Here is a 57,671-nt window from a genome sequence, read left to right on the forward strand (position 1 = left end):
CAGGACCAGAAGGGTTACATCGAGGACCGTCGTCCGAACGCGAACGTCGACCCGTACGTCGTCACGCGGCTGATCGTCGACACCTGCTGCACCGCGCTGGAGAAGGCCGACCAGGTCTGATCCCGACGCCAGTCACGTATGACGCCAGTCACGTATGAGGGGCCCTCCGGTTCGCCGGAGGGCCCCTCGTGCGTGCCCGGCGCCGGGTCGCGGCGACCTCGACGAGAAGGCGCCCGCCGGTCCGGTCCAGGAACGGGACGCGGTCCGCCCCAGCCGTCGAAGCCCCCGGTCACGGAGGCGTAGGGGGCGGGTGCGGGGGTGGTGCCAGGTACACCCGCTCCGGGTGGCGGACCGGCTGACGCGGCGGGCCGGGCCCGGGTGAGACTGGCTGCGGACCGGGGACCAGCCCGGGTCGGGTGAGGGGAGAGGGACCACGATGAAGGTGTTCTCGGGACGGCTACGGCTGTCGGTGCTCGCGGCGGGGCGCGGCCTTTTCCTGGCCGTGGCCGGCCTGGCGGCGTCCATCACCCTGTTCGTCCTCGCGGTGCTCTCGATCTCCTTCATCCTGCTGGGCATCGGCGTGTTCACCACCCCGGTGGTGCTGGAGATGGTGCGCAAGCACGCCAACCAGCGGCGGCTGTGGGCGGCGACGTGGTCGTACGTGCGGATCCCGGTCCCGTACCGGCCCTTCCCGAAGGATCTGCGGCCGGGCGTGACGGGTCAGGTGGAGCGCACCACGCTGATGCTGAAGGACCCGGCGACCTGGCGGGACCTGCTGTGGCTGTTGCAGGACATGACGGCCGGAACGGTCCTGGCCGCGGTGTCCGCCGGACTGATGCTCTACCCGGTCGAGGGGCTGGTACTGGCGGCGGGCCTGTGGCGGGTGTTCCGGGACGACCCGTACTGGTACGGGTTCGTGCCGGTGGACAGCCAGCTGACGGGGCTGGCCGCCCTGGCGCTGGGGGTCGTGCTCTTCCACCTCGGGATGCGGGCCTCCGAGCCGGTGCTGCGGGCGCACTTCCTGCTCGCCCGTACGCTGCTGGCGCCCGGCCAGGACCAGGAGCTGGAGCAGCGCATCGAGCGGCTCACCGAGACCCGGCACGAGGCCGTGGACACCGCCGCCTCCGAACTGCGCCGCATCGAGCGGGACCTGCACGACGGGGCGCAGGCCCGGCTGGTCGCGATGGGCATGAATCTGGGCACGGTCGAGGCGCTGATCGAGAAGGACCCGGCGCAGGCGAAGAAGATGCTCGCGATGGCCCGGGAGTCGTCGGCGGAGGCGCTGACCGAGCTCCGCGATCTGGTGCGCGGCATCCATCCGCCGGTCCTCGCGGAGCGGGGCCTCGGCGACGCGGTCAAGGCGCTGGCCCTGCGGCTGCCGGTCGCATCCGAGGTGACGGTGGAGCTGCCGGGGCGGGCACAGGCCCCGGTGGAGTCGGCGGCGTACTTCGCGGTCAGCGAGGCCCTGACGAACGCGGTGAAGCACGCGGGGGCGATGCGGGTCTACGTGGACCTGCATCACGCGGAGGGGATGCTCCGGATCTCGGTGACGGACGACGGCAGGGGCGGTGCGGTCCTCGGATCGGGCTCGGGCCTGAGCGGAATCGAACGACGACTGGGTACATTCGACGGCGTCCTGGCCGTCAGCAGTCCCGCAGGCGGTCCCACCATGGTGACCATGGAGATTCCTTGCGAGTTGTCCTAGCCGAAGATCTCTTCCTGTTGCGCGACGGCCTGGTGCGCATGCTGGAGGCGTACGACTTCGAGATCGCCGCGGCTGTGGAGACCGGGCCCGAACTGACGAAGGCCCTCGCCGAGTTGGAGCCGGACGTCGCTGTCGTCGACGTCCGGCTCCCGCCGTCGCACACGGACGAGGGCCTCCAGTGCGCCCTGGCCGCCCGCCGGGCCCGGCCGGGGCTTCCGGTGCTGGTGCTCTCGCAGCACGTGGAGCAGTTGTACGCACGGGAGTTGCTGGCGGACGGCAACGGCGGCATCGGCTATCTGCTGAAGGACCGGGTCTTCGACGCGGACCAGTTCGTCGACGCGGTTCGGCGGGTGGCGGCGGGCGGCACGGCGATGGACCCGCAGGTCATCTCCCAGCTCCTGTCACGCCGTTCGCAGGACAAGCCGATGGGCGGCCTCACCCCGCGCGAGCGGGAGGTGATGGAGCTGGTGGCCCAGGGCCGCTCGAACGCCGCCATCGCCTCGCAACTGGTGATCACGGAGCGGGCGGTGGCCAAGCACACGTCGAACATCTTCGGGAAGCTGGACCTGCCCCCGTCGGACGACGACAACAGGCGGGTGCTGGCGGTGCTGGCGTATCTGGACCACGGCTGACCCGGGACGCACGTCGCCGACCGGTTCCGTGCCGCACCCGGATACGGGCTCAGGGCCGGGCCACGGCAAGACTCACCAGGTAGCTCTCCTCGACCTCGCCGTCCGGGAACAGGGCCGTCAGCAGGGCCCGTTCGCGGTCGAAGTAGTCGCGGACCTCCGCCGGATCGCCGATCAGGAAGTCGGAGAGGGTGGCCATGTTGGCGAGATGGACGTCCCGGGCCGCAGCACCCGGCGCACCTCGGGGACCGAGCGCGCCGGGTCGGTCCAGTGCCACGACTGGGCGTACGTGATCAGGTCCATCGAGCCGGTCCGCAGCGGCAGGCTGTTCCCGTCGCCCCGGACCAGGGAGACGTCCGGCAGCCTCCGGCGGAACTGCTCGGCCATCCCGTCGCCCGGCTCCACCGCGGTGATCCTGGCCCCGCGCTCGTACAGCCGTGCCGTACCGAGCCCGGTGCCCGCGCCGACGTCCGCGACCCGGGCCCCGGCGAGCGGCAGTCCGGCCAGCTCCTCGACGGCGTCGAACAGGGCGGGCGGGTAGGTGGGGCGGTTCGCGTCGTAGGCGGCGGCCACCGCGTCGAAGGACCGGGCCTGCACGGGTTTCGTCATGCGGGCCATCATCGCGCGGGGCCTCGCGGGACGGCACGGAATTCTCCGCACACCTCTGGTCCCCCCGCATACCCGTCAGTACATTGACACCATGTCTAACACTCAGCCAGCGGCGGTCGCGTCGGAGCGGACGCCCCTCAAGGCCCGCAAGGTGTCCTTCGCCTGGGAGGAGACCCCCCTGCACTGGGTGCCGGGGGATCCGTTCACCACGCACACCATCAACGTGCTCCACCTGCTGCTCCCGGCCGGCGAGCGCTGGTTCATCCATGTCTACCGGCAGATCCTCCCGTACATCCATGACGACCAACTGCGCGAGGACGTCATCGGGTTCATCGGGCAGGAGGCCGTGCACTCGCAGGCCCACGACGATGTGCTGCCGCATCTGCGGGAGTTGGGGCTCGACCCGACCCCGTACACCGCGCAGGTCGACTGGTTCTTCGAGAAGCTGCTCGGGGACCGGACCCTGCCGCCGGGTCGGGCGTCGAAGTGGTGGCTGATGGAGCGCGTGGCGACGATCGCGGCGATCGAGCACTACACCGCGTTCCTCGGTGACTGGATCCTCAACGCCGAGGCGCTGGACCGCCGGGGCGCGGATCCGACCATGCTCGATCTGCTGCGCTGGCACGGGGCGGAGGAGGTGGAGCACCGGTCGGTGGCCTTCGACGTCTTCATGCATGTGGACGGCGGCTACCGGCGGCGGCTGCGCACCTGGGCGGCGGCGTTCTCCGCGCTGGTGTTCCTCTGGCAGCGCGGCACCCGTTTCTTCATGGCGAACGACCCCACGCTGCTGGACGGCAAGGCCTCGTTCAAGGCGTTCCACGCGAGCGGGAGGCAGGGCACGCTGCCCACCACGGGGGCGATCCTGCGGTCCGTCCCCAGCTATCTCAGCCGGTCCTACCACCCCTCCCAGGAGGGCAGTACGGCCCAGGCCGTCGACTACCTCGCCCACTCCCCCGCCGCGCTCGCCGCCGAGGCCGCCACGACGGGGAGGTCCTGAACCATGGCCCTGCCCCGGCTGCGTACCGTCGTGCTGGTCTCCGGCGCCGCCCTGCTCACCCGGCGGGCCCTGAAACGCCGGATCGCCCGGTCCCCGCTGTGGCCGCTGCCCGCCCTGCCCGAGCCGGTGTCGGGTCACTCGAAGCGGCGCGCGACGGCGGTCCGCCGGCTGCTGATCACCGGGCGGACCGTGGTCGCCGACGGTGTCGTGTCGCTCCGGCTGGAGGGGAGCGGGCTGCCGCGCTGGGAGCCGGGGGCCCATCTGGACCTGGTGCTGCCGTCCGGTCTGGTGCGGCAGTACTCGCTGTGCGGCGACCCCGAGGACACCGGTGCGTACACGGTGGCGACCCGGCTGGTGGAGGACGGCCGGGGCGGTTCGCGGGAGGTGCACGAACAGCTCCAGGAGGGCCTGGAGATCGAGGTGCGCGGGCCGCGAAACCGTTTCCCGCTGGCCGGGGCCCCGGGTTACGTCTTCGTCGTCGGCGGCATCGGGATCACCCCGGTCCTGCCGATGCTGCGGTCGCTGGCCGCGTCGGGGGCCGAGTGGCGGTTGCTGTACGGGGGCCGGTCGCGGGGGTCGATGCCGTTCCTGGCGGAGGTCGAGAAGCTGGGCGCGGACGGGGACCGGGTCACGGTCGTCGCCCAGGACGAGGCGGGCCACCCGGACGTCGCGGCGGCGCTGGCCGGCCTCGCCCCGGGCACGGCGGTCTACTGCTGCGGCCCCGAACCCCTGATGGACGCCGTCGCCGGCGCGCTCCCCGAGGGGCATCCCCTGCACCTGGAGCGGTTCTCGGCCGCGACGGGGGACGCGGCGGGGTCCGGTTCCGGGCCGTTCGAGGTGGAGCTGCGGCGCAGCGGGCGCACGGTGCCGGTCGCGGCCGGGCAGTCGGTGCTGGCCGCCGTCCGCGCGGAGCTGCCCCATGTCGCGTACTCCTGCGAGCAGGGGTTCTGCGGGACCTGCCAACAGCGGGTCCTGGAGGGCGAGATCGACCACCGGGACGAGCTGCTGACCGACGACGAGCGCGGCGGCTCGATGCTGATCTGCGTCTCGCGCTGCCGGGGCGGGCGTCTCGTCCTGGACCTGTAGGGCCGGTCGTCGGCGTGCCGTCCGCCGCGCGACGCCCGGCCCGCACCCCGGATAGGCTGTGCGCATGACGACCGGGGTACGGCGCAGGATGGGCGTCGACGAGCGCAGACAGCAACTGATCGGCGTGGCGCTGGACTTGTTCAGCCGCCGCTCGCCCGAGGAGGTGTCGATCGACGAGATCGCCGCGGCCGCGGGGATCTCCCGCCCCCTGGTCTACCACTACTTCCCCGGGAAGCAGAGCCTGTACGAGGCGGCGCTGCGGCGGGCCGCGGACGAGCTGGCGACCCGCTTCCTGGAGCCGCTCGAAGGACCCCTGGGCGCGCGGCTGTTGCGGGTGATGGGGCGGTTCTTCGACTTCGTCGACGAGCACGGCCCCGGCTTCTCGGCGCTGATGCGCGGCGGGCCCGCGGTCGGTTCCTCGACGGCGAACGCCATGATCGACGGGGTGCGGCAGGCCGCGTACGAGCAGATCATCACGCACCTCGGGGTGGCCGAACCGCCCGCCCGGCTGGAGCTGGTGGTCCGCTCCTGGGTCTCGCTCGCCGAGTCGACGGCGCTGATCTGGCTGGACGGGCGGCGCATCCCGCGCGCCGAGCTGGAGACGCAGTTGGTGCACGACTTCGCGGCGCTGGCCGCCGTCAGCGCCGCGTACGACCAGGAGATGGCGGGCATCGTGCTGCGGGTCCTGTCGCAGGAGCCGGCGGACGGCCCGTTCGGGGAACTGCTGGCGCGGCTCTCCGCGTTCGCCCCGGACGCGCCCGCCGTCCCGGCGCAGCGTCTGCCGCACCGAGCCTCTGATACCGCCTAAGGGCTGTCCCGTCATCCCTGGTGGATCAGCGCGCGGCGTCAGATGCGGTGCATCGCAAGGCGGAGGGACGTCCGCATACTGGATGTATTCGGGCGTTCCGACAACGCGGCGAGGTGCCGTAGCTGTCGTCGTGCGCCCACCAGGGATGACGGGACAGCCCTTAGGCCGGCAGTCCGTTGCGGTGGGAGACGCGGCGGGCGGCGGACAGCAGGGCGTGGATCTGCGGGCCCGCCTGGTCGATCTCGGTGACCGGGCGGGGGAACGGCAGCCGCACGTCCTCGTGGGCGCCCGGGTATTCGAGGCGCAGGGTCACCCCGTAGCGGTCCATCGCCAGCGGCACGGCCCGCGTCATGCCGCGTTCCGGGCGGGGGTGGACGAGGCGCAGGAGCAGCGGGACGAGTTCGGCGTGGTCGTCCACCAGATGGGTGAGCATGCCCGCCTCGCAGGCGGCGATCGGGTCGGTCTCCACCTCCTCCAGCTCCTCCAGGGTGACGAAGGTGCGCCCCTCGGCGTCCTCCAGGACGGCCTGCCCGAACTCCATGCAGGTGCTCTGCTCGGTGCCGGTGCTGTACGGGGCGGCCAGCAGCCCGGTGACCGTGACGCGGGCACGCAGCCGGTCGCGTACGGGAGTGGGGGCGACGTCCGTGAACTCCAGGCGGGCCGGTACGCGTTCGGCGCTCGGCGCGTGGCTGCCGTCGTCCGGGGCGTGCAGGTGGATGTGCCCCATCGCGCCCGTGCCGTCGAGGCGGCGGACTTCGGTGTGCAGTCCGTCGCTGACCACCGTCATGGAGTGGGCGACGGTCAGGATCGACCGGACGCGCTCGGCGCGGGTCGGCTGCGTGGCGCGGGGACGGGAAAGACGCATCCGAGTCCTCCAGGAAGGGTCAGCGGAACCCAAGCGGCTACTTAGGTATGCCTAACCTTACCCACACGCCCCGGTGTGCGGATAGTCCGGGGACGCGGCGGGCGGCTCGTGAGCCACCGCGCCCCGGACCGGCGGCGACTTGTGGGGTGGGCGTCAGAGCTGGAGCTCGGTGCGCAGGGCGGCGGCGAGGCCGACCTCCGCGTTGTCCGACTGGCCTCGCTCGAAGGCGCGCTGGTAGGCCTCGTCGCCGATGGCCGCCCGCGCCTGGAGCTCGCAGGCCTCGCGGACCGGTCCCAGCTCGGGCGTGCCGCGCTGGGGGTGGCCGACCATGCGCCAGTACGCGTGCCCGGTGCCGTAGACCCGGGCGGCCTGCGCGCCCGCGCCCTGAGCGGCGATGGCGGCGGCCAGAATGTCCAGGCCCAGCGCGATGCCGAAGCTGTCGCGGAGCCGGTGCTTGCCCGCGAGCATCGACCGGGCGTGTGCGGCGGAGGCCGCCGGGCGCCCCTGGAGCAGGGCGATCAGGGCGAGCTGGTAGTCCGCGTAGGAGCGGGTCCAGTATTCGCCGCCGCGTTCGCAGGCCTGGCGCAGCGTGGTGGTCGCCGCCTCGGACTCGGTGAGCCGGCCGAGCGCGGTGAGCGCGAAGACCGTGACGAGGTGGCAGCGCAGCCGGTGGGCCGAGCCCGCCGGGACGCTCCCGGTCATCCGCAGGACCCGCCCGGCCATCTCCAGGGCCGCCGCGGGTTTCCCGGTCATCAGCTGGGTGAGGCCGCAGAGATAGGCCGCGCCGAGCATGCCCTCGTCGTCCCGGTCGTGCAGGGCGATGGCCGTGCAGAGCGCGCCGTACTTCTCGGCGGTCGCGAAGTCGCCCTGGAGCAGCGCCGCGACGCCGAGGACCCAGTGCAGCCGGGTCCGGTGGGGCCCTTCGACGGGGCCCGCGTCCAGGGCGCGCCGGGCGTAGCTCCGGGCCTCGGCGAGATGGCCGCAGCAGGCCCAGAAGAAGCCGACCCGGCCCGCCATCTCCTGGGCCGCGCCGATGTCGTGGACGAGCAGGTGTTCCAGGGCGGCGCACAGGTCGAGGTGGGTGTCGGACACCTTGTGGTACCAGGACACCTGGTCCGGCCCGGTCCAGCCGTCGTGGGCGCGGCGGGCGAGGCCGAGGAAGCTGGCCGCGTGCCGGTCGGCGGCGGCGCGGGCCTCACCGAGCTCGGTGAGCCACATCCGGCCGTACTCGCGTAGGGTGTCGAGCATCCGGTAGCGGTCGCCGTCGCGCTGGAGGACGGACTGGGCGACGAGGCCCTGGAGCGCCCGGTCCACCTCGACCGCGGTGAGCGGGCCCCCGGCGCAGACCTCGCGGGCGATCTCCTCGTCGAAGTCGGCCCGCAGCGGGGTGAGACGGGCCCACAGGAGGCGCTCCAGCGGGGTGCACAGTTCGTGTGACCAGCCGATGGCGGTGCGCAGGGTGCGGTGGCGGCGGGGCCACACCCTCTCGTCGGCGAGGAGGTCGAGGCGGGACACGCCCGACGCCCCGAAGCCCCCGTCGGGACCGCCGTCACCGAAGCCGGCGGCATCGAAACCGCCGGTCCCGGGGCCACCCGCTGCTGCCGCGCCGAAGCCGGCGCCCCGGGCGTCGAAGCGGGTGCCGATCCGGGTGGCGAGCTGGGCCACGCTGTGCCGGCCGATGCTCGCGGCGGCCAGCTCGATGGCGAGCGGGATGCCTTCGAGGCGGCGGCAGATCTCGGCGGCGGCCGCCTCGTCGCCGGGGGCGTCGAGACCGGCCCGGGGGTCGGTCGCGCGCAGCCGGTCGGAGAAGAGCTGGAGCGCGTCGGGCGCGCCGTCGACCGGGAGCGGCGGCACCTCGACGACGTACTCGCCGTGGGTGCCGAGCGGCTGCCTGCTGGTGACCAGGACGGTCAGGCCCGTCGAGGTGGTCAGGATCTCGGCCAGCAGATGCGAGCAGGGGCCGCGGAGGTGTTCGGCGGAGTCCAGGACCAGCAGGAGACGCTTGTCGCCGAGCCATTCGCAGAGCGCCTCGACGGGCATCCGCAGGGTGTGGTCGGCGAGTCCGACCGCGTCCGAGACGGTGGGGAGCAGCAGCCCGTCGTCGTAGAGCGGGGAGAGGTCGGCCCACCAGGCGCCGTCGGTGTAACGGTCGGCGGCGGCGCGGGCGGCCCGGAGCGCGAGCCGGGTCTTGCCGACGCCGCCGGGGCCGATCAGGGTGGTCATCCGCCGGGTGGTCAACGCGGTGTGCAGCCGGGCCAGTTCGGCCCGCCTCCCGACAAAGCTGCTCGTCTCCTCGGGAAGGTATCCCACCGTGGTCATCATCACCGTCCGGGCGCTGGGGCAGGGGGGCGCCGGCGAGCCGGCCGCCCCGGGTGGGGCTCCTGCCGCGCACACCGGGCCGGCCCCGCCTCCCCGACGGGGAGAGCGGGACCGGCCCGGTGGACAGGGACGGCTGACGCGGCTTCGTTGCCGACGTATTCCGTCACCGTAGTGCCGTCCGAGGTCAGCGCAGAGTGAAGACGGCCGCCGTGCGTCCCGGGACGGTGAAAGTGGCCGATTTCCCGTCGTACCTGGCTCGTTTGACCGTAGGATCCGCGCCCTTGGCCTGGACGGGGTGCAGCGCGTACGTCTTCCCCGCCGGTGCCGCGAGCCGCTGCTCGGCGGTGGTCGGCGCGGCGTTGAGGACGACGACCAGCTTGCCGAGGCGCATGGTGATCACGCCCGGGGTCTCGGCCTCACCGGAGAGCGGGAAGGACAGGCCGGACTGCACCTGGCCCGTGGTGCGCAGGGAGAACTCCTTCTCGGTGCTGCGGATGGTGAGCAGGTCGCGGTAGGCGGCCGAGGCCCCGTCGATCTGTGCGCACTTCGGCGCGATGGTGCCGGTGGCGGCCAGGAGCGGCTTCGCGTACGCCCACTTGTCCTGGTTGTCGGCGGCGGGCGGCAGGCCCCGGCCGAAGCCGTTGCCGTCGCGGCAGTCCCAGTGCAGGGCGTTGAACCAGTCGCCGCTGTCGTAGGAGTTGCGGTCCAGCGACTTGGAGCGCAGCAGGTCGGTGCCCGCCTGGGAGAGCGAGGGCCCCTGGGAGAGGACGGCGGCGGCCATCGCCACCACCTGGGCCCTGGCCCGTTCGGCGGCCGTGGTGGAGGCCGGAAGCTTGAAGGCGAGGGCGTCGAAGAGGGTCTCGTTGTCGTGGGCGTCCGAGTAGGCCAGGGCGTCGCCGGGGGCGGCCGCGTATCCGGCGGGCGCCCCGTTGTAGTCGACGTCGGAGCCCTTGACCGTGCGGCCGGAGCTGTCGGTGAAGGTGTAGTCGGCGAGGTTGCCGGTGAGGCCGACCTTGATCAGGTCCTGGTAGTGCAGCAGCCGGGCCTTCTGCTCGGCGCGGGTGCCGTTGGCCGGGGAGGAGTTGGGGTCGGTGTAGAGGCCGGTGGCGAAGCCCTGGACGCCGGGGTCCTCGTCGAAGGGGCCGCCGCCGCGCACGGCGTCGCGGGCCCGGTCGGAGAAGGTGGCGATGCCGGTGCCGGCCATGTTCTGCTGGGTGGCCTGGACGAAGCGGGCGTCGTCCGCGATCTCGCCGAAGTTCCAGCCCTCCCCGTACAGGACGATCTTCTTTCCGTCGACGCCGTCCTTGGCGGGCGTGAGCCCGTCCAGGGCCTTGCGGACGGCGAGGATGTTGTCCTTGGGGTGGTGGCCCATCAGGTCGAAGCGGAAGCCGTCGACCTTGTACTCCTTCGCCCAGGTGACGACCGAGTCGACGACGAGCTTGCCCATCATGGTGTTCTCGGGCGCGGTGTTGGCGCAGCAGGTGGAGGTGGCGACGGTGCCGTCCGCCAGGAGCCGCTGGTAGTAGCCGGGCACGATGCGGTCGAGGACCGACTTGTCGTCCTGTCCGGAGGCGACGGTGTGGTTGTAGACGACGTCCATGACCGTGCGCAAACCGGCCCGGTTGAGGCCCTGCACCATCTGCCGGAACTCGACCGTGCGCCGCGTGCCGTCCGGGTCGGAGGCGTAGGAGCCTTCGGGGACGGTGTAGTGCAGCGGGTCGTAGCCCCAGTTGAAGCCGTCCTCGGCGGCGGCCTTGCCGACGCAGGCCTGCTGTTCCTCGGAGTCGGGCGCGTACACGGACAGGTCGCAGGCGGGCTTCGCCTGGTCCTTCTTCCTCTCCGGGACGGTCCCGATGTCGAAGACGGGCAGCAGGTGGACGTAGCTGGTGCCGGAGTCGGCGAGCTTCTTGAGGTGCTTCATGCCGGCCGAGCGGGTGTCGGTGAAGGCGAGGTATTCACCGGGGTGCTTCGCCGTGCGGTCCGTGACCGAGAAGTCGCGGACGTGCAGCTCCTGGATCTGGGCGTCCCGCAGCGGGGTGGCGGCGGGCTTCTCCAGGCCGGACCAGCCGCGCGGCGCGAGCTTCGGGTCGGTGAGGTCGACGACGAGGCTGCGGGCGGAGTCGGCGGTCAGGGCGGTGGAGTAGGGGTCGGTGACCTTGTTGGTGACCAGCTTCTGGACGGTGGGCGCCCAGACGGTCACGGCGTACCGGTAGGGCTTGCCCCGCCAGTTCTTCTTCCCGGTGACCGACCAGACGCCGGTGCGGTCGTCGCGTTTCATCGGGTGCCTTCGGCCGCCGAGTTCGAGCGATACGGTCCGGGCGGTCGGGGCCCACACCGAGAGGGTGGGCCTGGACTTGCGGAAGACCGGGCCGAGTTGTGCGCAGGCCGCCTTCTTCCCGTACAGGTCGTCCAGGATGCCCGCGGTCTGTACGCCGGTGGCGGCGAGCAGGGCGCCGTTGGCGGCGCGCTGGGTGGCGATGAGCTGGCCACGCAGGGATTCACGGACCCGGTCCCGGTCGCGGGTGTCGACGGTGAACGCCGGATAGTCCTTCAGGTGCGGGTACTTCGCCTTCTGCGCGTCACTGAGCGCGGCCTGCGTGAGCCGCAGCCACTGCCCCTCGTCGGAGAGTGCCCCGTCGACGACGGAGATGCCGCCCTTCTTCGCGTACACGAGCTGCTGGCTGGTGGCGTCGGTGGCCTTCACCTTCCAGACGACGGTGTCGGCGTCGATCCACTGCGCCTCGGCCTTGCCGAGGTCGGGGGCCGCGCCGCCGCCGGTCTGCGGGAGCAGGTAGCCGGGCTTGCCGCCGAGCAGCCAGACCTCGTGACCATAGGTGGTGAGGTCGAGCGACTGGTCGCTGGGGAGGTCCTTCTCGTCGCCCTTGTGCAGGATGTAGCTGAGGGCGGTGGCGCCGTCGACGAGCGGCACCTCGAAGGTGACCCCGTAGGCGTCCTTCTTCACGGGCGTCAGCGGCTCGGCCCAGTCGGTGGGCTCCTTGGCCCCGGCCCAGGTGTGCAGCCCCCAGCCGTCGTAGTTCCCGTCCGGGCGGTGGTAGTTGAGGACGGCCTTGGTGGTGTCCTGCGGCGGAGCCTCGGGGGCCTCGGCCGTCTGGTCGTCCTTGCCCTGCTCGATCCAGACCTGACCGGTCCGGGCGAGGTCGATGGTCCGCTCCGGGCCGTCGGCCGTGCCGTTCCTCTCGACGGTGTACGGGAGTGAGCTCACGCCCTCCTCCAGGTCGAGCCAGGCGAACGCGCCGTACGCGTCCCGCCCGATGAACTCGGCGCTCTTCCCACCGGACTTCAGCTGCCAGCCCTCGTAGTCGCCGTCCGCGCGCCGGTAGTGGACGACGGCCCGGTCCCGCTCGACGGCCACGGGCTTCCCGGGCGGCGGGGCCTGGCCGGCGGTGGTCGAGGCGAGGGCGCTGGCGGTGCGGCCCGTGCGGTCGACGACAACAGCCTTGTAGCGCAAGGGCGTTCCCGCCCTCACCGAGTCGTCGAGGTACTGGGTGACCTTGTACGGGGCGTGGTCGGCCGAACCAAGGGTCTTCCACTTGCCGTTGCCCACCTGAGCGGCGAAGACGACCCGGTTGAGCTGTCCGCCGTCCACGTCGGCGGCGATCTCCACCGTGCCGGTGGCTCCGGCGCCCGGGGCCTTCAGAACGATCGCGGGCTTGGCGGCCGGGGCGCCCACACGCCTGTCCGCCCGCAGCACGATGCTGGAGAGGGCGGGCACGGTGACGGTGACCGTCTTGTCCGCGCCGCTGCGGACAGTGCCGGAACCGCCGTACAACGTACGGAAGTTCATGCCGGACGACTCGGTGGCGAGCCGCACCTCCTTCGGGCTGGTGCCGTTGTTGGAGGCGACGAGATACTCGTGAGGGCGCTTGGTGTCGATGCGCGAGACGGCGTACACCGAGCCCTCCGCCCCTTCGACGGCCCGCTCGATCTGGGTGCCGTCGCGCAGGGCCGGGTGCTTCTTGGTGAGCTTGGAGAGCGCGGCGATCGAGCGGTAGACCGGGTGCTTCGTGTCGTACGCGTCCGAGGCGTGGGTGCGGTCGGTGCCGAGCTGGTCGTCGTCGAGGTAGTCGGCGGTCTTCGAGGCGAAGAGAGTCTGGCGGGCGTCCTTGTCGCCGCCCGCGCCGGTGAAGCCCTGCTCGTCGCCGTAGTAGATCACCGGGTTGCCGCGGCCGAAGAACATCAGTTCGTTGGCGAGCCTGGCCCGCTTCAGGAGTTCGGCGTCATCGGCCTTCGGGTTGTCCTGTTCGAGGAAGGTGCCGATGCGGCCCATGTCGTGGTTGCCGAGGAAGGTGACCTGCTCGTAGGCGTTGGCCTTGTCGGTGGTGTAGCGGTAGTCGTCGCCGTACACCGAGGCGAGCCGGTCGGCGGGCGCGCCCCGGGAGGCGAACTGCCGGGCGGCGTCCTGGAACGGGAAGTCGAGGGTGGAGTCCAGGCGGCCCCGGGTGACGTAGGGCGAGGTGACCTCGGTGTCGGCGGAGTAGACCTCGCCGAACATGAAGAAGTCGTCCCGGCCGCGCTTCGCGGCGTACGCGTCGAGCGCGGTGGCCCACTGGGTCCAGAAGTCCAGGTCGACGTGTTTGACGGTGTCGATGCGGAAGCCGTCGATGTCGAAGTCGCGGACCCACTTCCGGTAGATCTTCTCCATGCCCCTCACGACCCGGGGGTGCTCGGTCCACAGGTCGTCGAGCCCGGAGAAGTCGCCGTACTCGTTGGACTCGCCGGCCCAGGTCGAGTCGCCCCGGTTGTGGTACATGGTGGGGTCGTTGAGCCAGGACGGAACCTTCTTGCCGGTGCCCGGCGTCTGCACCGGGGTGTACGGGAAGGAGTCCTGGTCGACCTTCTCGACGCCGTCGCGGTCGTCGAAGGGACGGCCGTCCTTGTCGAGGTAGGGGAAGGCGCCCTTCGGCTTGTAGCCGTAGGCCTTCTCCGCGTAGTCGACGGTGTCGGCGGTGTGGTTGGTGATGACGTCGAAGAAGACCTTCATGCCCTTGGCATGGGCCTTGTCGATCAGCCGCTCCAGGTCGGCGTTGCTGCCGAAGTGCGGGTCGACCTGGGTGAAGTCGGTGATCCAGTAACCGTGGTAGCCCGCCGACGCGTTCTCGCCGGTGCCCTGCACGGGCCGGTTCTTGAAGATCGGCGCCAGCCAGATGGCGGTGGTGCCGAGGCCCTTGATGTAGTCGAGCTTCTGGGTGAGGCCCTTGAGGTCGCCGCCCTGGTAGAACCCCTTGTCGGTGGGGTCGTGGCCGTGATCGAGGCGTGAACCGGTCAGCCCGCCCCGGTCGTTGGAGGCGTCGCCGTTGGCGAAGCGGTCGGGCAGCACGAAGTAGAACTGTTCGCGCGTGAGGTCGTGCCGGGCCGCCTCACGGGCGAGCCCGGCGTCCGAGGGCGGGGCGGGCGGGCGGGGCGAGGCGGCGGCGGTGGCCGCCGGGACGAGGGGCAGCAGCGCCGCGCACAGGGCGGCCACCGCCCCTCGTCTCAGGGTGGTTCGGGACACGGAGGGTGCTCCTCGGCTTGATCGGTCGGGGTCGACCGGTGGGGAAGCGGACCGGTGGCGATGCCACCGGCCCGCCGAGGGGGTAGGGATCAGCTCCGCCAGACGTCGGCGGTCAGCGTGACCTTTCCGGAGGCCGGGACGGTGGCGGTGCGGTTGGCGCCGCTCTCCCAGGTGACGTTGCCGTCGGCGTCCTTGCGGACGTACTTGTACGCGAACGTGGTCCCGGCGGGGAGGCTCACGTCCAGCTTCCACACGGGGTACGCCGCCGGGTCGAGCTTCGGCGCGGTCGCCGGGTTCCAGTTGCCGAGGGCTGCCTGGTCGCCGGTGACGTGGATGTTCTGGCCGGGCCGGGTGGTGGCGTTGACGCCGAAGGAGGCGCCGGAGGAGCCGTCACCGGGGCCCGGGTCGGGGTTGGGGCCGCCGCCTCCGCAGGTACGGGCTTCGGCGTGCAGGGCCATGGCGGTACCGGCCGGGACGGTGGCGGTGAACTGGCCGGAGCCGTTGACGCTCACGCCGTTGCCGGACTGCACGTCGCAGTAGTCGCCGGCGGGCAGCGAGGTCTGGAAGGTGCGGGTGAGCGAGGAGCCCTCGTGGTTGATGGCCACGTACGCCGTGTCGCCCCGGCCGAAGGCGATCCGGTCGCCGCCGTCGTCCCACCAGTTCGTGACGGCCTGGCCGCGTGCGGCGTTGCGGAGGCCGACCATGGAGGAGATCTCACGCCAGTCGTGCTGGCACTTCCAGCCGTCGCTGTAGCAGGCGCTGACCCGGCCGCCGTTCGGCGGTCCGGCGTCGTGGTCGCTGAACTCGTAGCCGGAGTGGACGTCCGGGGAACCGTAGGGCCAGGCCAGCATGAACACGTTGGCCAGGGTGTAGGCGGAGCCGTACCTGTAGTTGAGAGTGTCGCCGCCGCGCTCGGTGTCGTGGTTGTCGACGAAGACGGCGGACTTGCCGGACTCCATGAAGCCCCAGCCCTCGCCGAAGTTCTTGAGGTTGGCGAGCTTCTCGTCGAGGAAGACCTGCTTGAGGCTCCGCCCGTAACGGAACTCCTGGACGTCCCCGGTGCCGAGGTACTCGGACGGCGAGACGGCCTCACCCGCTCCGTGGATCGCCTCGTGCTTCCAGTAGACGTTCGGATCGCTCAGCCGGGACTTGATGTCGGCGAGGTCGCCGGCGGGCATGTGCTTGGCGGCGTCGATCCGGAAGCCGTCGACGCCGAGCGAGATCAGGTCGTTGAGGTAGGCGGCGATCCTGCCGCGTACGTGGTCCTCGCCGGTGTCCAGGTCGGCGAGGCCGACAAGTTCGCAGTTCTGGACGTTGGCGCGGTCCTGATAGTTGTTGATCTGCGAGGTGCAGTCGTCGAGGTCCGGCACCGAGTAGACGCCCGGATAGTCGTACTTGGTGTACGAGGAGCCGCCGGTGCCGGTGCCGTTACCCGCCGACATGTGGTTGATGACGGCGTCGGCGACGACCTTGACCCCGGCCGAGTGACACGTGTTCACCATGGCGCCGAAGGCGGCGCGGTCGCCGAGGCGGCCGGCGATCCTGTAGCTGACGGGCTGGTAGGACGTCCACCACTGGCCGCCCTGGATGTGCTCCTGAGGCGGCGAGACCTGGACGTAGCCGTATCCCGCCGGACCGAGGGTGTCCGTGCAGGCCTTGGCTATGGAGTCGAACTTCCACTCGAACATCACAGCGGTGACGTCCTTGTCGCCCGGAGCGGCGGCCTGCGCGGGGGACGCGGCGCCGAATCCGGTGGGGATGACGAGGGCGGCGGCGCCGGCCACGAGGGCGAGCGCGGCAGACAGGGGTCTGCGTGCCATGTCTTTCCTCCTGCGGGTGGGGGAAACGCGGGTGACGGTGCAGCCTCAGCCGGCAACGCGCCGTGCCCTCAAGGCTCCTGAAGGTTCTTGCTGCAAGAATGCAAACCTTGCCGCGGAGCAGACCGTACGAGCCCCCCGGTCACCGGTCAACCCTTTGGACATCTCCCGCTCACATCCAAGAAACAGGCGATTCTCCTGCCGATTTCTTGCTGCAAGGTCTTCCGCAAGATATTGCGGACCTGTTACGTTTCCTTCCGACTCCGGTCCGGTCGGACGCGTCCATCGGGGCCCGGCGCCGCGTTCGCGTCGTCGGAACCCAGCGCCCGGCCGGCCCCGGACCGGTCGCGACAAGAGAGGCACCCGGAGTCGCTACAACTCCCCGCCGGCCCTTCCTGGGCCGACTCCTGGTGCCTCTCCTGTACGTGCCCCCACCGCCTGGCTCAGCCCCCCGTGCGCACCGCCGCCGTCGAGCCCCGGACGACCAGCTCCGGCTGGAAGACGTACTCGGTGCGCTGCACCGGACTCCCGCCGATCTCCTCCAGGAGCGCGCCCACGGCGGCCGCCGCCATCGCCTGCACGGGCTGGCGCACGGTCGTCAGCGGCGGGTCGGTGAACGCGATGAGCTGCGAGTCGTCGAAGCCGACGACCGAGACGTCACGCGGCACATCGAGACCCCTCCCCCGGGCGGCGCGGACCACGCCGAGGGCCATCAGGTCGCTGCCGCAGACGATGCCCGTGCAGCCCGCGTCGAGCAGGGCGCCCGCCGCCACCTGGCCGCCTTCCACGCTGAACAGCGTGGAGCAGACCAGCAGTTCGGCTTCCGTGCGTTCCATGCCGAGCATCGAGACGGCCGCCTCCACGAACCCGTCGCGCTTGCGGCGGGAGGGGACGTAGCGCTGCGGTCCGATGGCCAGGCCGATCCGGCGGTGGCCGAGGTCGGCGAGGTGCCCCAGCGCCATCCGTACGGCGGCATCGTCATCGGGCGAGACGAACGGGGCGCTGATGCGTTCGTTGTAGCCGTTGATCAGGACGAACGGCACGCCGCGCTCGCTGAGCGCGGCGTAGCGCCCCGGGTCGGCGGAGGTGTCGGCGTGCAGCCCGGACAGGAAGACGATGCCGCCGACACCCCGCTCCACGAGCTGCTCGACGAGTTCGTCCTCGGTGGCGCCGCCGGGCAGTTGGGTGCAGAGCACGGGGGTGTAGCCGTGTCCGGCCAGCACCTGCTCGACGGACTGCGCGAACGCCGGGAAGATCGGGTTGGTGAGTTCGGGCGTCACCAGGCCGATCAGTCCGGCGCTGCGCTGCCGCAGCCGTACGGGCCGCTCGTAGCCCAGGACGTCGAGCGCCGCGAGCACCCGCTGACGCGTGGAGTCCGCGACGCCCTGCTTCCCGTTCAGGACCCGGCTGACCGTCGCCTCGCTGACCGCCGCCTGTCCGGCGATGTCCGAGAGGCGGGGCGCGGCGGTGGTCCTGGGCGCGGGCAGTGTCACACCGTCCACCACACCGTGGTGTCGGCGGGCAGCTCGGCCTCGGCGCCGTCCACGGTGACCGGGGAGCTGGCGAGCAGCACCCGGCCGCGGGCGGCGATCCGGGCCGGGGCGCCGGTGGTGTTGACGGTGCAGACGAAGCCGGGGCGGGAGAAGACGAGGACGCCCTCGGGGCCGTCTAGCCACTCGACCTCCGTGCCCGCGCCGAGGCCCGGGTGCTCCCGGCGGGCGGCGATCGCGGCCCGGTACAGCTCCAGGGTGGAGCCCTCCACGCCGGTCTGCGCCTCGACGGACAGCTCGCCCCAGCCGGCGGGCTGCGGGAGCCAGCTGCCGCCGTCGCCGAAGCCGTACGAACCGCCTTCGCGGGTCCACGGGATCGGGACGCGGCAGCCGTCACGGAAGCCGTCCTGGCCCTCGGCGCGGAAGAACGAGGGGTCCTGGCGGGCCTCGTCGGGCAGGTCGGTGACGTCGGGCAGGCCGAGTTCCTCGCCCTGGTAGACGTAGGAGGAGCCGGGCAGGGCGAGCATCAGCAGGGTGGCGGCGCGGGCCCGGCGCAGGCCCAGCGCGCGGTCGCCGGGGGTACGGATCTGGGTGCCGAGGCCCGCCGGGTTGGCGAAGCGGGTGGCGTGCCGGGTGACGTCGTGGTTGGAGAGCACCCAGGTGGTGGGCGCGCCGACCGGGCGCATCGCGTCGAGCGAGGTGTCGATGACCTTGCGCAGCTCCTCGGCGTCCCAGGCGGTGGCCAGGTACTGGAAGTTGAACGCCTGGTGCATCTCGTCGGCGCGCACGTAGTTGGCGGTGCGCTCGACGGTGGGGGTCCACGCCTCGGCGACGGCGATCCTCTCGCCGGGGTACTCGTCGAGGATGGTGCGCCAGCTGCGGTAGATCGCGTGCACGCCGTCCTGGTCGAAGAACGGCATGACGTCGTTGCCGAGCAGCTTGAGCTGGTCGTGGGAGCCGAGGTCGGGCAGGCCCTCCGCCTTGACGAGGCCGTGGGCGACGTCGACCCGGAAGCCGTCGACGCCCATGTCGAGCCAGAAGCGCAGGATGGAGCGGAACTCGTCGGCGACGGCCGGGTGTTCCCAGTTGAAGTCGGGCTGCTCGGGGGCGAAGAGGTGGAGGTACCAGTCGCCCGGGGTGCCGTCCGGGTCGGCCGTACGGGTCCAGGCGGGGCCGCCGAAGATGGACTCCCAGTCGTTGGGCGGGAGTTCGCCGTCGGCGCCCTTTCCGGGGCGGAAGTGGTAGCGCTCGCGCAGGGCGGAGCCGGGGCCCTCGGCCAGGGCGCGCTTGAACCACTCGTGCTGGTCGGAGGAGTGGTTGGGGACCAGGTCGACGATGATGCGCAGGCCCAGGCCGTGCGCCTCGCGGATCAGCGCGTCGGCGTCCAGCAGGCTGCCGAACATCGGGTCGATGGCCCGGTAGTCGGCGACGTCGTACCCGGCGTCGGCCTGCGGGGAGGCGTAGAAGGGGGAGAGCCACACCGCGTCGACACCGAGGTCCCGCAGGTAGGGCAGGCGGGCGGTGACGCCGGCGAGGTCGCCCATGCCGTCGCCGTTGCCGTCGGCGAAGCTCCGCGGATAGACCTGGTAGATCACCGCGTCCTGCCACCAGCCGGTGTGGTGGCCCGGGGCGTCGTCGGACGTGCCGGTGGAGGGGGCAGCGAGGTGCTGGGTCATGTCGTCCCTGGGGTGTCTGGGTGGGGAGCGGCGCCGGTGACCGGGTCGGGGTTTCCGGCGCCGCCGTGACGGGTGCGGTGGTGCGGGTGCTGGTGCCGGCCCTGGAGGGCTGTGGGGCTCAGAGCCTGTCGGGTGACCTTCGGCCGCCCGGTCAGAGGTCACCCGACAGGCTCTCAGCCCTTGACGGCCCCGGCGGACATGCCGGTGACGAGGTGCTTCTGGGCGAAGAGGAACACCAGGGCGGCCGGGATGGCGATGAGGACGGAGGCCGCGGTCATCGGGCCCCACTGGGCTCCGTACTGGTTGACGAACTTCTGGAGTCCGCCGGCCAGCGTGAGGTTCTCGTCGCCGACCAGGAAGGCGGAGGCGTACGCCACTTCGCCCCAGGCGGTGATGAAGGAGTAGAACGCGGTGACCGCGAGGCCCGGCTTGGCCAGCGGCAGGATGAGCCGGAAGAAGGTGCCGAACGGGGTGAGGCCGTCGACCTCGCCCGACTCGTCGATCTCGCGCGGGATGGTGTCGAAGAAGCCCTTCATCATCCAGGCGCAGAACGGCACCGAGATGGTGAGGTAGGTGATGACGAGTCCGGCGGGCTGGTTGAGCAGCCCCAGGCTCGACATGATGTTGTAGATCGGCACGATGAGGACGGCCACCGGGAACATCTGGGTGATCAGCAGCGTCCACATCAGCCCGCGCTTGCCGGGGAAGCGGAAGCGGCTCACCGCGTATCCGGTGGTGGCGGCGACGAAGACGCCGATCACGGTGGAGAGTCCGGAGATGATCACGGAGTTGGCGAACCAGTTGAGGAACTCGGTGTCGCGGATCAGGTTCGTGTAGTTGACGAACGTGGTCTCGCGGAAGAAGTCCGTGGTGGTCGCGTACTTGGCGGGCTTGAGCGAGGTCAGCAGGACCCACAGCACCGGGAAGACCGCGATCACCGAGGCGATGACCAGGGTGAGGTGCAGGGCGACGGAGGCGAGCGGGGAGCGTTCGCCGCGCAGCCGGACCTTGGGCACCGCGTGCCGGGCGGAGGTGTCGGTCACGGTGGTCACCAGTTGTCTCCCTGGGAGCGCAGGACTCGCCGGTAGACCACGGCGAAGAGCATCAGGAGTACGAGGATCAGCACGCCCCATGTGGAGGACTGCGCGTAGTCGCGCGGGCTGATCTCGAAGGAGAACTTGTACGCCTGGGTCACCAGGATCTGGGTGGCCTCGCCGGGTCCGCCGCGGGTCAGCAGGAAGATCACCGGGAACATGTTGAAGGTCCAGATGGTGGAGAGCAGGACCACCGTGGTGGAGACCGGGCGCAGTCCGGGAAGGGTGATGTGGCGGAAGCGCTGCCAGGCGGTCGCGCCGTCCATCTCGGCCGCCTCGTACTGCTCGGAGGGGATGGACTGGAGTCCGCCGAGGAGGGCGACCATCATGAACGGGATGCCGAGCCAGACGTTGACGGCGATGACGGAGAACTTCGCCCAGGTGGGGTCGTTCAGCCAGGGGACGCCGTCGATGCCCGACCCGGTCAGGATCTTGTTGAGCAGCCCGCGGTCCTCGTTGTAGAGGAAGCGCCAGGCGAAGACGGAGACGAAGCCGGGGATGGCCCAGGGCAGGATGAGGGCCATGCGGTAGGCGGAGCGCCCGGCGATGCGGCGGTTGAGGATGTTCGCCAGGGCCATGCCGAGGACGAAGGTGACGCTCACGCAGGAGACGGTCCACACCAGGGTCCAGCCGAGCGTGCCGAGGAACTGCGAGCCGGTCAGCGCGTCGATGTAGTTGTCCGCGCCGACGAACTCGTAGGTGGCGGGGATCTCGTTGACCCCGATGGAGCGTGCGACGTTGCGCTCGTCGGCGTCGGTCATCGAGAGGAAGATGCCGCGGACCAGCGGATAGCCGATGATCACGCCGATCACGACGACGACCGGGGCGACCATGGCCCAGGCGTACCAGTGGACCGACAGGGCCCGCCGGAGACGGCCGGGCGTCGGTGGTGGGGTGCCAGTACCGCGGCTCCGGCCGCGGGCGACGTTCTCGCCCGCGGCCTTCACCACCGACTGGCTGGTGTGGACAGCCATCAGTCGGCCAGCCTTCCTGTTACTTCCAGCCCTCGAGGAGCTTGCGGTAGGAGTCGCCGGTCGACTTGGCGGCCTTCTCCGGCGTGGTCTGGCCGGTGAGGACCTTGGTGTACTCGACGCGCAGCGGCTCGAAGAGGCTGCCGCCCTCGGGGATCCAGGGGCGCTCGACGGCGGTCTCGACGACCGGCTTGAAGAAGCCGACGATCTCGCTGTTCACGGCCTCCTTCTTGGCGTACGCGGAGGTCCGGGTGGGCAGCAGGTTCAGCTCGCCGGCGGCGGTGGCCTGACTGTCCACGGACGTCATGTACTCGACGAAGGCGTAGGAGGCGTCCAGGTTCTTGGAGCCCGCGTAGACGGCGAGGTTGTGGCCGCCCTGCGGGGCGCCCTGGGCGGCGGATCCGGCCGGGACCGTGGCGATGCCCAGGTTGTCCTTGTCGGTGAACTCCTCGCCGGTCAGGGTGTCGGCCACGGCCCAGGGGCCGTTGATCATCATCGCGACGTCGCCGTTCTTGAACGACTGCATCATGTTCTCCCAGCCGTCCGAGGCATCCGTCTTCGCGGTGCCGTCGTCGACCAGGTCCTTGACCGCCTTGAACGCCTTGACGCCCTCGGGCTGGTCCACGGTGACGGACTTGGTGCCGGCGTCGACGAGGTCGCCGCCCTCGCCGTACAGGAAGGAGAGGAAGTAGTACGGGTCGTCGCCGCGCAGGTAGAGGCCGGTCTTGCCGGTCTTGTCCTTGATCTTCTTGGCGGCGGTCTTGAGGTCGTCCAGGTTGGCGGGCGCCTCGACGCCGGCCTCCTTGAGCAGCTTCTTGTTGTAGAACATGCCCATGGAGTCGATGACCTGCGGGACGGCGTAGGTCTTGCCCTCGTACTCGGTGGACGCGACGGCCTGCTTGAGGAAGTCGTCCTGGTTCTTCAGGGCGGCGGTGCCGTCCAGCGGTGCCAGGTAGCCGAGGTTCGCGAAGTCCGGCGTCCAGGCGACCTCGGAGCGGATCACGTCGGGGGCGCCGTCGCCGGCCTGGGCGGCGTTCTTGAACTTGTTCTGGGCGTCGCCGAAGGGCACGTTGACGTACTTGACGTCGACCTTCGGGTGCTCCTTCTCGAAGCCTTCGGCCAGCTTCTTGAAGACCTTGTCCTCGCTGCCGACGCTGGAGGTGTCCCACCAGGTCACCGTGCCGGAGAGCTCGCCCGAGCTCGTGCCGCCGGACTCGTCGTCGCTGCCGCAGGCGGTCGCCGCGAGCGCCAGGGCCGCGACCAGGGCGGTGGCCGTTATGCCACGTCGCATCTGAACTCCTTCAACTGCCGTACCGCTCCGTCGCGGCGCCGGGTCGACGTGAACGTAACAAGGATGAAAGACGACCGAAAGACCTTGCGGAAGATTTCTGCAAGCCCTGGTGATCGTTACATTCGCGTGTCCTCAAGGTTGCCGTCAAGCCCCTTGACGGCCGCCCCCGAACCCTGGCAGAGGCAGGTGGGGCACGCCGTACCCACAGTGCGACGATCCGACCGCAGCCCGCGATCCAGGGCCGCAAGTCCTTGCAAGAGGTTGCCGGAAAGCACCCCGAGGGCCTCCCCCGCACCGCCCCACGCACGGTGGGCAATCCGACACGGGCCCGGTACAGTCCCATCCCATGACCGCACGGCTTGCCGATATCGCAACTCAGGCGGGGGTCAGCGAAGCAACGGTCAGCCGAGTCCTGAACGGCAAGCCCGGAGTCGCGGCGACCACCCGCGAATCCGTCCTCGCGGCGCTCGACGTGCTGGGGTACGAACGCCCGGTGCGACTGCGCAGGCGCAGCGCGGGGCTGGTCGGCCTGATCACCCCGGAGCTGGAGAACCCGATCTTCCCGGCGCTGGCCCAGGTCATCGGCCAGGCGCTGACCCGGCAGGGCTACACCCCGGTGCTGGCGACCCAGACCCCCGGCGGCTCCACCGAGGACGAACTCACCGAAATGCTGGTGGACCGGGGCGTTTCCGGCATCATCTTCGTCTCCGGGCTGCACGCCGACACCTCGGCCGATATGCAGCGCTACGAGCAACTCCGCGGCCAGGGCGTCCCCTTCGTCCTGGTGAACGGCTTCTCCGCCAAGGTGCAGGCCCCCTTCATCTCGCCCGACGACCGGGCGGCGATGCGGCTCGCGGTGACGCACCTGGTGTCCCTGGGACACACCCGTATCGGCCTCGCGGTCGGCCCCAAGCGTTTCGTGCCGGTGCTCCGCAAGATCGAGGGCTTCCACGCGACGATGCGGGAGCAGCTGGGCCTCGTCCCGGACGAGGTGGAGGAGTTGATCCAGCACTCTCTGTACACCTTGGAGGGCGGCCAGGCCGCCGCCTCCGCCCTGATGGAGCGCGGCTGCACGGCGGTCGTGTGCGCGAGCGACATGATGGCGCTCGGGGCGATCCGGGCGGCCCGCCGGCTCTCCAGGGAGGTGCCACGCGATCTGTCGGTCGTGGGCTATGACGATTCGCCGCTCATAGCGTTCACGGACCCGCCGCTGACGACGGTCCGGCAGCCGGTGACGGCGATGGGCCAGGCCGCGGTGCGCACGCTGCTGGAGGAGGTCGGCGGAACCCCGGCCCCCCACAGTGAATTCGTCTTCATGCCTGAGCTGGTGGTTCGCGGCTCGACGGCCTCCGGCCCCGCAGGCGGCTCAGGGTTCCAGCCTCGTCCTTGAGGCGCAGAACGTGCGACAGGAACCCGACCGGAGGATGATCGGGGCCAGGGGAATCACTATGGAAGACTCTCTGCCTATGGGCGAAACACGGGTGACAGCGCAGGAAGGCCGGTCGGCGGCCGGTTCTTCACCCATCGTGGTCGAGACAGTCCCCGAGACCGCCGCCGTATCCACCGCCACCACCGCTCCCCCGGCCTCCGAAGAGCCCGGAAAGGCTTCCGGCAGGACGGGGTGGGCCGACTGGCCGGCGCGGCTCCGCTCCCTGCGGGTGCCCCGCCGCCCCCGGCTCTGGTTCGAGATCCTGCTCATCGCGGTCAGTTACTGGCTGTATTCGCTCGTGCGCAATGCCGTCCCCGAGCAGAAGACGGCGGCCCTGAGCAACGCGGACTGGATCTGGTCGGCGGAGAAGTCCCTGGGCCTCGCCTTCGAGGAGGCGGTCAACCACGCGGTCAATTCCGTGACATGGCTGATCGTGTCGATGAACTACTACTACGCGACGCTGCACTTCGTCGTGACCATCGGCGTCCTCGTCTGGCTGTTCCGCCGCCACCCGGGCCGTTACGCCGCGACCCGGCTGGTGCTCTTCGCGACGACGGCCGTGGCCCTGCTCGGCTACTACCTCTACCCACTGGCGCCGCCCCGTCTGATGAACGGCGCGAACTTCATCGACACCGTGCTCCTGCACGAGACCTGGGGCTCGATGGCCTCGGGCGACTTCAAGAACATGTCGAACCAGTACGCGGCGATGCCGTCGATGCACATCGGCTGGTCGCTCTGGTGCGGTCTGACGATCTTCGCCCTGGCCTCGGCGCCCTGGGCCCGCATTCTGGGCCTGCTCTACCCGATGCTCACCCTGGTCGTCATCGTGGCCACCGCCAACCACTTCTGGCTGGACGCGGTGGGCGGCATGGCCTGCCTCGCGTTCGGTTACGCGCTCACCCGCCTCTGGTACGGCTCGCTGCCGCACCGGCTGCCGAAGTGGGTGCCCGCCGGGAACGGGATGGAGCGGCTGACCGGACTGCGCGCCGCCCGGCTGCCACGCCCGGCTCCGCAGCCGAAGCCCGCACCGGAGGCGGAGCCGGCCGGTTCGCGGGGGCCGTAGCGGCAATCCAGCCCCTCCGGCGCTTGAGGAGCGGGGTCCGGGGCGGAGCCCCGAGGTCCCCGGGGCCCGGCCCCGGGGAGCACGCCCCTAGGACGCCGCCCCGTAGAACCGCTCCTCCACCACCGCCCGCGCCCGCCGCGTGATCCGCCGGTAGTCGTCCAACATGTCCCCGACATGCCCCGGCTCGTACCCCAGGTACCGCCCGACCGCCGCCATCTCCCGCGCCTCGGACGGGAACGTGTCGCCCGGCCGTCCCCGTACCAGCATCACCGCGTTGCGCACCCGTGTGGCCAGCACCCACGCCTCGTCCAGCGTCTGCGCGTCCTCCACCGGAATCAGCCCCGCCGCACACGCGGCGGCCAGCGCCTCGCGCGTACGCGTCGTGCGCAGCCCCGGCTCCGCCCATCCGTGCTGCATCTGCATCAGCTGCACGGTCCATTCGACGTCGCTCAGCCCGCCCCGCCCCAGCTTCGCGTGCAGCGTGGGGTCCGCGCCGCGCGGCAGCCGCTCGGACTCCATCCGCGCCTTGAGCCGGCGGATCTCGCGTACGGCGTCCTCGCCGAGCCCTTCCATCGGATACCGCAGCGGATCGACGAGCTCGATGAAGTCGCGCCCCAGCTCCTCGTCGCCCGCGACCGGTTCGGCCCGCAGCAGCGCCTGGCTCTCCCAGACCAGCGACCAGCGCCGGTAGTAGGCCTCGTACGACTTCAGCGTCCGCGCCAGCGGCCCGGTCTTGCCCTCGGGCCGCAGGTCGGCGTCGATCAGCAGCGGCGGATCGGCGGTGGGCAGCTGAAGGAGCCTTCGCATCTCACCGACGACGGTGCTGGCGGCCCGCGCCGCCTCCTCGTCGCCGACGCCCTCGCGCGGCCGGTGGACGAAGAGGACGTCGGCGTCGGAGCCGTAACTCAGCTCGTGCCCGCCGAAGCGGCCCATGCCGATGACGGCGAAACGGGTCGGCAGGGTGTCGCCCCACCGCGCGCGGACGGCGGCCCGCAGCGCGCCCGCGATGGTGGCGGCGTTGAGGTCGGTGACGGCCGAGCCGACGCGGTCGACGAGCGCCCCGTGGTCCTGCTCGGCGGGGCTCTCCTCGGTGCCGTACGAGCCGATGAGGTCGGCGGCCGTCGTACGGAACAGCTCGCGGCGGCGCACCCCGCGCACCACCGCGACGGCCGGCTCCGCGTCCCCGGCACGCCCCACCGCGGCCAGTACCTCCTGCTCCAGGTGAGCCCGGGTGCGGGGCGTGAGCCCCTCCGGGTCGCCGAGGATCGCCACCGCCTCCGGGGCCCGCAGCAGCAGGTCGGGGGCGAGCCGGCCCGCGGAGAGGACCCGGGCGAGGTTCTCCGCGGCGGCCCCCTCGTCGCGCAGGAGCCGCAGATACCACGGGGTCTTGCCGAGCGCGTCGGACACCTTGCGGAAACCGAGGAGCCCGGCGTCCGGGTCGGCGGAGTCCGCGAACCAGCCGAGCAGCACCGGCAGCAGGGTGCGCTGGATGGCGGCCTTGCGGGAGACCCCGGAGGAGAGGGCCTCCAGGTGCCGCAGGGCGGCCGCCGGGTCGGCGTACCCGAGGGCCCCCAGACGGTGGGCCGCGGCCTTCGCGCTGAGCCGGGACTCGGCGGGGGCCAGCTGGGCGACGGCGTCCAGCAGCGGCCGGTAGAAGATCTTCTCGTGCAGCCGCCGTACGACGGAGGCGTGCCGCTTCCAGGCCTTGTTCAGCTCGGCCACCGGGTCGGTGCGCATCCCGAGCGACCGGCCGAGCCGCCGCAGGTCCGCCTCGCCCTCGGGGACCAGGTGGGTGCGGCGCAGCCGGTAGAGCTGGATGCGGTGCTCCATGGAGCGCAGGAAGCGGTACGCCTCGTCGAGCTGCGCGGCGTCCGCGCGTCCCACGTACCCGCCCTCGGCCAGCGCCCGCAGCGCCTCCAGGGTGGAGCCGCTGCGCAGCGAGGCGTCGCTGCGCCCGTGCACCAGCTGGAGGAGCTGCACCGCGAACTCGACGTCGCGCAGTCCGCCGGGGCCGAGCTTCAGCTCCCGCTCGATGCGGTCGGCGGGGATGTTGTCGACGACGCGGCGGCGCATCTTCTGCACGTCGGGGACGAAGTTCTCCCGGTCGGCGGCCCCCCAGACGAGCGGCGACACCGCCTCGACGTACTCCGCGCCCAGCTCGGGGTCGCCGGCCACCGCACGGGCCTTCAGCAGGGCCTGGAACTCCCAGGTCTTGGCCCAGCGCTGGTAGTAGGCGAGGTGGGAGCTGAGCGTGCGCACCAGCGGCCCGTTGCGGCCCTCGGGGCGGAGGTTGGCGTCGACCTCCCAGATGGTGCCCTCGACGGTGGTCTCGGAGCAGATCCGCATCATGTGGGCGGCCAGCCGGGTGGCGGCCTGTATGGCCTTGGTCTCGTCGACCCCGTCGCGCGCCTCCCCGACGAAGATCACGTCGACGTCGGAGACGTAGTTCAGCTCCCGCCCGCCGCACTTGCCCATCGCGACGACCGCGAGCCGGCACTGCGCGGCGTCCTCGGGCGCGGCCGTCCGGGCGACGGCGAGAGCGGCGCGCAGGGTGGCGGTGGCGAGGTCGGCCAGCTCGGCGGCGGTCTGGGCGAGGCCGGTCGTCCCGCACACGTCCCGGGCGGCGAGGGTGAGCAGACACCGGCGGTAGGCGATCCGCAGCGTGTTCGGGTCGACGGCGTCGGCGAGCCCGTGCTCGAACTCGGCGACACCGGGGTGCAGGTCGACCGCCTCGTACGTGACGAGCGCCTGCCAGTCGCTCGGATGCCGGGCCAGATGGTCCCCGAGCGCCTCCGAGGCGCCGAGCACCCCGAGGAGCCGGTCGCGCAGTGGCTTGGCGGTGACGAGGGTGTCGAGCAGCACCTGCCGCTCGTCTGCCGCCCCGGCCTCCACGATCCGGACCAGTCCGCGCAGGGCCAGATCCGGGTCGGCGGTGGCCCCGAGCGCCTCCAGGAGGACCGGATCCGACCGTACGGAGGCCAGCGCGTCCAGGCCCAGGAGCTGCTCCGCGGCGGACGGGGCGGTGAATCCGTGCCGCAGCAGCCTGGTGAACGTACTGCTTCTGCGCCCCGGCACCGTCGTCATTCCGTGTTCTCCTGCCCGCCGAACCGATCTGCGTAGCTGCTCGGCCGCCCCCTTGCCGCGTCACAGCTCTCCGAGCCTAGTCCTGTGCCGATGAATTCGGGGCGGGGGCGGAGTCCACCCCAGGGGGAAAGCACCTGACAGCACCCCTTTGACGTCCCCGCGGAGGAACCATGTCCACGACCGAGCACCCCCTGCCCGACCGTTCCCCGGCCGATGCCCCCGCCCCGGCCCCGGCGACCGAGCTGGACGCCCGCTACAGCAGCGGGGGCGCGACGGCCCGCCCCTGGCCGGAGGCGGCCGCCGTACTCGCCGGTGCCCCGCTGTACTGGCTGTCCACGGTCCGCCCGGACGGCCGCCCCCACGCCACCCCGCTGATCGGCGTCTGGTCCGACGGCGCCCTCCACTTCTGTACGGGCCCCGAGGAGCGCAAGGCACGCAACCTGGCGGCCAACCCCGAGGTGGTCCTGACGACGGGCGCGAACACCCTGGACTCCGGCTTCGACATGGTGGTGGAGGGCCGGGCGGACCGGGTGACCGACCACGGCCGGCTGACCGCGCTGGCCCGGCAGTGGGAGGCGAAGTACGGCGGCGACTGGCACTTCGACGTCGAGGACGGCAGCTTCGTCCAGGCGGGGGCGGGCCACGCCCACGTGTTCGCGGTCCGCCCCCGTACGGCCTTCGGCTTCGGCAAGGGGGAGCCGTACAGCCAGACGCGCTACCGCTTCATGTGATCCGCCGGGCCCGTCCCGACGAGGACGGTGGCGTACAGCTCCTCGGAGACCAGGACCCGGGTGCTCAGCCCGGCGGTGCGCAGGACCTCGACCGCCGTGTCCCGCTGCCGCTCGCTCGCCTCCACGAGCAGACTGCCGCCGGGCGCGAGCCACGCGGGCGCTTCGGCGGCGACCCGGCGCATGACGTCGAGCCCGTCGCCGCCCCCGTCCAGAGCGACGCGCGGTTCGTGGACGCGGGCCTCGGCGGGCAGCAGCTCGATGTCGTCGGTGGGGACATAGGGGACGTTGGCCAGCAGCACGTCGACCCGGCCGCGCAGGGCGGCGGGCAGCGGGGCGAACAGGTCGCCCTCGTAGACCTGCCCCAGGTCGCCGACGTTGCGCCGGGCGCAGCGCACGGCGGCGGGCTCGACGTCGCAGGCGTGCAGTTCGGCCGCCTCCGACGCGCAGGCGAGGGCGACGCCGAGCGCGCCGGAACCGCAGCAGAGGTCGACGACGACGGCCCTGCGGGGTGCGAGGGCGGCGGCCTGCGCCACCAGGAACTCCGTACGCCGGCGGGGCACGAAGACGCCGGTGTCCACGGCGAACCGGCGGCCGTGGAAGTCCGCCCAGCCCAGGACGTGTTCGAGCGGCAGTCCGGCGGCGCGGCGCTCGACGAGGGCGGACAGTTCGTCCGGGGAGGTGGTGGCCTCGTGGAGGAGGCGGGCCTCGTCCTCGGCGAAGACACAGCCGGCGCGGCGCAGGGCGGCGACGGTGGAGGAGGAGACAGCGGGGTGAACCGGCATACGAGCGAAGCCTTTCGGGAAAAACCGATGGGCGCTCCGCGATCGTCCTAGTTCGTCCGGTCGGCTGCCGCTGTTGCCGCTGCCGGTCGTTCGACGTGATCGCGCGGGGTGAGCACCCAGCCTGATCCAGCGGTAATGGGTCTCACCTCCTCGGTCGATCTCGTCGGTCCCCGTGGCGTACGGGGGTCATAACAGTACAACAGCCCGTTCCCACGCCTGTACGGGGCATGGGGACGGGCTGCCCGGCCGGTCCTCGGCTACGCGTTCCACATCACCGACCGGGAGCGGAGCACCGAAGGACCGGGCTCGGCGGGAGCACGGTCCTTCGGCCCCCGGCTCAGGGATCGGGCTGGTCGACGCGGATCTCGTAGGCGATCTCCCAGCGGATGTCCGGCACGACGATGTTCGCCGTCTCCACGGGGCGGCCATCACGGTCGAAGTACGTGCGCTCGATCTCGATGACCAGGTCACCGATGGAGATGCCGAGCAGGTTGGCCTGTTCGCGCGTCGCGCGGGCCGGGCGGGGCAGTTCGATGCCGGTGGTGATGCCCACGCCGATGGAGCGCATGCGCTCGACCACGCCGATCTTGCCGTGCGGACCCATCTCCGGGAGCAGGACCGGCGTCCCGTCCGTGATGGCCATCGGCTCCCAGCTCTTGGCGAGCTGTACGGGCATGCCGTCGGCGAGGAACTCGTAGTCGGTCACGACACAGAGGTCGCCGGGCTCGATCGCCAGGCGTTCCGCGATGTCCTCCGGCGCGGGAACGCGGGCCGTGCTGGTGCACTCCCAGTCGGCCTCGTGGTCGAGCTCGCTCATGTTCGCGGCGAACGGGCTCTTGTTGCGCTGCTCACGGTGGCGTGAGCGGACCATGCGCCGGCGCTCGCGGGCCCGGCGGACGTACGTGCCGGAGCCCGCGCGGCCTTCGAGGATGCCCTCGATGATCAGGCGCTCCATGGCCCGCTGCGCCACGGACTGGCCGACGCCGTACTCCTCGGCGAACCGCGCCCGGGACGGCAGCTTGTCCCCGACCGCCCATTCACCGGCTCGTACGCGTGCCCGCAGTTCGTCCGCCACCTTCAAGTACGGCGTATCACGTGGCATTTGAGCAGCTCCGTGTGTTCGGCGTCGATAGGGGCGTCGCTGTTGACAAAGCTAACCCATCAGGTTGAAGCTGAATACTCAGCATTACATGGAGTGACATTCGGTTCACCAGGGGAGAAGTGTGCGCTCTGCACAAGCGCGGGTCGCGGCACTGACCGGCATGCTCACCGCCGCCACAGGCACCGCGTCTCGCGTGGCCACCGACCTGGACGGCTTCCGCGTCGAGGCCGATCTCCCCGCCGAGTTGAGCGCGACCGCCCACGCGGCCGTCCTCGCCGCCCTGGCCACGGCGGACCGCTACGGACACACCCGCACCCGCACCTCCGAATACGTCTGGGCCGAGATCAGCAGAGAGGCGAACGTGACCACGAACGAATCCCCCGACGCGGCGTACCGCGCCCTGCTCGGCCACACGATGACCTGCACCGCCTGCCGGACCGGCACGGCCTGCCCCGACGCCACGAAGCTCGTCCGTGTCTGGCGGGAGACCCGCAGATGAGGTGGGGTGCACGGCTGCCGTCGCCCCGGGCCCCGGCACCGGCCCGGACCCACACGGCCCCGTGCCCCACCCGAGGCCCGGGACGACGGCGCCCGGCCCGGCCGGCGCGGCTGCCCGCCGCTTTCCGGACGGCCGGGCCGCCCCCGTGACCCCCTGCACCCCCTGATCCCGGTCCCGGCCGCCCGTTCCTCGCGGGACAGCGGCCGGGCCGGTTCGCCACCCATCCACCAGCGACGGAGGCACCTGATGCGTCCTACCTGCCGGCCCTTACCGACACCACCGCCCGGGAGGCCCGGGTGATCACGCTCTCCGCCACGGACACCCGTACCTGCGAGGCGTGCTGGAACGCCCCGGTCACCGCCGCCCGGCAGACCCCCGCCGGCCGCGACCTGCTCTGCGAGGAGTGCGCGGAGGGCAACTACCCGTGCCGCGTCGACCTCTTCCCGCCGTTCGGCGTCTACGGCCTGACGGCCCGCAAGCTCCTGAACGACGGGAAACACGGCAGCGGCCCCCCGAAGACCCCGCCGGACCCGGGCCCGCCGCTGCCCAACCCGCCCCCCGCGCCGTCACCGCCGGGGACGCCGCCGGTGTAGCGCGCCCTGTCACGTCCGGCTCGCACCTCCGTCGCAGAACGGTGCGGGCCAGGCCGCGGACAGGACGCTGCCGCACCGCATACGCCTGATCGGCCTCACCGGCCCGGCCCGGCCTGTCGGAAGGACCCGCACCGGCCGGTCCGCTGCTGCCGCCGCTGCCGCTGCCGCTGCTGAACAACCGGCCTGCGCTTCCGGCCCGCAAACGGCTTCGGGCCGACGGTGTGACACCGTCGGCCCGAACTCGTCAGTCACGCACGCGGGCTCCACGCCCGACAGGCGGCGCTACAGCACCGGCAGCAGGTTCTTCAGCTCGAAGGCCGTGACCTCGCTGCGGTACTCCTCCCACTCCTGCTTCTTGTTGCGGAGGAAGAAGTCGAAGACGTGCTCGCCCAGCGTCTCGGCGACCAGTTCGCTCTTCTCCATCAGCGAGATCGCCTCGCCCAGGTTCTGCGGGAGCGGCTCGATGCCCATCGCACGGCGTTCGGCGTCGGAGAGGGCCCAGACGTCGTCGTCGGCGCCAGCCGGGAGTTCGTAGCCCTCCTCGATGCCCTTGAGGCCCGCGGCGAGCAGGACCGCGTAGGTGAGGTACGGGTTGGCGCCGGAGTCGATGGAGCGGACCTCGACGCGGGCCGAGCCGGTCTTGCCGGGCTTGTACATCGGGACGCGGATGAGCGCGGAGCGGTTGTTGTGGCCCCAGCAGATGTACGAGGGGGCCTCGCCGCCCGCGCCGGCCGCGCGGGAGGAGCCGCCCCAGATGCGCTTGTAGGAGTTGACCCACTGGTTGGTGACGGCCGAGATCTCCGCGGCGTGCGTCAGCAGGCCCGCGATGAAGGAGCGGCCGACCTTGGAGAGCTGGTACTCCGCGCCCGACTCGTAGAAGGCGTTGCGGTCGCCCTCGAAGAGGGAGAGGTGGGTGTGCATGCCCGAACCGGGGTACTCCGAGAACGGCTTGGGCATGAACGTGGCCTGCACGCCCTGCTCCAGCGCCACCTGCTTCATCACCAGACGGAACGTCATGATGTTGTCCGCCGTGGAGAGCGCGTCCGCGTACCGCAGGTCGATCTCCTGCTGGCCGGGGGCGCCCTCGTGGTGGCTGAACTCGACCGAGATGCCCATCGATTCGAGCATGGTGATCGCCTGGCGGCGGAAGTCCATGCCGACGTTCTGCGGCGTGTGGTCGAAGTAGCCCGAGCTGTCCGCCGGGGTCGGGCGGGTGCCGTCGACCGGCTTGTTCTTCAGCAGGAAGAACTCGATCTCGGGGTGGGTGTAGAAGGTGAAGCCGAGGTCCGACGTCTTCGCGAGGATGCGCTTCAGCACGTAGCGAGGGTCGGCGAAGGAGGGGGAGCCGTCGGGCATCAGGATGTCGCAGAACATCCGCGCGGTGCCCGGGGCTTCCGCGCGCCAGGGCAGGATCTGGAAGGTGCCCGGGTCCGGCTTGGCGATCATGTCCGACTCGTAGACCCGCGCGAAGCCCTCGATCGCCGAGCCGTCGAAGCCGATGCCCTCGTCGAAGGCCTGCTCCAGCTCGGCCGGAGCGACGGCGACGGACTTGAGGAACCCGAGGACGTCGGTGAACCACAGCCGCACGAAGCGGATGTCGCGCTCCTCAAGGGTCCTGAGGACGAATTCCTGCTGCTTGTCCATTGCCACATCCTTGCAGTTCAGACGGTCCGTGCACCACCGCCCGGGGTAGGGGAGACACTGCCAGTATCACGACCCGGGATTTCACCCACATTACGCACTCGGTGTGAGAGGGAGCACTCGGCCACCCACTACGATCGGCGACCGTGGCGCACGGGGGCGGTGACCGAGCGATGACCGGCTTTCCCGCCCGTCCGCGCGCATCGGTCCACGGACCGTCCTCCCGCCTCCCGGCCCCTTCGCGGAAGGACCCGACGACTGAGCTTCGATCCCCGGTACCCGCAGCCGCAGCCGCAGGCCCCCGACACCCGCGCCCGCTCCGCCCGCAACCGGGCCATCGCCACAGGGCTGGGCGCCGCCGTCGTGGCCGGTCTCGTCACCTTCGGCTCGTACCCGCTGCTGGAGCGCTCCGAGGCGAACGAGAAGTCAGGCGACGCCTCGGCGGCCCAGGACGGCAAGCATCCGGGCGGGCACGGCGACTCCCACGGCGACGCCAAGGGCGGGGCCATCGAGGGGCTGAAGTCCTGGGACGCGGCGAAGCTGGGCCGCGACCACGTGGCGGGCCCGGTCGACTATCCGATGAAGCCCCCGGTCGGCGGCAACCACAACCAGTCCTGGATGAACTGCGACGGCGACGTATACGAAGAGGCCCTCGCCGACGTCAACGCCGTGCACTCCCTGGAGCACGGCGCGGTCTGGGTCACGTACAACGACAAGGCCGCCGCTACCGACGTGGCCGAGCTCGCCGAGCGCGTCAAGAGGACCCCGTTCACGCTGATGAGCCCGTACGCCGGCCAGGAGGGCGCGATCATGCTCAGTGCCTGGGGCAAGCAGGTCACCGTGGACTCCGCCGCCGACCAGCGGGTGGACCAGTTCCTCACCCAGTTCGTCCAGGGTCCGCAGACGCCCGAGCCCGGCGCACCCTGCACCGGCGGGCTGGCGACGGTGCCGCGGTGACGGCGGGGCAGCGGACACCGCAGGACGAGGACGCCCACACCCTCGTGGAGCGGCGGAAGACCCGACGTGTCCGATGGGCCGCAGGGACCGCCGTCGCCCTGGCGCTGCTCTTCGCGGGGGCGGCCACGGTCGCCTCCGCACGCGGCGACGGGGGCGGGGACGGGGACGCAGATGGGCAGGGGCAGGGGCAGGGCTACGCCCGTGTTCCGGCGGCCTCCTCCGCCGACGCCGGGTTCGCCCGGGACATGGCCGTCCACCACCAGCAGGCCGTCCAGATGTCCTTCGTCGTCCGCGACCGCACGGACGACGAGGACGTGCGCCGACTCGCCTACGACATCGCCAACACCCAGGCCAACCAGCGCGGGATGCTGCTCGGCCTGCTCGGCCTGCTCGACCTGTGGGAGCTGCCGAAGATCGCCCCGGCCGGGGAGCAGCCCATGGCCTGGACGGCCGATACGGATGCACACGGGAAGGGACACGGACAGGGGCCGGGGCAGGGGAAAGGGCACGGGCACGGTGGGCATGACTCGGGCGGTGCCGAGACCGGGGCCGGAGCAGGTGCCGGCAGCGCTGCTGATGGCGTACGCATGGCGGGCATGGCCGGCCGCTCCGAGCTGGAGCGGCTCGGGCGCCTCGACGGCGAGCAGGCCGAGGTGTTCTTCCTCCAGTTGATGACGGACCACCACAGGAGCGGCGTCGCCATGGCCGAGGCCTGTGCGTCGCTGTGCGCGGTTCCGGCCGAGCAGCGGCTCGCCCGGGGCATGGTGGAGGGTCAGCGGTCCGAGCTGGGGCTGATGCGGGACATGCTGGCCGAGCGGAAAGCCACGCCCCGGTCCTGAGCCGGGCCGGCCGGGCCCGGACAGCGGGTACGTCAGCTTTCGCCCTCCTGCCGGCACACCCGAACGGATGGTTGCGGTCGCGCGGCCCCGGCGGGCCGATGACGATGGGTTGCGCTCGGGGCCGTACCGCATGCCATCAGCACGCAGGAGGAAATCCCCCATGACGACCGCCAAAGACATCATGCACAGCGGGGCCCGCTGGATCCCGGCCCACGAGACCCTCGACCGTGCGGCGCAGCTGATGCGCGAGCACAACGTGGGGGCGCTGCCCGTCTCCGCCAACGGCGAGTCGGACCGGATGGTCGGCATCATCACCGACCGCGACATCGTCGTCGGCTGTGTGGCCAAGGGACACGATCCGGCGGAGATCACAGCGGGCGATCTGGCGCAGGGCACGCCCCGCTGGATCGAGGCGGAGGCCGATGTGAACGCGGTCCTGGAGGAGATGCAGACCCACCGCATCCGCCGGCTGCCCGTCGTCGAGAACAAGAAGCTGGTCGGCATGATCAGCGAGGCCGACCTCGCGCAGCACCTCACCGAGGAGCAGATCGCGGGCTGGGCCGAGAAGGTCTACTCCCGCAGCTGAGAAGCCGGGAAACACGTGCGTGAAGCCGGGAACACGTGCCGGTGTGCGTACGCATGGATGTGCGCAGGTACGTGCGTGAGCAGCTGCGAGCACGTGTGACGGTGGCCCGACGCCCACGGCCCGTTCCGGTCGCGGGGTGCCGGGTCGCCGTTCGTTCGCATACCCGCCGGGGGTAGGCTGCCCGCATGGCGGGCACGGCGTGGAGCGGAAGCGGGACGTACGGGCGGCTGATGCTGTTCGCCGCCTTACTGTTCGGCATCGTCACCATGCATACGGTCGGGCATCCGGCGGAGCACAGCGGTTCGCCGTCAGCCCCCGCCATGACCGGGCACCTGGCCCAGGCCCCCGGCCCGGTCCCCGCCCCGGCCGCGGGCGCCGCCGACGTGCGACACCTGCCGCCGCACGACTCCCCCGCCTCCGGCACCCCCATGAGCGGCATGGATCCGCTCTCCGTCTGCCTCGCCGTCCTCGGTGTGTGGGGCCTCGCCCTCCTCGGTTCCTGGCTGCTCGGGCTGCGCGCCGACGGGCGGCCCCTCGGTACGCCGGTGGGTGCGGGGCTACTGCGGGTACTCCGGCCGGTCCCGCCGCCCCGGATATCGGTGCTCGCCAGCGTTTCGGTGCTGCGTATTTAGGAGTGGGCGTTTCACCTCCGCCCCTCCCTGAACCACCGGAACCACCGGAACCAACGCTCTTCAGATCTTCAGAGGTGTATTCGGCATGCCCACGCAACCCACTCGACGCGCCGTGCTCGGCGCCGCTCTCGCCGTCGCCGGTACGGGAGCCCTCGCCGGCTGTTCCGACGGCAGCGGCCACGGCGGTACGCACTCCCCCGGCGGGGCACAGGACTCAGGTACGTACGTCTCCCCCGGCGGCAAGGAGGTCGAGGCGACCGAGGCGGCGCGCGGCTCCGGGCCCGTACGCGAGGTCTCCCTCACCGCCACCCGCGCCCGGCTCGACCTCGGCGGCGGGCGGACCGTCGCCTCCTGGGCGTACGGGGACCGGCTGCCCGGACGCGAGGTGCGGGTGACGGCGGGCGACACGCTCGCGCTCACCCTCGCCAACCACCTGCCGGAGCCCACCTCCCTGCACTGGCACGGGCTCGCCCTGCGCAACGACATGGACGGGGTCCCCGGGCTGACCCAGCGGGAGATCGCGCCGGGTGCCGACTTCGCCTACCGGTTCGCCGTGCCGCATCCGGGGACGTACTGGTTCCACCCGCACTCCGGCGTCCAGCAGGACCGGGGGCTGTACGCGCCGCTGATCGTCGAGGACCCGAAGGAGCCGTTGGCGTACGACAAGGAGTGGGTCGTCGTCCTCGACGACTGGGTCGACGGGGTGGACGGGTCCACTCCGGACGCCGTCCTCAAGGAGCTGTCCGGCGGCATGGGCGGCGGGATGGATCACGGCGCGCACACCATGTCCGGCGAGGGAAAGGGCAAGAGTGAGGGTGAGGGCGAGCCGGGCGGTGACGGGCCCTCGCGGATGATGATGGGGGCCACCAGTGAGCTGCTCGGCGGGGACGCCGGCGATGTGGCCTATCCGCACTACCTGGTCAACGGGCGGGTGCCGGAGGACCCGGAGTCATTCACCGCGCGGCCCGGTGACCGTATCCGGCTGCGGATCATCAACGCCGGTGGCGACACCGCCTTCCGTGTCGCGCTCGGCGGGCACCGGATGACCGTGACGCACACCGACGGGTTCCCGGTCCGGCACACCACGGGTGACGCGCTGCTGCTGGGGATGGGCGAGCGGTACGACGTCCTCGTCACCGCCGGCGACGGGGTGTTCCCGCTGACCGCGCTGGCCGAGGGGAAGAAGACCGCGGGGACGGAGGCGTCCGCGCTGGCCGTGCTGCGGACCGGGAGCGGGGCCGCGCCCGCCGCCTCCGTACGCCCCCGGGAACTGGACGGGAAGCTGGTGGAGGCGGGGCGGCTGGTGCCGGACCCGTCGGTGGCGCTGCCGGCCCGTGCGCCGGACCGGACGATCCGGATCCGGCTCACCGGTGGGATGGCGGCGTACGACTGGGCCTTCGACGGACAGCCGTACAGCGCGGAGCAGCGGCGGCCGGTCGAGGCGGGCGAGCGGGTGCGGGTCGTCTTCGACAACGGGACGGCCATGTGGCACCCGCTGCATCTGCACGGGCACACCTTCGCGCTCGGCGGGAACGCCGCCGGGGCCCGTAAGGACACCGCGATCGTGCTGCCGCACCGGTCGCTGACCGTGGAGTTCGACGCCGACAACCCGGGGCTGTGGATGGTCCACTGCCACAACGTCTACCACGCGGAGGCGGGGATGATGACGGTCCTCGGTTACCGGAGCTGACCGTACGGCCCTCGGCCGGCCGGGGCGGATTCCGCTTCGACCTGCGGTTTCGGCGGGCCGCGGCAGTTTTTGCCCGGCCCGCCGGGACATCGCGTCAGAAAGACGATTACACTGGGCGGCGTGCCTCAACTACGCCTCGCACTGAATCAGATCGACTCGACCGTCGGCGACCTCGCCGGCAACTCCGAGGCGATCGTCCACTGGACCCGGCACGCCGCCGAGCAGGGCGCCCACCTGGTGGCGTTCCCCGAGATGGTGCTGACCGGATACCCCGTCGAGGACCTGGCCCTGCGGTCGTCCTTCGTCGAGGCCTCGCGACAGGCGCTGCGTGCGCTGGCCGCCCGGCTCGACGCGGAGGGCTTCGGCGAACTGCCGGTCGTCGTCGGTTACCTGGACCGCTCCGAGCACGGCGCGGCGCGCTACGGGCAGCCGGCCGGCTCCCCGCGCAATGCCGCCGCCGTGCTGCACCGGGGCGGGGTCGCGCTCAACTTCGCCAAGCACCACCTGCCGAACTACGGGGTGTTCGACGAGTTCCGGTACTTCGTGCCGGGCGACTCGATGCCCGTCGTCCGGGTCCACGGCATCGACGTGGCCCTCGCGATCTGCGAGGACCTGTGGCAGGACGGCGGGCGCGTCCCGGCCGCCCGGTCCGCCGGGGCCGGGCTGCTGCTGTCGATCAACGCCTCGCCGTACGAGCGGGACAAGGACGACACCCGGCTGGAGCTGGTCCGCAAGCGGGCCCAGGAGGCCGGCTGCACGACGGCCTACCTGGCGATGATCGGCGGACAGGACGAGCTGGTCTTCGACGGCGACTCGATCGTCGTCGACAAGGAGGGCGAGGTCATCGCCCGCGCCCCGCAGTTCTCCGAGGGCAGCGTCATCCTCGATCTGGAGCTGCCCGCCGCCGGGGCCGTGGCGCCCTCGGGTGTGGTGGACGACGGGCTGCGCATCGACCATGTGGTGCTGTCCGAGCAGCCCGTGGACGCGTACGAGCCGGAGCTGGCGGGCGGGTACGCGGAGCGGCTGGAGGACGACGAGGAGATCTACTCCGCGCTGGTCGTCGGGCTGCGCGCGTACGCCGCGAAGAACGGTTTCAGCAGTGTGCTGATCGGGCTCTCCGGCGGGATCGACTCGGCGATCTGCGCGGCCATCGCGTGCGACGCGCTCGGCGCTCAGCACGTGTACGGGGTGTCGATGCCGTCGAAGTACTCCTCGGACCACTCCAAGGGCGACGCGGCCGAGCTGGCGCGGCGGACCGGGCTGAACTTCCGCACCGTACCGATCGAGCCGATGTTCGACGCCTATATGGGGTCGCTCCAGCTCACCGGCCTCGCCGAGGAGAACCTCCAGGCGCGGCTGCGCGGCACGATGCTGATGGCCCTGTCCAACCAGGAGGGGCAGATCGTGCTGGCGCCGGGCAACAAGTCGGAGCTGGCGGTCGGTTACTCCACGCTGTACGGGGACGCGGTCGGCGCGTACGGGCCGATCAAGGACGTCTACAAGTCGTCGGTCTTCCGGCTGGCGAAGTGGCGCAACCGGGCCGCCGAGGAGCGGGGGCAGACGCCGCCGATCCCGGAGGCCTCGATCACCAAGCCGCCGAGCGCGGAGCTGCGGCCGGGGCAGGTCGACACGGACTCGCTGCCGGACTACGACGTCCTGGACGCGATCCTGGAGATGTACGTGGACCGGGACCAGGGTCTTGATGCCATCGTGGCGGCCGGGTTCGACGCGGAGCTGGTGGCGAAGACGCTGCGGATGGTGGACACGGCGGAGTACAAGCGGCGGCAGTATCCGCCGGGGACGAAGATCTCGCCCAAGGGGTTCGGGAAGGACCGGCGGCTGCCGATCACGAACCGGTGGCGCGAGTCGTAGGGGGCGTCGACGTGGCCGCGGGCCCGCCCGGCGCAACGGTTCCGTCCTCGAACGCCGGACAGGCCGGAGAGGGCGCCGGACGGGCCTGGTTCGCTGCCACCACCACGCGGGATTTCCGCGCCGGGCCCCGGTCCAGGCAGCCCGCTGTCACTGCCACCGCCAGGCCGGTCACCGCCAGCACCGCGCCGACCAGGGCCGGGGACGTCCAGCCCCAGCCCGACGCGATGGCCACGCCGCCCAGCCAGGCGCCGCCCGCGTTGGCCAGGTTGAACGCGGAGTGGTTGGAGGCGGAGGCCAGGGTCGGGGCGTCCTTCGCCTTGTTCATCACCAGCATCTGGAGCGGGGTCGTCGTCATGAAGCCGACTCCGCCCAGCAGCACCACCATCACCAGCGCCGCCCACTGCACGTGCACCACGAACGGGAAGACCACCAGGACCACCGCGAGTGCGCCGAGCGATCCGTACAGGGTCGGGCGCAGTGCCCGGTCCGTGAGGGGGCCCGCTGCCAGGGCGCCCAGGGTCATGCCGATGCCGAAGAGGGCCAGGACCAAAGTGACGGAGGATTCGCCGAAGCCCATCGCCTTCGTGGTCATGGCCGAGAGGTAGGAGTACACCGCGAAGACCCCGGCGAAGCCGAAGACCGCGGTGAGCAGGCCGAGCAGCACCTGACGGTTGCCGAGGGCGCGGAGTTCGCGGCGTACGTCCTGGTGCGCCTCGACCGGGATGCCGGGCACCAGGCGGGCCAGGGCGGCCATCGCGGCGAGGCCGATCGCCGCGACCACGAGGAACGTGGCCCGCCAGCCGAGGTGCTGGCCGAGCAGGGTCGCCGCGGGGACGCCGACGATGTTGGCGACCGTCAGACCGAGGAACATCGTCGCCACCGCCCGCGCCTGACGGCCCTCGGAGACCAGCCGGGCGGCCACGACCGCGCCGACGCCGAAGAACGCGCCGTGCGGCAGACCGGCGAGGAAGCGGCCCGCGATCAGCCAGCCGAAGTCCGGGGCGAGCGCGGAGGCCAGGTTGCCGACGGTGAACAGCGCCATCAGGAGCAGCAGCATCCGCTTGCGCGGGACCCGTGAGCCGAGGCCGGTGAGCAGGGGCGCGCCCACGACGACACCGATCGCGTACGCCGACACGAGGTATCCGGCGGTGGGCACGGAGGTCCCGAGGTCGTCCGCCACGTTGGGCAGCAGCCCCATCATGACGAACTCCGTCGTGCCTATGCCGAAGGCGCTCACGGCCAGGGCGAGGAGGGCCAGGGGCATGGGGAGGGAACCTTTCACGGTGGTGCGCGGCAGGGAGCCGCCGCCGCGGCACACAGGTGCCGGACAGCGGCTCACGCCATATGTAAGTTACCGGAACAAATTCTCGCAGACGCTCATGCCGGGACGCCTACCGGCGGGTGAACAGCTCGTTGCACCGGACTCGCCGGACCTGTCGGTCTCCCGCCCGTCCCACCCGTCCCACCGGATGCGTCACAGCTCCACCCGTCCCACCGGATGCGTCACAGCTCCACGCGGGCCGCGATCGGGAGGTGGTCGCTGTCGGTCGCCGCGAGCGTCCAGGAGGACAGCGGCTCGACCCCCTTCACCATGATCTGGTCGATCCGGGCCATCGGGAACGAAGCGGGCCAGCTGAATCCGAAGCCGTCGCCCGCCGCACCCTGGGTGGAACGCATCTGGGAGGTGACCGCGTTCAGCGAGCGGTCGTTCATCGTGCCGTTCAGGTCGCCGAGCAGGACGACACGCTTCACCGGCTCGTCGGCGATGGCCTCGCCGAGCGCGTCGGCGCTGTCGTCGCGCTGGTTGGCGGTGAACCCGGCGTGCAGCTTCACGCGGACGGACGGCAGGTGGGCCACGTACACCGCGACCTCGCCCTGCGGGGTCGTGACCGTGGAGCGCATCGCCCGGGTCCAGCCCATCTTGATGTCGACCGGCTCGGTGTCGCTGAGCGGGTACTTGCTCCACAGCCCGACGGTGCCCTGGACCGAGTGGTACGGATAGCGGTCGGCCATCGACTTCTCGTACGTGGGGACCTGCCGGCCCGGGAGTTCCTGGAGGGCCACGACGTCCGCCCCGGAACCGGCGACCTGCTGGGCGGTGCCTTCGGGGTCGGGGTTGCCGGCGTTGACGTTGTGGGTGGCGACGGTGAGGTCGCCGCCACCGCCGCCGCTCTTGTCGGTGAGCAGGCCCCCGAACACGTTGAGCCAGACCACGGCGGGCAGCAGCAGCGCGATCAGGGCGGTCGCGGAGCGCCGCACCAGGGCCAGGACCAGCAGCACCGGGACGAAGAGCGCGACCCACGGCAGGAACGTCTCGATGAGGCTGCCGAGGTTGCCGAGCCGGTTCGGGACCTGGGCGTGGAGGACCATCAGCAGGGTCAGCAGGACCGAGCAGAGGGCCAGCACGATCCCGCGCCGCCAGATGCCCCGGTCGGACGTCAGACGGTCCCACAGGCCCCGGAAGCGGGATCCTCCGGCCCCCGGCTGCTCCGCGCTGCCGTTGCCCGTGTCCGCTCCGTACGCCTGCACCATCGCGCTGTCCTCACTGCCGTGCCCTGCCCATTGCCGCGCTCACGACCCTAGGCGATGAGCTGCGCCATTCCCTCCGCCGGTCCGCCGGCCTGTCCGGCGACCTGTCCGGCGTCCGACGACCGTACGGAGAGCTACGGAGACCCCGTACGGAAGGCAGGACGACAGATGCGGGACGGCGGGTTCCGGCCCGGGGCCGGTCGGGGGGCCTTATGAGGGAACGATCACACTTGTCCGGGGGCGAGGCCCCCCAGCAGAGCGGCGATGACGCGGTCCACGAGGTCCTCGGGGAGCGGCGCGTCGGGGCGGTGCACCGTGCGGACGAGCATGGGGCCGACGAAGAGGTCGTCGATCAGCTCCACGTCGAGGTCGTCGCGCAGTTCCCCGGCGGCGACGGCGCGCCGCACCGCCTCCAGCATCGCGACGCGCCGGGGGGCGATCACCGTGCTGAAGTACTCCTCCCACAGCTTCGGGTGGCTCTTCATCTGGGCGAAGATGTTGACCAGGAGCACCGAGGAACGCTGGGCGAGGCCCCGGGTGCGCATCGATTCCATCATCACGCGCAGGTCGGCCAGGCCCGCGGTGCCGGAGACGGGCGGGTCGGTGGGCTCCATGTCGCGTACGACGTCGACGAAGAGCTCCTCCTTTCCGCCCCAGCGCCGGTAGATGGTGGCCTTGCCGACGCCCGCCGTGCGTGCGATGCGCTCGATGGAGAGGCCCGCCAGCGGCTCGCCCGCCTCCAGGAGGGCGATGACGGCGTCCAGGATCGCCCGTTCCGCCGCGGCGGAACGGGGCCGTCCGCGGCGGGGCTCCGGATCAGCCGCCCCGGCCGGTCGCTCGCCCCCGTCCCGTGCCCCGCACCCGTCCCGCTCGCCGTCCTGGCCTTGCACCTGAAACCGCCTCTCACCGCGCCGTCGTCCCTCGTACGTCCCGGCGCACGCCTGGCGCACGACCGGCGTACGTACGCCATACGTCCGCCGTACGTTCGTACGTCTGCCGTACGTCCGTTGTACGTCCGCCCGTCGTTCCGCGTACGCACGTCGCCCCGATTCTCGCCGACCCTGGGAGCGCTGAGCGACGAGCCTCACCGGGCCGGCCGTGGACCGTCGGTTCGTCAGTGGCCGATCGGTTCGTCAGTGGCTCAGTTGTTCCTCCGTGGGCCGGGCTTCCTCGGGGGCCTCCGCCGCCGGGGTCCGGCCGGGCAGGAACAGGCCGACGACGACCGCCCCGATCAGGGCGACGGCCGCCGAGCCGAGCGCGGTCACGTGCATGGCGCTGATGAACGCGTCGTTGGCGGCGGCGGCCAACGGCTTTCCGGCCACCGGGCCGAGCTTCTCGGCGACCCCGAGCGTGGCCTCGATGGACTCCCCCGCCATGTCCCTGACCCCGGCCGGGACCGCGCCGAGGTGACCCTCGATGTCGCCCCGGTAGACGGTGGAGAGCACCGAGCCGAGGACGGCGATCCCGAGCGCGCCGCCGACCTGGCGGAAGGTGTTGTTGATCGCCGATCCGGAACCGGCCTTCTCGCGGGGCAGGGCCTGCATCACGGCGACGGTGACGGGCGGCATGATGTGCGCCATCCCGGTGCCCTGGACGAAGAAGACGAGGCACATCGCCCACACCGGCGTACCGGCGTCGAACAGGGCGAACGAGGCGAGCCCGGCGGCGACGAGCAGCATGCCCACCGTGCAGACCGCGCGGGCGCCGAAGCGGTCGACGACCAGCCGGGCCCGGGGCGCGAAGATCATCTGCGCGGCGGCGAGCGGAACGATCAGCAGGCCCGACTCCAGGGCGGTGTAGCCGCGCACGCTCTGGAGGTAGAAGGCGGCGAAGAAGGTCACTCCCATCAGCGCGAAGAAGACCAGCGCGATGGCGGCGACGGCGGCGGAGAACGCGGGCTCGCGGAAGTACGTGATGTCGATGGCCGGGTGGCTGCTGCGCTTCTCGTGCCAGACGAATCCGGCCAGCACCAGCAGCCCGCCGACGATGGAGAGGAGAACGGTCGTATCGGTGAAGTCGGCCAGTTCGCCGCCCCGGATGATCCCGTACACCAGCAGGACCAGGCCCACGACGGAGAGCGCGACGCCCACCGGGTCGACCTTGCCGGGGTTCGGGTCGCGGGAGTCCGGGACCAGGATCGCCATGGCGACCAGCGCGATCACGACCACGGGGACGTTCACCAGGAAGATCGAGCCCCACCAGAAGTGCTCCAGGAGCAGCCCGCCGGTGATCGGGCCGATGGCGATGCCGAGCCCGACGCTGCCCGCCCAGATGCCGATGGCCTTGGGCTGCTCGTCGCGCTCGAAGACGTTCATCAGGACGGCGAGGGTCGCGGGCATCACGAAGGCCGCGCCGAAGCCCATCAGCGCCCGCCAGGTGATGAGCTCGCCGGGTGAGGCGGAGAAGGCGGCCAGCGCGGAGCCGGTGCCGAAGACCAGGATGCCGGCGAGGAGGACCTTCTTGCGGCCGATGCGGTCGCCCAGCAGGCCGGCGGTGAACAGGAGTCCGGCGAAGACGAGCGTGTAGGAGTTGATCGCCCACTCCAGCTCGCTCTGGGTGGCGCCGATACCGGTGGGTGCCGGGCCGGCGATCGTCTTGACCGCGACGTTCAGGATCGAGTTGTCCAGCACCACGATGAGCAGGCTGAACATGAGGACGGCGAGAATCCACCAGCGGCGGCGGTGGATCGCCTCGGGAACACGGGGCACGGCGGCGGGAGCGCCGGACGGTATGGGCATGGGGACGATCCTAGCTCCATTTCGATACGAGACCGTCTCGTATTGTTAAAGCTTTCCCCCGAGGCCGCCGCTTTCCCCTCGGGGCCGCTTTCCCCTGGGGGCCGCTTTCCCCTCGGGGCAGGGGGTCCGGACACACGTGCGGGCCCACTTCCCGAGGAGCGGGGCGGGATGCCACCATGGAAGGGATCCGGGGACGCCGTCAGGGCGCCTCGAGATGACGAAGGAGCCACCGGCCATGTCGCTTCCGGCTGCACAGAATCCGTCCTCCCCCGCGGGCGCCTCCGCCGACAGCAGCAAAGCGCTGTACGGAGGGAAGTCCACCCGCCGCATCACCGTCCACGACATCGCCGCCGCCACGGAGCGCGGCGAGAAGTGGCCGATGCTCACCGCCTACGACGCGATGACCGCGTCCGTCTTCGACGAGGCCGGGATCCCGGTCATGCTCGTCGGGGACTCCATGGGCAACTGCCACCTCGGCTACGAGACCACCGTGCCCGTCACGATGGACGAGATCGCCATGCTGTCCGCCGCCGTCGTACGGGGCACCAAGCGCGCCCTGATCGTCGGCGACCTGCCCTTCGGCTCGTACCAGGAAGGCCCCGTCCAGGCGCTGCGCAACGCCACCCGGCTGATCAAAGGGTCGGGCGTCGGCGCGGTCAAGCTGGAGGGCGGCGAGCGGTCCCACGAGCAGATCCGGCTGCTGGTCGAGGCCGGCATCCCGGTCATGGGCCACATCGGCCTGACCCCGCAGTCCGTCAACGCGATGGGCTACCGGGTCCAGGGGCGCGGCGAGGAGGCCGCGCAGCAGCTGCTGCGCGACGCCAAGGCCGTGCAGGACGCGGGCGCGTTCGCCGTCGTACTGGAGCTGGTGCCCGCCGAGCTGGCCGCCGAGGTCACCCGTACGCTGCACATCCCGACCGTCGGCATCGGCGCCGGTTCCGCGACCGACGCGCAGGTGCTGGTCTACACGGACATGGTCGGGCTGACCGGCGGCAAGGTGCCGCGCTTCACCAAGCAGTACGCGAACCTGCGGCAGGTCCTCGGCGACGCGGCGAAGGAGTTCGCGGACGAGGTCGTCGGCGGCACGTTCCCGGCGCCGGAGCACACCTTCCACTGACCGCCGGAGCACACGTTCCACTGACCGCCGCAGCCACATTCCGCTGACCGCCGGAGCCACGTTCCACTGGCCGGCGGCCCATGGCGGACCTGCTGGTCCACCGACCATTTCCCGCACCACCGACAGCCCGCCGACATCCCCCGTCGGCGGGCTGTCGCCTGCGCGACGGCCGGTGCCGGGCCGTGTCGGCGGCCTGTCGGCGGGCGCTGGTCTGCTGGTGGACATGGAACGAATCGACAAGAACCCCAACAGCGGCCGGAACGCCGTCGAGGTACGGGGGCTGGTCAAGCACTACGGCGAGACCAAAGCGCTGGACGGCGTGGACCTAGACGTCCGCGAAGGCGCCGTCCTCGGTGTGCTCGGCCCCAACGGCGCCGGCAAGACCACCCTCGTACGCTGCCTGTCCACCCTGGTCACTCCCGACGCCGGCCACGCGTTCGTCGCGGGCTACGACGTGGTGAAGCAGCCCCGGCAGCTCCGCCGCACCATCGGCCTGACCGGGCAGTACGCCTCGGTCGACGAGAAGCTCTCCGGCTGGGAGAACCTCTACATGATCGGGCGGCTGCTCGATCTGCCCCGCAAACAGGCGCGGGCCCGCGCCGACGAGCTGCTGGAGCGGTTCTCGCTCACCGGGGCCGCCAGGCGGGCCTGCATGGAGTACTCCGGCGGGATGCGCCGCCGGCTCGACCTGGCCGCCTCGATGATCGGCAGCCCCGCCGTGCTCTACCTGGACGAGCCGACGACGGGGCTCGACCCCCGGACCCGTAACGAGGTCTGGGACGAGGTGCGGCGGATGGTCGCCGAGGGCGCGACCGTGCTGCTGACCACCCAGTACATGGAGGAGGCGGAGCAGCTCGCCAAGGAGCTGACCGTCATCGACCAGGGGAAGATCATCGCCCGGGGCGGGGTCGACGAGCTGAAGGCCAAGGTCGGGGGACGCACCCTGCGGATCCGGCCATCGGACCCGGCGGAGCTGGCCGCGATGGCGCGGGCGATCCGGGAGGCCGGGCTCGACGGCGTCGCCGGGGCGCAGGCCGTGCCGGACGAGGGACTGCTGCACGTGCCGATCCTCAGCGACGAGCAGCTGACCGCTGTCATCGGGCTGCTGGGCGTCCGGGGGTTCTCCCTCGCCCATGTCTCGACGGCCCTGCCCAGCCTCGACGAGGTGTTCCTCGCGATCACCGGCGACAAGGCCACTCCCCTCTCCGACCGGGCTCCCCAGGAGGTCGCCGCGTGAACACCACGACACTGCCCCCCGCCCCCGTCGGGTCCGCGGGCACCGGTCCGTCGAAGGACCGGGTGGCCGAGGAGGGCCGGATAGGGATGCGGGCCGATCTGCGGCACGTCGGGGCGCTGGTCCGGCGCAATCTGCTCCAGATCAAGAAGGACCCCGAGTCGATGTTCGACGTCCTGCTGATGCCGGTCGTCTTCATCGTGCTCTTCGTGTACGTCTTCGGCGGCTCGGTCGGCGCCAGCCTCGGCGGTGACCGGCAGTCCTATGTGAACTACCTGGTCCCCGGGCTGATGGCGATGATGGGCGTGAACATCGCCATGGCCGTCGGCACCGGCGTCAACGACGACTTCCGCAAGGGGGTCATGGACCGGTTCCGGACGATGCCGATCGCCCGCTCCTCGGTGCTCGTCGCCAAGATCGTGGTCGAGCTGGGCCGGCTGCTGGTCGCCACGCTGATCCTGCTCGCCATGGGGTTCGCCCTCGGTATGGAGCTGAACGGCTCGGTGTTCGGGCTCCTCGGAGCGGTCGCGCTGGCCGCGGCGTTCGGCGCCGCCATGATGTGGATCTTCATCCTGCTCGGGCTGGCCATGAAGACGGCCCAGGCTGTTCAGGGGACGGCGATGCTCGTGCTGATGCCGCTGCAGTTCGGTTCCTCGATCTTCGCGCCGCCGCAGACCATGCCGGGCTGGCTCCAGGCGTTCACCGACCACAACCCGCTGTCCAACCTCGCGGACGCGGCGCGCGGGCTCATGCAGGGCGACCCGGTCGCGGAATCGGTCTGGTGGACGCTCGCCTGGGCCGCCGGGATCACGGTGGTGGTGGCTCCGCTGGCGGTCGCCAAGTTCCGCAGGAAGGCCTGAAGCAGGGGCGGGCGCGCCGCTGGCAGGGCACCTGCGCCCCCGGCCCGGGGTGTTACGCCGGCGGGTCCCTCCGGTACGTCTGCGCCAGGGCGGTGGCCTCGTCGAGGGTGAGGCCGCCGCCCTGCTCGTACGCCGCCGTGTAGGCGTCGTCGTCGAGCCGGGCCCGCACGGCTTCCTCGGCCTCGATGAGGCCCTGGCACTCCAGGGCGGTCGGCACATGCCCGGCCGGCACCAGAGTCGCCTGGAGGCCGAGCAGCCGGGCTGCGGCGGCCGGGGCACCGGGGGCGTCGAGTCCGGCGAGGGCGCGGGCGATGGTCATCAGCTGTCTGGAGGCCATCTGCGGGGCCATCATCCTGGCGAGCCGGTCCTGGGCGCGGGCCAGCGCGTCCAGCCCGGTGGCGAGTGCGGAGGCATGATCACCCACCAGGTTGTCCAGCCATGCCAGCACCCCGAGCACGAACCCGTCGAAGACCCCGATCGTGCGGGAGCTGAACTCATCACGCAGCAGGACGATCTGCTCCCGTGCCTCGGCCACCCGGCCCACGCGGCCGTACAGGAACCCCAGATGCAGCCGGGCGGTCGGCATCGCCTGGTGCCCGGCGAACCGGCCGCCGTCGACGACATCGCACAGGACGGCCTCGGCCTCGTCAAAGCGGTCGAGTTCGGTGAGGGCCCCGGCGTACCGGGCTCGCAACACGGCCACCTGGGCGTGGGCGCCGAGCGCCCGTGCGTAGTCGATCGCGGCCAGATAGTCGGCGGCGGCCTCGGCGAACCGGCCCTTGCGCTCGTTCGCCTCCCCCCGGGAGGACAGCGATTCGGCCGCACCCCAGTCGTCGCCGAGCCGGACGAAGATCTCCAGGCTCTCGTCGGCGTCGGCCAGCGCCTCTCCCGCCCAGTCGGGGCGGTTGGCCAGTACCTTGGCGCGGATGTCCAGCGCGGCGCCCAGCTCCCATTCGTAGGCGAACTCACGGGAGGACCGGACCGTCTCGTCCATCACCTCCCGCATCTCGTCGGCCTTGCCGGTGAGCAGGACCGCGAACATCCAGAGCGCACCGGGTGTACGGCAGGCCTGGGGCTGCCCGGCCCGGTAGGTCCGGGCGATGATCCGCATCCGCTCCAGGCCCTGCGGGGTGAGCCACTCGTTCATCGCGCGGTCCATGCTGACCATCCGGATCAGCCCCGCCCCGCGCCGCGCCTCCTCGACCTGCTCCGGTTCCCAGGGCGGCGGCCGGTCGGTGGTCCGCTCCAGCAGGGAGGGGGCCTGGACGCCGGGCGGGGCGAACGGGTCGGGGCCGAGAGCGGCCACCGCCCCGGACCACTGACGGGCGTCGGCGTTCAGTTCGTGCATCAGCCAGTACCAGGCCATCGAGAGGACGATGCAGAGTCCTTCCTGCTCCTCACGTGCCGCGACGGCGTGCCGGAGCGCGGTGCGCAGGTTCTCGTACTCGCGCTGGAAGACCACGATGGCCTCCCGCTGCCCCGCGCCGCGCAGCCTCGGCCCGGTGCTACGGGCCAGTTCCCGGTAGTGGGCCAGGTGTCGGCGCTCGACGGCGTCCCGCTCGCCCGCCTCCCGCAGACGCTCGGCGGCGTACTCGCCGACGGTCTCCAGCAGCCGGTAGCGCATCTCCTCGTCGTCGCCGGGCGCGGCGACGACGAGGGACTTGTCGATGAGGGAGCCGAGCAGGGACGCGACGTCCGGGGATTCCACGGCGAAGCCGCCGCCCGGGGCGGGCAGGGCGCAGACCTCCTCGGCGGCGGCGAGTGAGCAGCCGCCCGCGAAGACGGCCAGCCGGCGCAGGACGGCCCGTTCGGCGTCGTCCAGCAGGTCCCAGGACCAGTCGACGACCGCGCGCAGGGTCTGCTGGCGGGGCAGCACGGTGCGGCTGCCGCTGGTGAGGAGCCGGAAGCGGTCGTCCAGCCGGCCGGCGAGCTGGCGGGGGGGTGAGCATCCGCAGCCGGGCGGCGGCCAGTTCGATGGCGAGCGGCAGTCCGTCCAGGCGGCGGCAGATCTCGGCGCAGGCGGCGGCGGTCGCCTCGTCCGCGTCGGTACGGAAGCCGGGGCGGGCGGCGGCCCCGCGCTCGGCGAGCAGGCGCAGCGCCATCGGGCCGGGCAGCGGTTCCACGGGGCGCACGAACTCGCCCGGTACGCCGAGGGGTTCGCGGCTGGTGGCGAGGACGGTGAGCTGGGGGCAGTGGGCCAGCAGATGGCCGGTGAGGGCGGCCGCCGCTCCGACGACGTGCTCGCAGTTGTCCAGGAGGAGCAGCATCCGGCGCGGGGCGCAGTGCTCGGTGAGGCGTACGAGAGGGTCGGCGCCGGTGCGGTCGGCGGCCCGCAGCTCCTCGGCCCCGGCCCCGCGCAGCACGCTCTCCCGGGCGCCGAGCGCGGTCAGGACGGCTTCGGGCACGACGTCCGGGTCGTCGACGGGGGCCAGCTCGGCGAGCCAGACGCCATCGGGCCAGGCCCCGGCGGCGGCCTCGGCGGCCTCCGCGGCCTCCTGGGACAGCCGGGTCTTTCCGGAGCCGCCGGGGCCGAGCAGGGTGACGAGCCGGGCGCGGCCGAGGTCCTCGCGCAGGGCGGCGATGTCGGCGTCGCGGCCGACGAAACTGGTGAGCCGGGCCCGGAGGTTCCCGTGGGCGGGCGGAGGCGTCGGGGGCGGGGCCGCGTGGGCGGGCTCCGGGGCGGCGGGCGGCGCGGCCGGTTCCTGCTGGAGGAGCTCGGCGTGCAGCGCGCGCAGCGCCGGGCCGGGGGCGGTGCCGAGGCGGTCGTCGAGCAGGGTGCGGACCTCCTCGTACGCGGCCAGCGCCTCGGCGGGGCGTCCGGCGTCCCGCAGCGCCCTGATGCGCAGGACCTGGAGCGGCTCGTCGAGCGGTTGGGTGTCGCAGAGCGCGGCCAGCTCCGGCAGCGCCGCCCCGGGGCTCCCGACGGCGAGGAGGGCGCCGAGCCCGGCCCGCCGCGCGTCGAGCCTGCGGGCCTCCCAGCGGGACGCGGCCGCCGTGCGGTCGGGAAGATCGGCGAGGGCGGGCCCGGCCCACAGCGCGAGGGCCTCCTCCAGGACGGCGAGGGCGCTCGAAGCGTCGCCGGCCTCCAGCGCCCGGCTCCCCTCCCCCGTCAGGCGCTCGAAGCGGTGCAGGTCCACGGCGTCCGGCGGGGCGGCGAGCCGGTAGCCGCCCGCCACGGACTCGACGGCGCTCCGGCCCAGGGCCCGCCGCAGCCGCCCGACGAGGGCCTGGAGGGCGCCGGCCGCGTCGGCGGGCGGGTCGCCGTCCCACACCTCGTCGACGAGGACCCCGGCCGGGACGGTCCGTCCGGGGCGCAGCGCGAGAACGGTGAGCAGGGCGCGCAGCCGCGCCCCGCCGAGGGCGACGGCCGTACCGTCGTCGCGAAATGCCCGGGTGGTGCCGAGGATGCAGTAGCGCACGGGGCCATTGTCCGTGACGGCGCGGGGCGCGGTGTTGACAGGGTGGAACTCCGTCACCGGTCCCCGACGTTCCCGCCGTGTCGGAACCGCCGGACCCGTACCAACCGTCGAAACCGTGCCAACCGTGGAGTGCGAACCGTACGATCGCCCTTCCCGGCACCGCGCCCTTGTGCCACCCACCCCCAGGAGTCGAGTGCCGATGACCACCGCAGCCAAGCGCGGCGACCGGAGAATCAGTCCGGTCTTCCTCGGCATCGCCGCCGTCACCGCGGTCGCGGGCTGGGCGGTGTGGACGGGTTTGGCGGACGCCACCGGCTTCGCGGTCTTCCTGTTCGTCACCGGGGCCTGGGTCGTCTCGCTCTGTCTCCACGAGTACGCGCACGCCCGTACCGCGCTGCACAGCGGGGACCTCTCGGTCGGGTCGAAGGGCTATCTGACGCTCAACCCGCTGAAGTACACCCACGCGCTGCTCAGCATCGTGCTGCCGGTGCTCTTCGTGATCATGGGCGGGATCGGACTGCCCGGCGGCGCGGTGTACATCGAGCGCGGCCGGATCCACGGCCGCTGGAAGCACAGCCTGATCTCGGCGGCGGGCCCGCTGACCAACGTGGCGTTCGCGATCGTGTGCACGGCCCCGTTCTGGCTGGACGCCCTCGACGGGGTGCCGGTCGCCTTCCGGTACGCGCTGGCGTTCCTGGCGATGCTCCAGGTGACGGCGGCGATCCTGAACTCCCTGCCGATCCCGGGGCTGGACGGCTACGGGATGATCGAGCCCTGGCTGTCGTACCGGATCAGGCGTCAGGTGGAGCCGATCGCGCCGTTCGGGCTGATCGCGGTGTTCGCGATCCTGTGGATCCCCGAGGTGAACATCGTCTTCTTCGACGCGATCCACGCGCTGCTGGGCGGACTCGGCGTCGAGGAGTTCCAGCGGTATTGCGGTTATGACCTCTACCGCTTCTGGCTGGGCCTCTTCGACGAGCAGGATCCGGGCTGCGCGGTCGCGTAACGGAAGCGGCGGGGCGGGCTCAGCCCGCGTCGGCGGCGGTCATCCGGTGCCTGCGGATGTAGAACCAGGTCATGTTCGACGAGAGGCCCGCGATGAGCACCCAGACGATCCCGAGCAGACTGCCCTGCGCGAAGGAGACCACGGCCGCCACGACGGCGAGGACGCAGACGACGAGGGCGTAGAGAGCGATGCGGGGCATGGGGGTCGACTCCTGTCGGGGAACGGGTCGCGGTCCCCTCCAGTGTCCCCCATGCCCCGTTGTGCCCCGCCCCGGGGAGCCGTGCCGGGGTGGCGTGCCCCGGGGACGGGGTGCCCGGGGGTGGCGCGCCCCGGGCGCGGCGGTCCGGCCGCCCGGGGAGGGCTCCTCCCCGGGCAGGCCCGGTCAGACGTCGGTGGTGCGCAGCCCGGCGTGGGCCTTGTAGCGGCGGTTGACCGAGATCAGGTTGGCCACCAGCGACTCGACCTGGTGCGCGTTGCGCAGGCGGCCCGCGAAGATGCCGCGCATCCCGGGGATGCGGCCCGCCAGCGCCTGCACGAGGTCCGTGTCGGCCCGTGCCTCGCCCAGGACCAGCACGTCGGTGTCGATCTCCTCGATGGACTCGTCCTGGAGCAGCACGGCCGAGAGGTGGTGGAAGGCGGCGGTGACCCGGGAGTCCGGCAGCAGGGCGGCGGCCTGCTCGGCGGCGCTGCCCTCCTGCGGCTTGAGGGCGTAGGCGCCCTTCTTGTCGAAGCCGAGCGGATTGACGCAGTCGATCACCAGCTTGCCCGCGAGCTCCTCACGCAGGGACTCCAGCGTCTTGGCATGGCCGTCCCACGGCACGGCGACGATCACGATGTCGCTGCGCCGGGCGCACTCCGCGTTGTCCGCGCCCTCGACGCCGAAGCCCAGCTCGGCCGCCGCCTGTTCGGCACGCGCCGCGTCCCGGGAGCCGAGGGTGACCCGCTGTCCGGCGCGGGCGAGCCGGTAGGCGAGGCCGCGCCCCTGCGGTCCGGTCCCGCCGAGCACGCCGACGCTCAGGCCGGAGACGTCGGGAAGGTCCCAGGGGTCCTTGGCGGGGGGCTTGGGCGCGCTGCCGCTGTCCTGTGTAGTCATGAGCCGACCCTACTGCCAGGTAGCTCCCGGGAAACCGGCTCGCCCGGCCGACCCAGCCGCCGCCCTCCCCGCCGGCGGCCAAGGGGCCCGGGGCGTACCGGAAAATCGGCTTGCCCTGATCGTCCGGCAGTACGGATCATGGCCCTTCGTGACCGCAGCGCCGCCCTCCTCCGCCCCCTCGTCCCCTTCATCCCCCCCGCCGCTGTCGGCCCGGATCCGCGCCCTGCTGCCGGATCTTTCGCCGTGGCGTTCCTCGACGGACTTCCGGCTGCTGTGGGTCCAGGGCCTGATCACGTACTTCGGCAGCTTCATGGCGCTCATCGCGCTGCCGCTCCAGATCAAGGACCTCACGGGTTCCCCGCTCGCGGTCGGGGCGATGGGCGCGGTGGAGCTGGTGCCACTGGTGGTCTTCGGGCTGTACGGCGGTGCGCTCGCGGACTCGGTGGACCGCCGCCGGGTCATCCTGCTCACCGAGGCGGGGCTCGGGGTGCTCGCCGCGATCCTGCTGGTGAACGCGCTGCTCCCGGAGCCGCTGCTGTGGCCGCTGTACGTGGTGGCCGGCGGGGTGTCCGCGCTCGCCGGGCTCCAGCGGCCCGCGCTGGACTCCCTGATGGCCCGGATCGTGCCGCACGAGCAGCAGACGGCGGCGGCCGCGCTGAACTCGCTGCGCTGGCAGATCGGGGCCATCGCGGGCCCGGCGCTGGCCGGTCTGGTGGTGGCGTACGCCGGTCACGGCACGGCGTATGGAGTGACGGTGGGCACGTTCGCCGTCTCCGTCGTGCTCTGTCTGCGGCTCTCCCCCGCGCCGCCGGCGCGTGACGCGCGGAAGCCGTCGCTGCGCGGGATCGTCGAGGGGGCGCGGTACGCGTGGAGCCGGCCGGTGCTGCTGGGGACGTACGCGATCGACCTGGCGGCGATGTTCTTCGCCTTCCCGAACACGATCTTCCCGTTCCTGGCGGACGAGCTGGACGCGCAGTGGTCGCTGGGCCTGATGTACGCGGCGGGCTCGGTCGGCTCGCTGGCGCTGGGGCTGACCAGCGGCTGGACGTCACGGGTGCGCAGACACGGGCTGTTCGTGGTGTTCGGTGCGGCGGCCTGGGGGCTGGCCATCGCCGCGGCGGGCTGGTTCTCCAGTGTGTGGGTGGTGCTGCTCTGCCTGGCCGTGGCGGGGGCGGGCGACATGCTCAGCGGGCTGGGGCGCGCGACGATCTGGAACCAGACGATCCCGGAGGAGCTGCGGGGCCGGCTCGCGGGCATCGAGGTGCTCTCGTACAGCATCGGCCCGCAGCTGGGTCAGGTGCGGGCCGGGGCGATGGCCGGCTGGACGGGGACCCGGTCGGCGATCTGGACGGGCGGGGTGGCGTGCGTGGTGTCGGTGGCGCTGCTGACCGCTGCGCTGCCGAAGCTGGTGCGGTACGACTCGGAGACGGATAAGGACGCGGTACGGAGGCGGCAGGCGCGGGCGGAGACGTGAGCGGTCCGCCGTTTCCGGGGCTCCGCCCCCGCCCCCACTCCTCAAGCGCCGGAGGGGCTGAAAAGGTGTCCTCAATCGCCGGACGGGCTTGAGGGGCCCTTGTCCTCGTCGTGCCACTTCGGGTCCGTGTCCCACTCCAGGTTGCGGTCGCGGGCCGTGTCCATCGCGTGTTGTGCCGCCTCGCGGGAGGTGTAGGGGCCGAAGCGGTTCTGGGCCGGGCACTCCGGGCCCTCCTCGACCTTCTTGTGCTCCAGGCAGTAGTACCACTCGCCCGGTTTGCCGACCGTGCGCTTCTTGAACAGGGCCATCGACGGCTCCTTTCCTCCCTGCCATGGTGCCCCGGGGCCGCTGGTTAGACTCGCTGACATGTCTGGCCAGTCGCTTCTCGTACCAGGGGAGATCACTCCCGTCCGTTCCGTACCCGGAAACATCCGGCGTCCCGAGTACGTGGGGAAGCCGGCTCCGACGCCGTACACCGGCCCGGAGATCCAGGACGCCGATACCGTGGAGCGGATGCGCGTCGCGGGCCGTATCGCCGCGCAGGCGATGGAGGAGGCCGCCCGGCACATCGCCCCCGGGGTCACCACGGACGAGCTCGACCGGGTCGCGCACGACTTCATGGTCGATCACGGCGCGTACCCCTCGACGCTCGGCTACCGGGGCTTCCCGAAGTCGCTGTGCAGCTCGCTCAACGAGGTCATCTGCCACGGCATCCCCGACTCCACCGTGCTGCGCGACGGCGACATCGTGAACCTGGACGTCACCGCGTACATCGACGGAGTGCACGGCGACAACAACGCCACCTACTTCTGCGGCGACGTGGACGAGGAGTCGCGGCTGCTGGTCGAACGCACCCGGGAGTCGCTGAACCGGGCCATCAAGGCGGTCAGGCCGGGACGCCAGATCAATGTGATCGGCCGGGTCATCGAGTCGTACGCGAAGCGGTTCGGCTACGGGGTCGTCCGCGACTTCACCGGGCACGGGATCAACACCTCGTTCCACTCCGGCCTGATCGTCCCGCACTACGACAGCCCGCACGCCACCACGGTGATGCAGCCGGGGATGACGTTCACCATCGAGCCGATGCTGACGCTGGGCACCCACGAGTACGACCTGTGGGAGGACGGCTGGACCGTGGTGACGAAGGACCGGAAGCGGACGGCCCAGTTCGAGCACACGCTGGTGGTCACGGAGACCGGAGCGGAGATCCTCACCCTTCCGTAGTCACCCCCTCCTGTAGATCACTCCCTCCCGTAAACCACCCCAAAGCTTTCATAACTGCACACTTCACCCGCTCTGCGCGTAGTTTTTTACCGACAGGCAGTCGGGAACCAGTTGACTTAGGTAAGCCTAAGTAGGAGGATCGGGCTATCGGCACACACCGCCGCACTCCTCGCGGCGGCCACCTGCCGATATTTCCGTCCGTCTCTTTCTGGACTTCCCGTCCCCCTCGGTCTCCGGAGGCCCGCCTTGGACGCAACCGCCACCGTCACTCCCTTCTCGACGCTGATCCGTACCGCGTCGCACGAGCAGCACACCGAGGCCGAGACCTCGACCTTCATGAGTGACCTGCTCGGCGGGCGGCTGGGAGTGGACGCGTACACGCGCTACACCGAGCAGCTGTGGTTTGTGTACCGGGCGCTGGAGGAGTGCGCGGAGGCGCTGCGCGACGACCCGGTCGCGGGCCCGTTCATACAGCCCGAGCTGATGCGCTCCACCGAGCTGGAGCGCGACCTGGCGCATCTGCGCGGGGCGGGCTGGCGCGAAGGGCTGGAGCCGCTGCCCGCCACCTCGGCGTACGCGGCCCGGGTCGCGGAGTGCGCGCGCACCTG

General features: G+C 71.8%; 44 protein-coding genes and 2 pseudogenes (2 of these 46 running past the window's edge). 24 read left to right on the top strand and 22 right to left on the bottom strand.

Annotated elements, in window-relative coordinates; translation table 11 throughout:
• The 3 genes from glnII to ACGF2Y_RS05210 all read left to right on the top strand — a co-directional run.
• Positions 1–120: the final stretch of a glutamine synthetase gene (gene glnII / locus ACGF2Y_RS05200; RefSeq protein ID WP_392943345.1), read on the top strand. Its footprint begins 915 nt before the window's first position; 120 of the gene's 1,035 nt are visible here — the last part of the coding sequence; its start codon lies beyond the left edge, outside the window; its stop codon occupies positions 118–120.
• Positions 121–436: 316 nt separating this feature from the next.
• Positions 437–1,705 carry a sensor histidine kinase gene (locus tag ACGF2Y_RS05205; protein WP_392943346.1) on the top strand — a complete coding sequence of 423 codons (1,269 nt, stop codon included), beginning with the start codon at positions 437–439 and terminating at the stop codon, positions 1,703–1,705.
• Positions 1,690–2,337: a LuxR C-terminal-related transcriptional regulator gene (locus ACGF2Y_RS05210; protein WP_392943347.1), complete on the top strand. Its 648-nt coding sequence runs from the start codon at positions 1,690–1,692 to the stop codon at positions 2,335–2,337. Before ACGF2Y_RS05205 ends, ACGF2Y_RS05210 begins: the two co-directional genes overlap by 16 nt.
• A gap of 49 nt (positions 2,338–2,386) precedes the next feature.
• Here the strand turns inward: ACGF2Y_RS05210 and ACGF2Y_RS05215 are convergent.
• Positions 2,387–2,943: pseudogene (locus tag ACGF2Y_RS05215) on the bottom strand (class I SAM-dependent methyltransferase).
• Positions 2,944–3,034: 91 nt separating this feature from the next.
• Here ACGF2Y_RS05215 and ACGF2Y_RS05220 point away from each other — a divergent pair.
• From ACGF2Y_RS05220 to ACGF2Y_RS05230, 3 genes are all read left to right on the top strand, one after another.
• Positions 3,035–3,940: a metal-dependent hydrolase gene (locus tag ACGF2Y_RS05220; protein WP_392943348.1), complete on the top strand. Its 906-nt coding sequence runs from the start codon at positions 3,035–3,037 to the stop codon at positions 3,938–3,940.
• Between the two features lie 3 nt (positions 3,941–3,943).
• Positions 3,944–5,026, top strand: a complete 1,083-nt coding sequence (locus ACGF2Y_RS05225) for a PDR/VanB family oxidoreductase (protein ID WP_392943349.1) — start codon at positions 3,944–3,946, stop codon at positions 5,024–5,026.
• 64 nt (positions 5,027–5,090) lie between these two features.
• On the top strand, positions 5,091–5,834 hold the full coding sequence (locus tag ACGF2Y_RS05230) for a TetR/AcrR family transcriptional regulator (protein WP_392943350.1): 744 nt from the start codon (positions 5,091–5,093) through the stop codon (positions 5,832–5,834).
• A gap of 160 nt (positions 5,835–5,994) precedes the next feature.
• Here the strand turns inward: ACGF2Y_RS05230 and ACGF2Y_RS05235 are convergent, their stop codons facing one another.
• The 9 genes from ACGF2Y_RS05235 to ACGF2Y_RS05275 form a co-directional block, all read right to left on the bottom strand.
• Positions 5,995–6,699 carry a DUF2470 domain-containing protein gene (locus ACGF2Y_RS05235; protein WP_392943351.1) on the bottom strand — a complete coding sequence of 235 codons (705 nt, stop codon included), beginning with the start codon at positions 6,697–6,699 and terminating at the stop codon, positions 5,995–5,997.
• A 153-nt stretch (positions 6,700–6,852) separates the two neighbouring features.
• Positions 6,853–9,021 carry an ATP-binding protein gene (locus tag ACGF2Y_RS05240; RefSeq protein WP_392943352.1) on the bottom strand — a complete coding sequence of 723 codons (2,169 nt, stop codon included), beginning with the start codon at positions 9,019–9,021 and terminating at the stop codon, positions 6,853–6,855.
• Between the two features lie 181 nt (positions 9,022–9,202).
• Complete coding sequence (gene pulA / locus ACGF2Y_RS05245) at positions 9,203–14,530, bottom strand: pullulanase-type alpha-1,6-glucosidase (RefSeq protein WP_392943353.1); 5,328 nt, start codon at positions 14,528–14,530, stop codon at positions 9,203–9,205.
• Between the two features lie 89 nt (positions 14,531–14,619).
• Positions 14,620–16,350, bottom strand: coding sequence for a carbohydrate-binding module family 20 domain-containing protein (locus ACGF2Y_RS05250; protein ID WP_392943354.1), 1,731 nt, complete (start codon positions 16,348–16,350; stop codon positions 14,620–14,622).
• 440 nt (positions 16,351–16,790) lie between these two features.
• On the bottom strand, positions 16,791–17,852 hold the full coding sequence (locus ACGF2Y_RS05255) for a LacI family DNA-binding transcriptional regulator (RefSeq protein ID WP_392943355.1): 1,062 nt from the start codon (positions 17,850–17,852) through the stop codon (positions 16,791–16,793).
• On the bottom strand, positions 17,837–19,513 hold the full coding sequence (locus ACGF2Y_RS05260; protein WP_392943356.1) for a glycoside hydrolase family 13 protein: 1,677 nt from the start codon (positions 19,511–19,513) through the stop codon (positions 17,837–17,839). Before ACGF2Y_RS05260 ends, ACGF2Y_RS05255 begins: the two co-directional genes overlap by 16 nt.
• A 173-nt stretch (positions 19,514–19,686) precedes the next feature.
• Positions 19,687–20,565 (bottom strand): sugar ABC transporter permease, encoded by an 879-nt coding sequence (locus ACGF2Y_RS05265; protein WP_392943357.1) that lies wholly within the window; start codon positions 20,563–20,565, stop codon positions 19,687–19,689.
• On the bottom strand, positions 20,562–21,581 hold the full coding sequence (locus ACGF2Y_RS05270) for a carbohydrate ABC transporter permease (RefSeq protein ID WP_392943358.1): 1,020 nt from the start codon (positions 21,579–21,581) through the stop codon (positions 20,562–20,564). The genes ACGF2Y_RS05265 and ACGF2Y_RS05270 overlap by 4 nt, the downstream gene beginning before the upstream one ends.
• A gap of 19 nt (positions 21,582–21,600) precedes the next feature.
• The gene (locus ACGF2Y_RS05275; RefSeq protein WP_392943359.1) at positions 21,601–22,869 is read right to left on the bottom strand and encodes an extracellular solute-binding protein; all 1,269 of its coding nucleotides are present in this window, start codon (positions 22,867–22,869) and stop codon (positions 21,601–21,603) included.
• Positions 22,870–23,215: 346 nt separating this feature from the next.
• Between ACGF2Y_RS05275 and ACGF2Y_RS05280 the strand changes: the two genes are divergently transcribed.
• Together ACGF2Y_RS05280 and ACGF2Y_RS05285 are read left to right on the top strand one after the other, a co-directional pair.
• Positions 23,216–24,259: a LacI family DNA-binding transcriptional regulator gene (locus ACGF2Y_RS05280; RefSeq protein ID WP_392943360.1), complete on the top strand. Its 1,044-nt coding sequence runs from the start codon at positions 23,216–23,218 to the stop codon at positions 24,257–24,259.
• A 76-nt stretch (positions 24,260–24,335) separates the two neighbouring features.
• Complete coding sequence (locus ACGF2Y_RS05285) at positions 24,336–25,361, top strand: phosphatase PAP2 family protein (protein ID WP_392943361.1); 1,026 nt, start codon at positions 24,336–24,338, stop codon at positions 25,359–25,361.
• Positions 25,362–25,448: 87 nt separating this feature from the next.
• Here ACGF2Y_RS05285 and ACGF2Y_RS05290 read toward each other — a convergent pair whose 3' ends face one another.
• Entirely contained in the window at positions 25,449–28,445 is a 2,997-nt protein-coding gene (locus ACGF2Y_RS05290; RefSeq protein WP_392943362.1) for a bifunctional [glutamine synthetase] adenylyltransferase/[glutamine synthetase]-adenylyl-L-tyrosine phosphorylase, read from the bottom strand.
• 170 nt (positions 28,446–28,615) lie between these two features.
• Between ACGF2Y_RS05290 and ACGF2Y_RS05295 the strand changes: the two genes are divergently transcribed.
• Positions 28,616–29,176: a pyridoxamine 5'-phosphate oxidase family protein gene (locus ACGF2Y_RS05295; RefSeq protein WP_392943363.1), complete on the top strand. Its 561-nt coding sequence runs from the start codon at positions 28,616–28,618 to the stop codon at positions 29,174–29,176.
• On the opposite strand, the gene ACGF2Y_RS05300 is transcribed toward ACGF2Y_RS05295, so the two are convergent.
• Both ACGF2Y_RS05300 and ACGF2Y_RS05305 read right to left on the bottom strand, forming a co-directional pair.
• Positions 29,161–29,958 (bottom strand): putative protein N(5)-glutamine methyltransferase, encoded by a 798-nt coding sequence (locus ACGF2Y_RS05300; RefSeq protein ID WP_392943364.1) that lies wholly within the window; start codon positions 29,956–29,958, stop codon positions 29,161–29,163. The two genes, ACGF2Y_RS05295 and ACGF2Y_RS05300, sit on opposite strands and share 16 nt — an antisense overlap.
• A gap of 337 nt (positions 29,959–30,295) precedes the next feature.
• The gene (locus ACGF2Y_RS05305) at positions 30,296–31,060 is read right to left on the bottom strand and encodes a GntR family transcriptional regulator (protein WP_392943365.1); all 765 of its coding nucleotides are present in this window, start codon (positions 31,058–31,060) and stop codon (positions 30,296–30,298) included.
• Positions 31,061–31,220: 160 nt separating this feature from the next.
• Here ACGF2Y_RS05305 and ACGF2Y_RS05310 point away from each other — a divergent pair, with 160 nt between their 5' ends.
• Together ACGF2Y_RS05310 and ACGF2Y_RS05315 are read left to right on the top strand one after the other, a co-directional pair.
• Positions 31,221–31,559, top strand: a complete 339-nt coding sequence (locus ACGF2Y_RS05310; RefSeq protein ID WP_392943659.1) for a hypothetical protein — start codon at positions 31,221–31,223, stop codon at positions 31,557–31,559.
• Between the two features lie 296 nt (positions 31,560–31,855).
• Entirely contained in the window at positions 31,856–32,152 is a 297-nt protein-coding gene (locus ACGF2Y_RS05315) for a hypothetical protein (RefSeq protein WP_392943366.1), read from the top strand.
• Between the two features lie 282 nt (positions 32,153–32,434).
• On the opposite strand, the gene glnA is transcribed toward ACGF2Y_RS05315, so the two are convergent.
• Complete coding sequence (glnA, locus tag ACGF2Y_RS05320; RefSeq protein WP_003969536.1) at positions 32,435–33,796, bottom strand: type I glutamate--ammonia ligase; 1,362 nt, start codon at positions 33,794–33,796, stop codon at positions 32,435–32,437.
• Positions 33,797–34,051: 255 nt separating this feature from the next.
• Between glnA and ACGF2Y_RS05325 the strand changes: the two genes are divergently transcribed.
• The 6 genes from ACGF2Y_RS05325 to ACGF2Y_RS05350 all read left to right on the top strand — a co-directional run bounded on the left by ACGF2Y_RS05325 (position 34,052) and on the right by ACGF2Y_RS05350 (position 40,369).
• Positions 34,052–34,750 (top strand): DUF3105 domain-containing protein, encoded by a 699-nt coding sequence (locus ACGF2Y_RS05325; RefSeq protein WP_392943661.1) that lies wholly within the window; start codon positions 34,052–34,054, stop codon positions 34,748–34,750.
• Positions 34,747–35,589: a DUF305 domain-containing protein gene (locus tag ACGF2Y_RS05330; RefSeq protein ID WP_392943367.1), complete on the top strand. Its 843-nt coding sequence runs from the start codon at positions 34,747–34,749 to the stop codon at positions 35,587–35,589. Before ACGF2Y_RS05325 ends, ACGF2Y_RS05330 begins: the two co-directional genes overlap by 4 nt.
• A gap of 160 nt (positions 35,590–35,749) precedes the next feature.
• Complete coding sequence (locus ACGF2Y_RS05335; protein WP_392943368.1) at positions 35,750–36,175, top strand: CBS domain-containing protein; 426 nt, start codon at positions 35,750–35,752, stop codon at positions 36,173–36,175.
• Between the two features lie 185 nt (positions 36,176–36,360).
• Positions 36,361–36,807: a hypothetical protein gene (locus ACGF2Y_RS05340; protein ID WP_392943369.1), complete on the top strand. Its 447-nt coding sequence runs from the start codon at positions 36,361–36,363 to the stop codon at positions 36,805–36,807.
• An 85-nt stretch (positions 36,808–36,892) separates the two neighbouring features.
• Positions 36,893–38,497 carry a multicopper oxidase family protein gene (locus ACGF2Y_RS05345; RefSeq protein ID WP_392943370.1) on the top strand — a complete coding sequence of 535 codons (1,605 nt, stop codon included), beginning with the start codon at positions 36,893–36,895 and terminating at the stop codon, positions 38,495–38,497.
• A gap of 120 nt (positions 38,498–38,617) precedes the next feature.
• Positions 38,618–40,369 carry an NAD+ synthase gene (locus ACGF2Y_RS05350; RefSeq protein ID WP_392943371.1) on the top strand — a complete coding sequence of 584 codons (1,752 nt, stop codon included), beginning with the start codon at positions 38,618–38,620 and terminating at the stop codon, positions 40,367–40,369.
• Here ACGF2Y_RS05350 and ACGF2Y_RS05355 read toward each other — a convergent pair.
• From ACGF2Y_RS05355 to ACGF2Y_RS05370, 4 genes are all read right to left on the bottom strand, one after another.
• Positions 40,344–41,633: an MFS transporter gene (locus ACGF2Y_RS05355; RefSeq protein WP_392943372.1), complete on the bottom strand. Its 1,290-nt coding sequence runs from the start codon at positions 41,631–41,633 to the stop codon at positions 40,344–40,346. The two genes, ACGF2Y_RS05350 and ACGF2Y_RS05355, sit on opposite strands and share 26 nt — an antisense overlap.
• A gap of 239 nt (positions 41,634–41,872) precedes the next feature.
• Positions 41,873–42,901, bottom strand: coding sequence for an endonuclease/exonuclease/phosphatase family protein (locus ACGF2Y_RS05360; protein ID WP_392943373.1), 1,029 nt, complete (start codon positions 42,899–42,901; stop codon positions 41,873–41,875).
• A 221-nt stretch (positions 42,902–43,122) separates the two neighbouring features.
• Positions 43,123–43,788 carry a TetR/AcrR family transcriptional regulator gene (locus ACGF2Y_RS05365; protein WP_392943374.1) on the bottom strand — a complete coding sequence of 222 codons (666 nt, stop codon included), beginning with the start codon at positions 43,786–43,788 and terminating at the stop codon, positions 43,123–43,125.
• A gap of 243 nt (positions 43,789–44,031) precedes the next feature.
• The gene (locus ACGF2Y_RS05370; RefSeq protein WP_392943375.1) at positions 44,032–45,636 is read right to left on the bottom strand and encodes an MFS transporter; all 1,605 of its coding nucleotides are present in this window, start codon (positions 45,634–45,636) and stop codon (positions 44,032–44,034) included.
• 235 nt (positions 45,637–45,871) lie between these two features.
• Here ACGF2Y_RS05370 and panB point away from each other — a divergent pair, with 235 nt between their 5' ends.
• From panB to ACGF2Y_RS05385, 3 genes are all read left to right on the top strand, one after another.
• Positions 45,872–46,753, top strand: a complete 882-nt coding sequence (gene panB / locus ACGF2Y_RS05375) for a 3-methyl-2-oxobutanoate hydroxymethyltransferase (protein ID WP_392943376.1) — start codon at positions 45,872–45,874, stop codon at positions 46,751–46,753.
• A 223-nt stretch (positions 46,754–46,976) separates the two neighbouring features.
• The gene (locus ACGF2Y_RS05380) at positions 46,977–47,990 is read left to right on the top strand and encodes an ATP-binding cassette domain-containing protein (protein WP_392943377.1); all 1,014 of its coding nucleotides are present in this window, start codon (positions 46,977–46,979) and stop codon (positions 47,988–47,990) included.
• Complete coding sequence (locus tag ACGF2Y_RS05385) at positions 47,987–48,847, top strand: ABC transporter permease (protein WP_392943378.1); 861 nt, start codon at positions 47,987–47,989, stop codon at positions 48,845–48,847. Before ACGF2Y_RS05380 ends, ACGF2Y_RS05385 begins: the two co-directional genes overlap by 4 nt.
• Positions 48,848–48,899: 52 nt before the next feature.
• On the opposite strand, the pseudogene ACGF2Y_RS05390 reads toward ACGF2Y_RS05385, so the two are convergent.
• A pseudogene (locus tag ACGF2Y_RS05390) lies at positions 48,900–52,266 on the bottom strand (BTAD domain-containing putative transcriptional regulator).
• A 199-nt stretch (positions 52,267–52,465) separates the two neighbouring features.
• On the opposite strand from ACGF2Y_RS05390, the gene ACGF2Y_RS05395 reads away from it, so the two are divergent.
• Entirely contained in the window at positions 52,466–53,272 is an 807-nt protein-coding gene (locus ACGF2Y_RS05395) for a site-2 protease family protein (protein ID WP_392943379.1), read from the top strand.
• 19 nt (positions 53,273–53,291) lie between these two features.
• Here ACGF2Y_RS05395 and ACGF2Y_RS05400 read toward each other — a convergent pair whose 3' ends face one another.
• On the bottom strand, positions 53,292–53,471 hold the full coding sequence (locus tag ACGF2Y_RS05400) for a hypothetical protein (protein ID WP_392943380.1): 180 nt from the start codon (positions 53,469–53,471) through the stop codon (positions 53,292–53,294).
• 183 nt (positions 53,472–53,654) lie between these two features.
• On the bottom strand, positions 53,655–54,365 hold the full coding sequence (npdG, locus tag ACGF2Y_RS05405; RefSeq protein ID WP_392943381.1) for an NADPH-dependent F420 reductase: 711 nt from the start codon (positions 54,363–54,365) through the stop codon (positions 53,655–53,657).
• 214 nt (positions 54,366–54,579) lie between these two features.
• On the opposite strand from npdG, the gene ACGF2Y_RS05410 reads away from it, so the two are divergent.
• Positions 54,580–55,839 carry an MFS transporter gene (locus ACGF2Y_RS05410; RefSeq protein ID WP_392943663.1) on the top strand — a complete coding sequence of 420 codons (1,260 nt, stop codon included), beginning with the start codon at positions 54,580–54,582 and terminating at the stop codon, positions 55,837–55,839.
• A 71-nt stretch (positions 55,840–55,910) separates the two neighbouring features.
• On the opposite strand, the gene ACGF2Y_RS05415 is transcribed toward ACGF2Y_RS05410, so the two are convergent.
• Positions 55,911–56,147: a hypothetical protein gene (locus tag ACGF2Y_RS05415; RefSeq protein WP_392943382.1), complete on the bottom strand. Its 237-nt coding sequence runs from the start codon at positions 56,145–56,147 to the stop codon at positions 55,911–55,913.
• Between the two features lie 58 nt (positions 56,148–56,205).
• On the opposite strand from ACGF2Y_RS05415, the gene map reads away from it, so the two are divergent.
• Positions 56,206–57,063, top strand: a complete 858-nt coding sequence (gene map, locus ACGF2Y_RS05420) for a type I methionyl aminopeptidase (protein ID WP_392943383.1) — start codon at positions 56,206–56,208, stop codon at positions 57,061–57,063.
• A gap of 246 nt (positions 57,064–57,309) precedes the next feature.
• Positions 57,310–57,671, top strand: the 5' portion of a protein-coding gene (locus ACGF2Y_RS05425; protein ID WP_392943384.1) for a heme oxygenase (biliverdin-producing). It continues 304 nt past the right edge of the window; the window shows 362 of its 666 coding nt (coding positions 1–362); the start codon lies at positions 57,310–57,312; its stop codon lies off the right edge, out of view.

Origin of the sequence: Streptomyces sp. NPDC048142 (genome assembly GCF_043202835.1) — a bacterium.
Classification (GTDB): Bacteria; Actinomycetota; Actinomycetes; order Streptomycetales; family Streptomycetaceae; genus Streptomyces.

Coding starts and splice junctions, on each gene's coding strand:
- ACGF2Y_RS05370 (WP_392943375.1), bottom strand. CDS start 45,636: ATGCCCATACCGTCCGGCGCTCCCGCCGCCGTGCCCCGTGTTCCCGAG.
- ACGF2Y_RS05380 (WP_392943377.1), top strand. CDS start 46,977: ATGGAACGAATCGACAAGAACCCCAACAGCGGCCGGAACGCCGTCGAG.
- ACGF2Y_RS05340 (WP_392943369.1), top strand. CDS start 36,361: ATGGCGGGCACGGCGTGGAGCGGAAGCGGGACGTACGGGCGGCTGATG.
- ACGF2Y_RS05295 (WP_392943363.1), top strand. CDS start 28,616: ATGTCCACGACCGAGCACCCCCTGCCCGACCGTTCCCCGGCCGATGCC.
- map (WP_392943383.1), top strand. CDS start 56,206: ATGTCTGGCCAGTCGCTTCTCGTACCAGGGGAGATCACTCCCGTCCGT.
- ACGF2Y_RS05275 (WP_392943359.1), bottom strand. CDS start 22,869: ATGCGACGTGGCATAACGGCCACCGCCCTGGTCGCGGCCCTGGCGCTC.
- ACGF2Y_RS05395 (WP_392943379.1), top strand. CDS start 52,466: ATGACCACCGCAGCCAAGCGCGGCGACCGGAGAATCAGTCCGGTCTTC.
- ACGF2Y_RS05355 (WP_392943372.1), bottom strand. CDS start 41,633: ATGCCCCTGGCCCTCCTCGCCCTGGCCGTGAGCGCCTTCGGCATAGGC.
- ACGF2Y_RS05250 (WP_392943354.1), bottom strand. CDS start 16,350: ATGGCACGCAGACCCCTGTCTGCCGCGCTCGCCCTCGTGGCCGGCGCC.
- ACGF2Y_RS05280 (WP_392943360.1), top strand. CDS start 23,216: ATGACCGCACGGCTTGCCGATATCGCAACTCAGGCGGGGGTCAGCGAA.
- ACGF2Y_RS05345 (WP_392943370.1), top strand. CDS start 36,893: ATGCCCACGCAACCCACTCGACGCGCCGTGCTCGGCGCCGCTCTCGCC.
- ACGF2Y_RS05335 (WP_392943368.1), top strand. CDS start 35,750: ATGACGACCGCCAAAGACATCATGCACAGCGGGGCCCGCTGGATCCCG.
- ACGF2Y_RS05270 (WP_392943358.1), bottom strand. CDS start 21,581: ATGGCTGTCCACACCAGCCAGTCGGTGGTGAAGGCCGCGGGCGAGAAC.
- ACGF2Y_RS05235 (WP_392943351.1), bottom strand. CDS start 6,699: ATGCGTCTTTCCCGTCCCCGCGCCACGCAGCCGACCCGCGCCGAGCGC.
- ACGF2Y_RS05360 (WP_392943373.1), bottom strand. CDS start 42,901: ATGGTGCAGGCGTACGGAGCGGACACGGGCAACGGCAGCGCGGAGCAG.
- ACGF2Y_RS05285 (WP_392943361.1), top strand. CDS start 24,336: ATGGGCGAAACACGGGTGACAGCGCAGGAAGGCCGGTCGGCGGCCGGT.
- ACGF2Y_RS05290 (WP_392943362.1), bottom strand. CDS start 28,445: ATGACGACGGTGCCGGGGCGCAGAAGCAGTACGTTCACCAGGCTGCTG.
- ACGF2Y_RS05220 (WP_392943348.1), top strand. CDS start 3,035: ATGTCTAACACTCAGCCAGCGGCGGTCGCGTCGGAGCGGACGCCCCTC.
- ACGF2Y_RS05225 (WP_392943349.1), top strand. CDS start 3,944: ATGGCCCTGCCCCGGCTGCGTACCGTCGTGCTGGTCTCCGGCGCCGCC.
- ACGF2Y_RS05240 (WP_392943352.1), bottom strand. CDS start 9,021: ATGATGACCACGGTGGGATACCTTCCCGAGGAGACGAGCAGCTTTGTC.
- glnA (WP_003969536.1), bottom strand. CDS start 33,796: ATGGACAAGCAGCAGGAATTCGTCCTCAGGACCCTTGAGGAGCGCGAC.
- ACGF2Y_RS05310 (WP_392943659.1), top strand. CDS start 31,221: ATGCTCACCGCCGCCACAGGCACCGCGTCTCGCGTGGCCACCGACCTG.
- ACGF2Y_RS05415 (WP_392943382.1), bottom strand. CDS start 56,147: ATGGCCCTGTTCAAGAAGCGCACGGTCGGCAAACCGGGCGAGTGGTAC.
- panB (WP_392943376.1), top strand. CDS start 45,872: ATGTCGCTTCCGGCTGCACAGAATCCGTCCTCCCCCGCGGGCGCCTCC.
- ACGF2Y_RS05230 (WP_392943350.1), top strand. CDS start 5,091: ATGACGACCGGGGTACGGCGCAGGATGGGCGTCGACGAGCGCAGACAG.
- ACGF2Y_RS05205 (WP_392943346.1), top strand. CDS start 437: ATGAAGGTGTTCTCGGGACGGCTACGGCTGTCGGTGCTCGCGGCGGGG.
- ACGF2Y_RS05305 (WP_392943365.1), bottom strand. CDS start 31,060: ATGCCACGTGATACGCCGTACTTGAAGGTGGCGGACGAACTGCGGGCA.
- npdG (WP_392943381.1), bottom strand. CDS start 54,365: ATGACTACACAGGACAGCGGCAGCGCGCCCAAGCCCCCCGCCAAGGAC.
- ACGF2Y_RS05260 (WP_392943356.1), bottom strand. CDS start 19,513: ATGACCCAGCACCTCGCTGCCCCCTCCACCGGCACGTCCGACGACGCC.
- ACGF2Y_RS05400 (WP_392943380.1), bottom strand. CDS start 53,471: ATGCCCCGCATCGCTCTCTACGCCCTCGTCGTCTGCGTCCTCGCCGTC.
- ACGF2Y_RS05300 (WP_392943364.1), bottom strand. CDS start 29,958: ATGCCGGTTCACCCCGCTGTCTCCTCCTCCACCGTCGCCGCCCTGCGC.